Raw genomic sequence first — 55545 nt, 5'->3', positions numbered from 1 at the left:
GTTGAGTTTCGGTTCAGGCATGGCGGCCCCTCCGCGTGACGATGCCGATCAGCCCGCCCGGCGCGAACAGCACGATGACCAGCAGCAGAAGGCCCAGCAGCGCCTGCCAGTAATCGCTGATGCCGCCCAGAACATGCTCCAGCAGGATGAAGATCGCCGCACCCGCGACCGGGCCGCAAAGCCGCCCCACGCCGCCCAGGATGACGAAGACCATGATCTCGCCCGACATGTGCCAGGACAGCATGGCCGGGCTGACGAAGCGGTTGAGGTCGGCATAAAGCGACCCCGCCAGCCCGACGATCATCCCCGACAGCACGAATGCCGTCAGCCGGATGGCATAGGGGCGGATGCCGACGGCGATGGTGCGCTGGCTGTTCTGCCGCGCCGCCTGCAAGGCCAGGCCGAAACGCGACTGCGTGACCACGGCGGTAAAGACCAGCGCCACGGCCAGCAGCGTGGCGCAGATGGCGAAATACTGGATCGGGGCGAAGGTATTGAGGCCGGGGAAGCTGTTGCGGACATAGAAGCTCAGCCCGTCCTCGCCGCCATAGCGCGGCCAGCTGATGGCGAAATAGTAAAGCATCTGCGCGAAGGCCAGCGTCACCATGATGAAATAGACCCCCGAGGTGCGCAGGCTGAGCGCGCCGATGACCAGCGCCACCAGCCCCGCCGCCAGCATCGCCATGGGCCAGATGCCCAGCATCTCGTTGCTGCCCATGATGGTAAAGGGCAGGCTGGTGACGGGCATGCCCGTGCTGGCATGGCTGGCAAGGATCCCGGTGACATAGCCGCCGATGCCGAAGAAGGCGGCATGGCCGAAGGAAATCAGCCCGCCATAGCCGAGCGCCAGGTTCAGCCCCACCCCGGCCAGGCCGAAGATCGCAGCCTTGGTCGCCAGCGTGACGGTAAAACCGTTGCCGGCCAGATGCGCGCCGACGGCGGTGGCGACCAGCAGGGCAAGGATCGCCAGGTTGATCGCGGTATCGCGGTTCAATGTCTCTCGCATCGCTCAGCCCCTCGCCCCGAACAGCCCCTGCGGCCGCAGGATCAGCACCACGGCCATCAGCACATAGATCAGCACCGAGGCCAGCGAGGCGCCGATGGTATTGGCGCTGGACGCATCCAGCACCCGCGACAGCAGCCCCGGCAGCAGCGCCTTGCCCAGCGTGTCGGTCATGCCGACCAGCAGCGCGCCGACAAGCGCGCCCTTGATCGAGCCGATGCCGCCGATCACCACCACGACGAAGGCCAGGATCAGCACCGGCTCGCCCATGCCGACCTGCACCGACTGGATGGTGCCGACCAGCGCCCCGGCGAAGCCCGCCAGCGCCGCGCCAAGCGCGAAGACGATGGTGTAGAGCCGCGCGATATCGACGCCGAGCGCGCCGATCATCTCGCGATCCGCCTCGCCGGCGCGGATGCGGATGCCCAGCCGGGTGCGGGTGATGAGCCACCACAGCCCCACGGCCACCGCCGCGCCGAAGCCGATGATGACCAGCCGGAACAGCGGATAATGCAGCCCGCCCGGCAGCACCACCGCGCCGGAAAGCGAGGCGGGCAGCTTGAGGTAAAGCGGGAAGGAACCGAACAGCCAGCGCGTGCCCTCGGAGAACACCAGGATCAGCGCGAATGTCGCCAGCACCTGGTCCAGGTGGTCACGCGCGTAAAGCCGGCGGATCACCGCCATCTCGACCAGCGCGCCGGCAGCGGCCGCCGCCGCCAGGCTGGCGACCAGCCCCAGCCAGAACGAGCCGGTTGCCGCCGCCACCGCCGCGCAGGCGAAGGCCCCGGTCATGTAGAGCGAGCCATGCGCAAGGTTGATCAGCCCCATGACGCCGAAGACCAGCGTCAGCCCGGCCGCCATCAGAAACAGCATCATCCCGTATTGCAGGCCGTTCAGCGCCTGCTCGGCCAGAAGCATCACCGCTTTCTCTCCCGAATTGCCAGGGTGGGGCCGGACCCGTCGGGCCCGGCCCGGCATGGCTTACATGCTGCACTGCTCGGCATAGGCGTCGCCGTGGTCGGTCATGGCCGGGCCGATGATCTTGTTGGTCAGCACGTCGCCCTCCTTGACCACCTCGCGCACGTAATAGTCCTGGATCGGGTGCTGGTTGGGGCCAAAGCGGAACTTGCCGCGCACGCTGGGGAAATCGGCCTCGGCCAGCGCGGCGCGGAAGGCGTCGGCATCGCCCACATCCGCCTTGGCGATGGCCGAGAGCAACAGGTTCGCCGTGTCATAGGCCTGCGCCGCGTAAAGCGAGGGCAGGCGGCCGTATTCGGCCTGGAAGGTTTCGACGAAGGCCTTGTTGGCCTCGTTGTCCAGGTCCTTGGACCATTGCGCGGTATTCTTGACCCCCAGCGCGGCATCGCCCACGGCGGGCAGGATGTCCTGGCTGAAGCTGAAGGCCGGGCCGATCACCGGCTTGCCGACGCCGGATTCGGCATATTGCTTCATGAAGGCGATGCCCATGCCGCCCGGCAGGAAGAAGAACACCGCATCCGCGTCGCTGGCGCGGATCTGGGCGATCTCGCCGGCATAGTCGGTCTGGCCGACCTGGGTATAGACCTCGCTGACCACCTCGCCCTTGTAGAAGCGCTTGAAGCCCGCCAGCGAATCCTGCCCGGCGGGATAGTTCGGGGCCATGATGAACACCTTGCCGATGCCGGCATCCGTGGCATGGGCGCCCGCTGCCTCGTGCAGGTTGTCGTTCTGGTAGGAGACCGAGAAATATTTCGGATTGCAGCCCGCCCCGGCCAGTTGCGAGGGCGCGGCATTGGTGGACAGGTAGAACTTGTCCTGCGCCACCGCCGCCGGCACCACCGCCATGGCGAGGTTCGACCAGACGATGCCGGTCAGCACGTCCACCTGTTCGGACTGGATCATCTTGTCGGCGATCTGCACCGCGACATCGGGTTTCTGCTGGTCGTCCTCGATCACCAGTTCGACCTGCTTGCCGGCATCGCCCGCGTTCTTCAGCGCCAGCAGGAAGCCGTCGCGGGTATCGACGCCCAGGCCGGCTCCGCCGCCCGACAGCGTGGTGATCATGCCGACCTTGACGCCTTCGGCCTGGGCGGCCCCGGCAAGGGCCAGAGCGGCGGTGCCGCAGATCAGCAGCCTTTTCAGTTCCATGACAAACTCCCTGTGTGAAGCGACGATTGTTCGTCGCATGTTTTTATGATGCGGTCGCGGGCTGCAACGGCTTTCCAGCCCGCGACCCTGGGTCACGCCCGCCCTTCGAGCAGGCGGAAACGCTGGATCTTGCCGCTTTCGGTCTTGGGCAGCGCCTCGGTGAACACCACGCGGCGCGGATACTTGAAGGGCGCGATCACGGATTTGACGTGATCCTGCAAGCCCTTGGCCATCGCCTCGCCCGCCGCGGCGCCGGGGCGCAGCACGACATGCGCCTCGACGATCTGGCCGCGCGCCTCGTCCGGGGCGCCGACCACGGCGCATTCCAGCACGTCGGGATGGGCCAGCAGCGCCGCCTCGACCTCGGGGCCGGCGATGTTGTAGCCGGAGGAAACGATGATGCCGTCGGTGCGGGCGGCAAAGTGGAAATAGCCCCGCTCATCCTGCCAGAAGCTGTCGCCGGTCAGGTTCCAACCGTCCTGCACATAGGCGCGCTGCTTGTCCGGGTCGGCCAGATAGCGGCAGCCGACCGGCCCGCGCACCGCCAGCCGCCCCGTCTCGCCCGGCGGCAGTTCGCGCCCGTCGGGGCCGATGATCCGGGCCTCGTAGCCCGCGACCGGGCGGCCGGTGCAGGCCGGGCGGCTGTCACTGACGCGGTTGGTCAGGAAGATGTGCAGCATCTCGGTCGAGCCGATCCCGTCCAGCATCGGCTTGCCGGTCTTGGCCATCCATTCCTCATAGACCGGGCCGGGCAGCGTCTCGCCGGCCGAGACGGCGGCGCGCAGGCTGGACAGGTCGGCGCCCTCGTCCATGGCCCGCATCATCACCCGATAGGCGGTCGGCGCGGTAAAGCAGATGGTGGCGCGGTATTTCTGGATGATCTCGACCATGTTCGGCGGCGAGGCGTTCTCCAGCAGCGCCGCCGAGGCGCCGAAGCGCAACGGAAACACCGCCAGTCCGCCCAGCCCGAAGGTAAAGGCCAGGGGCGGCGAGCCGACGAAGACATCCTCGGGCCGCACCTCCAGCACCTCGCGGGCATAGCCGTCGGCGATGATCAGGATGTCGCGGTGGAAATGCATGGTCGCCTTGGGCTCGCCCGTGGTGCCCGAGGTGAAGCCCAGCAGCGCCACGTCGTCGCGGCCGGTCCGCACCGCCTCGAAGCGCACCGGCTGGGACAGGGCGGCGCGGTCCAGCTCGGCATCGTGGTTCGCCGTGCCGTCGAAGCCCACCACGGTCTTCAGATGGCGGCTGTCCTTGGCGGCCAGCGCCAGCTCGTCCATCAGCCTTGTGTCGCAAAGCGCGTGGCTGACCTGCGCCTTGTCGATGATCTTGGCCAGTTCGCCCGCGCGCAGCATCGGCATGGTGTTGACCACCACCGCGCCGGCCTTGGTCGCCGCCAGCCAGCAGGCCACCATGGCCGGGTTGTTGGCCGAGCGGATCAGCACCCGGTTGCCCGGCCGCACACCGTAAGTCTCGACCAGCGCATGGGCGATGCGGTTGGTCCAGTCGGTCAGCTCCTTGTAGCTGCGGATGCGGCCGTTGCCGATCAGCGCGATATGGTCGCCGAAACCCTTCTCGACCATGCGGTCGGTCAGCTCGACCGCGGCGTTCAGGTATTCGGGATAGTCGAAACCCTCCAGCAGCAGCCGCGGCCAAAGCTCGGCCGGCGGCAGGTTGTCGCGCGAGAAGCTATCGACATGGGCCGAGGGTCCAAGCGGCGGATTGCCTGTCATCTTCAATCTCCCTGTTGGGCGGGCCGGCCTCTTGTCGTGCCTCGGCCCGCGGGCGCCCCGCCCCCGTCAGGCGGGGATCACGGCGGTTGCCTCGATCTCGACCTTGGCCCGGTCCTCGACCAGGGCCACGACCTGCACCAGCGCCATGGCCGGATAGTGCCGGCCGATGGTCTCCTTGTAGGCCTGGCCGATGTCCTTGAGCGCCGCCAGGTATTCGCGCTTGTCGGTGACATACCAGGTCAGCCGCACCAGATGCTCGGGCCGGGCACCGGCCTCGGCCAGCACGGCGACGATGGATCCCAGCGCCAGGCGCACCTGCCCGGCGAAATCGTCGGTCTCGAATTCCTGCTGGTCGTTCCAGCCGATCATGCCGCCGGTGAACACCATCCGCCCGGTCGCGGCGATGCCGTTGGAATAGCCCGGCGTCGCCTTCCAGTTTTTCGGATGCAGAACCTCATGCACCATCGCTTGCCTCCATGAACGCGATCATCTTGCGGCGGATCGCCTCGGGCCAAGGCGCCGCCCGCCCCTCCGGCGTGACCCAGACCAGGGTCGAGACGCAGTGCAGCCTGACCTGCCCGCCGGCGCTGGCCTGCTGCGCCAGCCGCGCGCTGGAGCGGCCGACATGCTGCACCTCCAGCGCGAATTCCAGCACCTCGCCCAGGCGCGAGGGAGCCTGGAAACCGGCCTCGATCCGCACGGTCGGCACGGCGCAATCCTCCTCGATGTGGATGCGGGTGAAGGGATAGGCCAGCACCTCGGCGAAGAAGTTCTCGATCACCGAGTTCAGCATCTCGAAGTAACGGGGATAGAAGACGATCCCCGCCGGGTCGCAATGGTTGAACTCGACCTGGATCCGGCGGAGATAACGCATCAGTCATTGGCCTCCGGCGGCAGGAAGTCGACCTGGTGGCGGGCCGACAGTTCGACGACGGTCGGAATGTCGGTCAGGCCGTGCAGCGCCTCGAACAGCGCGCGCAGGTTGCCGGCGGGCGAGACCCAGAACAGCGCCCGCGCCGGCTTGTCCGACTTGTTGAAATAGCCATGCGGCACGCCGCGCGGCATCCGCACCAGATCGCCCGGCCTGGCCACCGACCAGACGCCGTCCAGCTTCACATGCAGCTCGCCCTCCTGCACCAGGATGAACTCGTCCTGCGTCGGGTGGATATGCACCGGCACGAACTGGCCGGGCTCGCTGTTGGTCTCGAAGGCGAAGGCGCTGCCGCAATCCGCCTTGGGGAAATAGCGCTGGCCGAGGATGTTCCATTCGATACCCTCGATCCCGTCGCCCTGGCGGGTGATGCCGCCGTCCAATGCCTTGTCCATGCCGTCCTCCTGTTGCTCAGCCCAGCACGCTCCGGGCGATCACGACGCGCTGCACGTCGCTGGCGCCCTCGTAGATGCGCAGGGCGCGGATGTCGCGGTAAAGCGCTTCGACCGCGAAGCCCTTGCGCACGCCGTCGCCGCCATGCAGTTGCAGCGCGGCGTCGATCACCTCCTGCGCCGCCTCGGTGGCGTAAAGCTTGGCCATCGCCGCCTCGCGGGTGATACGGGGCGCGCCCATGTCCTTGGTCCAGGCGGCGCGATAGACCAGCAGCGCCGCCGCATCGACCCTCACGGCCATGTCGGCCAGGTGGCCCTGCACGATCTGGTGATCGGCCAGCATGCCGCCGCCGGTCCGCGGCCTGCGCACCCGCGCCAGGGCTTCGTCCAGCGCCCGCCGCGCCATGCCAAGCGCCGCCGCGCCGACGGTGGGGCGGAACACGTCCAGCACCGACATGGCGATCTTGAAGCCCTCGCCCGGCCGGCCGATCAGCGCCGCATCCGGCAGCACCACGCCGTCCAGCTTCAGCCGCGCCAGGGGATGCGGGGCGATGACCTCGATCCGCTCGGCGATGGTCAGGCCGGGGCTGTCCGCCGGCATCAGGAAGGCCGACAACCCGCGCGCGCCCGGCGCCTCGCCCGTACGGGCGAAGACGACATAGAGATCGGCGATGCCGCCGTTCGAGATATAGGTCTTTTCGCCGCTCAGCCGCCAGCCGCCCGGGGCGCGCGCGGCCAGGGTCGCGGTGCTGGCCACGTCCGAGCCGGCGCCCGGCTCGGTCAGCGCAAAGGCGGAAATTGCCCGGCCCGCGCGGGTCTTTTCCAGCCATGCGCGTTGCGCCTCAGTGCCGAACAGCGAGACCGCCCCCATGCCCAGCCCCTGCATGGCAAAGGCGAAATCGGCCAGCGCATCGTGGCGCGCCAGCGTCTCGCGGATCAGGCACAGGCTGCGCACGTCCAGCGCCTCGCCCGCATCCGCGCCGCTATGGCGCAGGAAGCCCGCCTGCCCCAGCCCCGCGACCAGCCCTCGGCAAGCCGCGTCCACGTCGCGGTGATCCACCGGCAGATGCACCGCGCACCAGTCCTCAAGCGCCGCCGAAAGCTCGCGGTGGCGGGTCTCAAAAAACGGCCAGTCCAGAAAGCTCTTGTCCATCTTCCGTGCCCAAATATCCTCGGGGGTCCGGGGGCAGACAGCCCCCGGCGCTTCAGTCGCCTTCGAACACCGGCTTTTCCCTGGCCACGAAGGCGCGATAGGCGCGCTCGAAATCCCGGGTCTGCATGCAGATCGCCTGCGCCTGCGCCTCGGCCTCGATCGCCTGTTCCAGGCCCATGTTCCATTCCTGGTTCAGCTGGGTCTTGGTGATGCCATGGGCAAAGACCGGCCCGGCCGCCAGCCGCTGCGCCAGCGCCTGCGCCTCGTCCTCCAGCGCATCCGCGTCATGCAGCGCGTTCCAGAAGCCCCAGGCATGGCCCTCCTCGGCGCCCATCACCCGGCCGGTATAGAGCAGCTCGGCCGCCCGGCCCTGGCCGATGATGCGCGGCAGCATGGCGCAGGCGCCCATGTCGCAACCGGCCAGCCCGACCCGGGTGAACAGGAAGGCGCATTTCGCCTGCGCCGTCGCCAGCCGCAGGTCCGAGGCCATGGCCAGGATCGCGCCGGCGCCGACGCAGATCCCGTCCACCGCCGCGATCACCGGCTTGCCGCAGCCGATCATCGCCTTGACCAGATCGCCGGTCATGCGGGTAAAGGCCAGAAGCCCCTTCATCTCCATGCCGACCAGCGGGCCGATGATGTCATGCACATCCCCGCCCGAGCAGAAATTGCCGCCGTTCGGGGCCAGAACCACCACATCCACGTCGCTGGCATAGGCCAGCGCCCGGAAGGTGTCGCGCAGCTCGGCATAGCTGTCGAAGGTCAGCGGGTTCTTGCGCTCGGGACGGTCCAGGCGGATGGTGGCGACGCGGTCCCGCATCTCCCAGATGAAATGCTGCGGCTTCAGCCCGGCCAGTTCGGTCATTTCGCGCCCCCCATGCGTTTCAGGATCTCGGTCAGCAACTCGATGTCCTCCTCGGTCAGCCCGGCGAAGATGCGGTTCACCTCGGCCTCGTGATCGGCGGCGAAGCCCTCGAAGGCCGCCAGCCCCTCGGGCGTCAGGCTGACGAAGACCGTGCGCCGGTCGGTTTCCGAGGGCGTGCGCCGCGCCAGCCCGTCCCTTTCCAGCCGGTCCACGACCGCCGTGGCATTGCCGTTCGAGACCAGCAGCATCCGCGACAGCTCGGTCATGCTCAGCCCCTCGCGCCGGCGATAGAGCGCGGCCATCACGTCGAAACGCGGCAGCGTGGTGTCGTGCCGCACCCGCAGGAATTCGCGCAGCTGCCCCTCGGCGGCGCGGGTGACGCCCAGCAGGCGGATCCACAGCTTCAGCCGGCGCTTGGACAGCGGATCGCTCATGCCTCGCCCCCCGAAATGGCGATGGCCTGGCCGTTGACCCCCTCGGAGCCCGGCCCGCACAGCCACAGCGCCGCGGCGCTGACCTCGGCGGGCTGGATCAGCCGGCCCTGCGGATTGGTCGCGGTCAGCGCGGCCAGCGCCTGATCCCGGCTCTTGCCGGTCTTGTCCATGATGGTGGCGATGGATCGCGCCGTCATCTCGGTATCCAGGAAACCGGGGCACAGCGCGTTGACCGTCACCGGCCGCCGCGCCACCTCCAGCGCCAGGCTGCGCACCAGCCCGACCACGCCATGCTTGGCCGCCGCATAGGGCGCGACATAGGCATAGCCCCGCAGGCCCGCCGTCGAGGCCACGGCGATCAGCCGGCCCCAGCCAGGCAATTGCGCCAGCCCCTCGCGAAAGGTCAGGAAGGTGCCGGTCAGGTTCACCGCCAGCATGGCGTTCCACTGTTCCAGCGTGGTGCGGCCCAGGGGCGCGCTATCCGCCGCGCCGGCATTGGCGATGACGATATCGCAGGGGCCGGCATCGGCGAACATCGCCTTGACGCTGGCCTCATCGGTCACGTCGGCCTGCACGACACGAGCGCCGGTCCGTTCGGCCACGGCCTCCAGCGGCGCCTTGCGGCGGCCGCAGATCACCACCTCGGCCCCGGCCCGGGCAAAGGCGTGGGCCAGATCGGCGCCGGTGCCCGTGCCGCCCCCGGTGATCAGCACCCGCTTGCCCGCCATCGCCGTCATGCCCGGATCGCCTCCTGCGCGCGGCTGCGCAGCCGCAGCGCCTGGTCGCGGCCGGCCAGATAGGGCAAGGGCCAGGCCGCGGCCTCGTCCCCGGCCTCGACGGCGGCGTGCAAGGTCCAGTAGGGATCGGCCAGATGCGGCCGCGCCAGGCAGACCAGATCGGCCCGGCCGGCCAGCAGGATGCCGTTCACCTGGTCGGCCTCGGTGATGTTGCCCACCGCCATCGTCGCCAGCCCGGCCTCGTTGCGGATGCGGTCGCTGAACGGGGTCTGGAACATCCGGCCATAGATCGGCCGCGCTCCGGTGCTGGTCTGCCCGGCCGAGACGTCGATGATATCGGCGCCGGCGGCCGCGAACCTCCGGGCGATCTCGACCGCCTCTTCGGGCGTCACGCCCTCGTCCCCCACCCAGTCATTGGCCGAGATGCGCACCGACATCGGCTTTTCCGCCGGCCAGGCGTCGCGCATCGCCCGGAACACCTCCAGCGGATAGCGCATGCGGTTTTCCAGGCTGCCGCCGTATTCGTCCTCGCGCCGGTTCGACAAGGGCGAGATGAAGCTGGAGATCAGATAGCCATGCGCCGCGTGCAGCTCGACCATGTCGAAGCCCGCCCGCGCCGCCATCCCGGTCGCGGCGACGAACTGGTCGCGCACCATGTCCATGTCGGCGCGGTCCATGGCCTTCGGCACCGCATTGCCGTCCTGCCACGGGATCGCGCTGGCCGAGATCAGCGGCCAGTTGCCCTGGGCCAGCGGCCGGTCGGCATCCTGCCAGCCCAGCTGGGTTGAGCCCTTGCGGCCGGAATGGCCGATCTGCATGCAGATCTTGGCCCGCGTCTCGGCATGGGTGAAATCGACGATCCGTTTCCAGGCCGTCTCGTGTTCGGGCGCGTAGAGGCCGGGACAGCCGAGGCTGATCCGCCCCTCGGGCGAGACGCAGGTCATCTCGGTATAGACCAGCCCGGCGCCGCCCTTGGCGCGTTCGGCGTAATGGACGAAATGCCAGTCGGTCGGGCAGCCATCCACGGCCTTGTATTGTGCCATGGGCGAGACGACGATGCGGTTTTCCAGCTCCATGCCGCGCAGCTTGAAGGGCGCGAACATCGGCCGCCGGCCCTTGCGCCCGCCGGCGCGTTCCTGGAACCAGTCCTCGGCCCGGCCCAGCCATTCGGGGTCGCGCAGGCGCAGGTTCTCGTGGCTGATGCGCTGCGAACGGGTCAGCAGCGAATAGGCGAATTGCAGCGGCTCCATGTCCAGGTAACGCTCGACCTGCTCGAACCATTCCAGGCTGTTGCGGGCGGCCGATTGCAGGCGCAGCACCTCGACGCGGCGCTCCTCCTGGTAGCGGGCGAAGGCGCGCTGCATGGTCGGTTCGGAATGCAAGTATTCGGCCAGGGCGATGGCGCTGTCGAAGGCCAGCCGCGTGCCCGAGCCGATCGAGAAATGCCCGGTCGCCGCCGCATCGCCCATCAGCACGACGTTTTCGTGATACCAGCGCTCGCAGATCACCCGCGGGAACTGGATCCAGACCGCCGAGCCGCGCAGATGCGCGGCATTGGACATCAGCGCGTGGCCGCCCAGATGGCGCTCGAAGATCCTGCGGCAGGTCTCGACCGCTTCCTCCTTGGACATCCCGGCAAAGCCCAGCTTTTCCCAGGTCTCGGGCAGGGTCTCGACGATGAAGGTCGCGGTGTCGCCGTCGAACTGGTAGACATGCGCCCAGACCCAGCCATGCTCGGTCCGCTCGAAGATGAAGGTGAAGGCGTCGTCGAATTTCTGATGCGTGCCCAGCCAGATGAACTTGCAGCGGCGGGTGTCGATATCGGGCTGGAACACCTCGGCATATTCGGCGCGCACCAGGCTGTTGATGCCGTCGCAGCCCACCACCAGATCATAATCCCGGCGGTATTCCTCGGCCGATCTGAACACCGTCTCGAACCGCAGGTCGATGCCCAGCTCGCGCGCACGGGCTTGCAGCAGGACCAGCATCTGCTTGCGCCCGATGCCCGCAAAGCCATGCCCGCCTGAGACGGTGCGCACCCCGTCATGCACCACGGCGATATCGTCCCAATAGGCGAAATGGCTGCGGATCGCCTCGGTGCTGGCGGGGTCGTTCTGCTGCATCCGCCCCAGCGCGTCGTCCGACAGCACCACGCCCCAGCCGAAGGTGTCGTTGGCCTTGTTGCGCTCCAGCACGGTGATCTGGTGCGAGGGATCGCGCAGCTTCATCGAGATGGCGAAATACAGCCCCGCCGGCCCGCCGCCCATGCACAAGATCTTCATCGCTCGCCTCCCCTGCGCCTTTCCGGCCCCTTGCGGAAAACCTGCCAGCGAATCGGATTCGTTTCAAGTTTAAAGTTTCAAGCTTGAAATGATTTTCGCTGATGGCATGATACGTATGGGATGCAGCGCGGAGATACCGACATGACCACCATCGCCGTCATCGGCCTGGGCACGATGGGCCTGGGCATCGCCCAGACCTATGCCGCCGCCGGCTTTGCCGTGCTGGCGACCGATGCCGCGGCGGACGCGCGGAAAACGGCGCTGGAGCGGCTGCGCGCCGGCCTTGCGCCGCGTGTCCAGGCCGGCAAGCTGGCGCAGGCCGATCTGGACGCGACCCTGGCCCGCATCACCGTCGTCGAGGACGCCGAGGCCATGGGCGCCGCCGACTTGGCCCTCGAGGCGGTGGTCGAGCGGATGCCGGTCAAGCGCGCCCTGTTCGCGGCGCTGGAGGCCGTTGTGGCGCCCGATGCGGTGCTGGCCAGCAATACCTCGTCGCTGTCGGTGGCTGCCATGGCCGAGGGGCTGGCGCGCCCCGAGCGCCTGCTGGGCCTGCATTTCTTCAACCCGGCGCCGGTGATGAAGCTGGTCGAGCTGGTGGCCCATCCCGGAACCGGCACGGCGGCGCTGGACCGCGCCCGGCGTCTGACCGAGGCCGCCGGCAAGACCGTGATCCCATGCCCCGACCGGCCCGGCTTCATCGTCAACCGCTGTGCCCGGCCCTTTTACGGCGAGGCGCTGGCGCTGCTGGAGGAAGGCCGCAGCGCGGCCGAGATCGACGCGGCGATGCTGGCGGCGGGCTACCCCCTGGGCCCCTTCGGGTTGATCGACCTGGTGGGCGCCGACATCAACCTGGCGGCCACCGAAAGCCTTGCCGCGGCCATGGAGGGCCACCCGCGCTATCACGTCTTCGATGCGCTGCGGCGGCAGGTCGCCTCGGGCGATCTGGGGCGCAAGACCGGCCGGGGCTTTCTTTACCCGGACGAACCCGGCTCCGCCCCCGAGGACGCCAAGGCCATCGCCCTGCGCATCGAGGCGGCGCTGGTCAACGAGGCCGGCTGGCTGCTGGCCGAGGGCGGCACGACGCAGCAAGGCATCGACACGGCGCTGAAGCTGGGCCTGAATTTCCCGCGCGGCCCGTTCGAAATCCTGGCCGCGCAGGGGCATGAGCGGGTGCTGGCCCGGCTGGAGCGGCTTGCTGCCCACGCGCCGGCCCATCTGCGCCGGCGCTATCGGCCCGCGCCGGTGCTGACGCGCTGATTCAGGGCCGTGCGAAACGGGCCGCGACCTCGGCCGGGCCGACCCGGGCATGGGCGCTGCGGGCGCCGTCCAGCGGCAAGGGGCCGATCCGCGCGCCGGTGATGACGACATCGCCCCGGCGCAGCGGCAGGCCCTGCGCCGCCGCGTGACCGGCCAGCCAGGACAGGAAATCCACCGCCTCGGCCAGACTCGCCGCGGCTTCCGGGGCGGCGACGGGCCGGTCGTCCAGCCAGAGGTCGATCCCCAGCCGGCCGGCCATGCCGTCGCGCCAGCCGGGCAATACGTCGCCCAGCACGATCCCGGCCGAGCCGAAGCCGTCGGCCATCAGTTCCAGCGGGCTCACCGTGTTGCGGTCGGCAAGGCGCGGGGCGACCAGCTCGAAGGCCAGCCGCACCTCGGCGATGGCATCCATCGCAGCGGCGGCTGTCGCAGCGGCGGGCAGGTCCGCGCCAAGGATCAGGGCGGTCTCGACCTCGATACGGGCATCGGCCGGCAAGCGCGGCAGAAGGGTGCCCGAACGGACGACCCCCTGCCCCGGCAGGGCGCCGGCATGGCGGTCGCGGCCGGCCAGCAGCGCCATTTTCCACGCACCGCCACCAAGGCACCGGATCACCGCCGCTTGCACCGCATAGGCCGCGTCGGGATCGGGCGGCGGCGGGGTCAGGCCAGGCAGGCGCGGCGCGCCCCCATGGGCCGCCAGCAGGGCACGGGCGACGGCCTCGGGATCGAATGCGGCGCTCATGTCGCCACCTTCAGGCCCAGGTCAGGCATGGCGCTGCGTGGGATGACCGCGCCGGGATGGGCGACGACGACCGAGGCCAGGCGGGCGGCAAGGGCCACGGCTTCGGCCGGCGGCAGGCCGGCATCGCGGGCGGCCAGCCAGCCGGCGTTGAAACTGTCGCCGGCGCCGGTGGTATCGAGCGCGGCGATCTTCGGCGACAGCGGATGGGTCTCGATCCGGGTGCGGCCGGGCGCGCGGTGCAGCACCTCGTCCCCTCCGGTGGTCAGCACGATCTCGGCTCCGCCCAGCCCGGCCAGCAACGCCATCGCCCCGGCCGGGTCCGCGACGCCAAAGCAGCCGGCCAGATCGTCCAGCGAGGGCAGGATCAGTGTCGCCAGCGCCGCCGCGCGGGCGATCACCTGGCGCGCAACAGCGGCATCGGGCCAAAGGGCGGGGCGGTAATTCGTGTCCAGCACGATCCGGCCCCCCGCCGCCAATCGCCGTTCCAGCGCCGCCAACAGCCGTTCGCGGCTTTCGGGCAGCAGGATCGCCAGCGTGACGCCGGACAACAGCACCGTCCCCGCCTCGGCCACGGCACGCAGCGCCTCGTCGCCGTTCTGGAACATGCGCCGCGCCGGCGCCTGCTCGCGCCAGTAGAGAAAGCTGCGCTCGCCCCGCATGTCGGTCGAGATGAAGCTGAGCCCGGGGCGGCCGCCCGGCTCGGTGCCGCAAAGGTCGGCCACGCCCTCCTCGGCCATGACACCGCGCAGCCAGCGGCTCATCGCGTCGTCGCCGAGTTGCGACAGATAGCCGACCGAGCCGGCCGGCAAGAGCCGCGCCAGATAGATGGCGCTGTTCAGCGTGTCGCCGCCCGCGCGCCGGTCGAAGGTCGAGGGCGCATCGCGGCGCGCGGTGAACTCGACCAGCGGCTCACCGATGCAAAGGTAGCGCATGCTAGGCCTCGTAAGGGGTGGGCAGCGGCCGGCCGGCGAAATGGGCGGCGATATTGTCCAGCACCAGTTGCGCCATCGCGCGCCGCGCCTCGGCCGTGGCCGAGCCGATATGCGGGGTCAGCACGCAATTCGGCGCATCCAGCAGCGCCTGCGGCACGTTCGGCTCATCGTCGAAGACGTCGAGCCCCGCCCCGGCGATGGCGCCCGCATCGAGCGCCGCGGCCAGCGCCCCGGCATCGACCACCGGGCCGCGCGCGACATTGACCAGAATGCCATCGGAGCCGAGCGCCGCCAGCACCTCGGCATCGACCAGGCCGCGCGTATCCTCGCCGCCCGCCGCGGTGACGAAAAGCAGCGCGCAATCCCGCGCCAGCGCCAGCGCGTCGGGGCGGAAGCCGTCCGGGCTGTCCGGCCTTTCGTGCCGGGCGGTGTAGAGCACCTCCATCCCCATGCCGCGCAGCAGGTCGGCCAGCCGGCGCCCGATGCGGCCATAGCCCAGAATGCCGGCCCGCCGCTCCAGCACCGACAGGCCAAGGCCCAGCTTGCCGCCCGAGGACCAGCCGCCGGCGCGCACGAAACGGTCGCCCTCGGCGATGCGGCGGCCGGCGGCCAGCGCCAGGCCAAGCGCCATCTCGGCCACGGCCAGGGACAGCACGTCGGGGGTGGTGGTGACGGCGATGCCGCGACGCCGCGCCTCGGCCAGATCGACGGCATCGACGCCGACGCCGTTCACCGCGATCAGCCGCAGCGCCGGCAGCCGCGCCATCTGCGCGCCCGACAGCCCGATATTGCCAGCGGTCAGCACCACCTCGACATCCGCCGCATCGCCGATGTCGCGGATCACCCGATAGTCGGCGGCAAGCCGGTCGGCCATGTCCTGCGGCTTCAGCTCGGCCAGGGCCAGGATGCGCGGGCGGGTCATGCGATCTGGCCCAGGAAGTTCTGCAACCGCTCATTCTGGGGATTGCCGAAGAACTGGTCGGGCGCGTTCTCCTCGACGATCACGCCCTTGTCCATGAAGATCACCCGGTCGGCCACGGCGCGGGCAAAGTCCATCTCATGCGTGACGCAAAGCATGGTCATCCCCTCGCGCGCGAGGTCGATCATGGTGTCCAGCACTTCCTTGACCATTTCCGGATCCAGTGCCGAGGTCGGCTCGTCGAACAGCATGATGCGCGGCTTCATGCACAGCGCGCGGGCGATGGCGACGCGCTGCTGCTGGCCGCCGGAAAGTTGGGCCGGATATTTGTCGGCCTGTTCGGGAATGCGCACCCGCTCCAGGTATTTGCGGGCCGTCGCCTCGGCCTCGGCGCGCGGGATCTTGCGGGTCTTCATCGGCGCGAGGACGCAGTTCTCCAGCACGGTCATGTGCGGGAACAGGTTGAAGGATTGGAAGACCATGCCGACATCCTGCCGCACCCGGGCCACGTTCTCGCCGCCGGCGGTCAGTTCCACCCCATCGACGATGATGGTGCCGGATTCGATGGGCTCCAGCTGGTTGATGGTGCGGATCAGCGTCGATTTGCCCGAGCCCGAGGGCCCGCAAATGACGATGCGCTCGCCCCGCGTCACGGTCAGGTCGATATCGACCAGCGCATGATAGGCGCCGTAATACTTGTTCACGGCACGCATGATGATGGCATGTTCGGTCATGTCGGTTTCCCCTGGGATGGCACGCGGCCGGGACCCGGCCGCGCGGCGCGCGTCACTGGGCGTTCTTGACGAAATCGGGCAGCGGCTCGCCCAGCCATTTCTGATGGATCTGGTCCAGCGTGCCGTCGGATTTCGCCTGATCCACGAAGGCATTGACCTGGTCCAGCAGCGCATCCGACCCCGGCGCGACGGCGATGCCCTGCACCTGGCTCGACAGGTCGAACTTCTTGTCGAAACGGTCGCCCGCGACGGTCGAGACCTGCGAGAACACCACGTTCGACAGCCCGATCAGCCTGACCTGCCCCGACATCAGCGCCTGCACCGCGCTGGCGTCGTCGTCGAAGCGGCGGATGTCGGTGCCCTGCGGCGCAACCGCGCTGACGCCGGTGTCCTGGGTCGAGGCGCGGGCGACGGCAAGGGACTGGCCCGCCAGCGCCTCGGGCGCGGCGATCTCCAGCCCGCTGTCGCCATAGACGGCGATGCTGATCCCGGCATAGGGTTTCGAGAAATCGACCTTCTCCGCCCGCTCCTCGGTGATGCCCAGCGAGGCGACCAGCACATCCACCTGCCCCGAAAGCAGATAGGGGATGCGGTTCGGCCCGGTGACCGGGACGATCTGCGCCTGCACGCCCAGGAATTCGCCAAGCGCCTTGGCCACGTCGGCATCATAGCCGTCGGGCTTGCCCGAGGCGTCCTGGATGCCGAAGGGCGGGAAATCGACCAGCATGCCCACCCTGACGGTGCCGGCATTCTTGATCGCGTCAAGGTCGGCGGCGCTTGCGGGCAGGGCCAGGCCCATGGCCAGTGCGCCGGCAGCCAGGGCGGTAAAGATGCGACGGTTCAGTTTCATGGTTTCCTCCTCCGTGAACTCATTGCCTGCGGGGCTCTAGCGGGTGACCGCCAGCCGCATGCGCGCCTCCATGCGCCGGGCCAGAAGCGACAGGGGCCAGCACAGGACGAAATAGAGCGCGGCCACCGTGCCGAAGACCAGGAACGGCTTGAAGGTCGCGTTGTTGATGATCTGCCCGGCACGGGTCAGTTCGGTGAAGCCGATGATCGAGGCCAGCGAGGTGCCCTTGATCAGCTGCACCAGGAAGCCCACGGTCGGCGCGGTCGCCAGCCGCATCGCCTGCGGCAGGACGACATGGCGCATCCGGTCCTTGTAGGACAGCGACAGCGCCGTCGCCGCCTCGGTCTGGCCCGGCGGCACGGCCTCGATGGCGCCGCGCCAGATCTCGCCCAGATAGGCGCTGGCATGCAGCGTCAGCGCCACGGCGGCGGCCAGCAGCGGATCGATGGGCAGGCCGACGACGGCCAGGCCGAAATAGACCAGGAACAGCTGCATCAGCAGCGGCGTGCCCTGGAAGACCTGGATGAAACCGGCGGCGATGCGGCGACGCAGCCGGCCCTGCGCGGTCCGCGCCAGGGCGACCGCCAGCCCGCCCAGGGCGCCGCCCAGAAAGGCGATGCCGGACAGGATCAGCGTCCAGCGGACGGCCGAGACGATGAACATCAGGTCGGCAGAGGAAAATTCGCGGATCATCTCAGCGGCTCGCGGGATAGGTGAAGAAGACGCGGCGGATGGCGCCGAACAGGGTCGAGAAGCCAAGCGCCAGCAGGAAATACAGGATGGTCAGCACTAGGTAGATCTCGAAGCTGGCGAAGGTGCGGGCGTTCAGGTCCGCCCCCGCCGAGGCAAGATCGTTGGCCGAGATGATCGAGACCACGCTGGAGGTCAGCATCAGATAGATGAACTGGCTGGTCAGCGAGGGATAGATGTTGCGCAGCGCCGGGACCATCACGACATGGCGAAAGATCTGCACGGGGCTGAGGCCAAGCGCCCGTCCCGCCTCGATCTGGCCGCGCGGGATCGATTCGATGCCGGCGCGGATGATCTCGGTGCCATAGGCGCCGACATTGACCACCAGCGCGACCAGCGCCGCGGTGTTGGGCGACATGCTGATGCCGGCGGCGGGCAGGCCGAAGAAGATGAAAAAGATCTGCACCAGGAACGGCGTGTTGCGGATCACCTCGACATAGACATCGGTCAGCCAGCGCAGCGGCCGGATGCCCGAAGTCTTGGCGACCGCGCCCAGGACCGAGACGACCAGCCCCAGCACCATGGCCATCAGCGACAGCCGCACCGTCAGCCAGGCGCCGTAAAGCAGCAGGTCGAGATTGCCGAAAACCGGCTGGAAGTTGAACTGATACATCTGCCCTCCCCTGCGGATGTGTCGATTCCTGTGATTTAGAACGATCTAAATGCAACGGACGCAAAAGTCAACCCGCCTCCGCGCCGCTGCTTTCCCGGATCACCAGCCGCGGCGCCAGGATCGAGCGTTCGGGCGGCGCCGCGGGATCGGCCAGCCGCCGGGCCAGCAGGCGCGCGGCGGCGACGCCGATGCCGGCGGGGTCCATGGCGATGCTGCTCAGCGGCGGATAGGTCAGCTCGGCCAGCGGCAGATCGTCCAGCCCCATCACGGCCATGTCGCGTCCCGGCTCGATCCCGGCGCGGCGCAGGCCCCGCATCAGCCCCGCCGCCAGGATGTCGTTGAAACACAGCACCGCGTCGGGGCGGCTTGGCAGCGCCAGCACCTCGGCGGCGGAATGCGCCGCGCCCTCCCAGCTCAGGTCCGCCTCGACGATGCCGGCATCCTTGGCGCCGGTCTCGGCCAGGGCGCGGGCAAAGCCGGCCAGCCGCTCTTCGCGCGCCGAGGTGCGCGCGCCGACCGACAGGAAGGCGATGCGCCGGCGGCCCAGCCGCACCAGATGCTGCACGGCCAGCCGCACCCCGTCGATGTAATCGGCGCCGGCGTAATCGGTGGCACCCCGGCCGATCTCGCGCAGCGACTGCACCACCGGCAAGCCCCAGCGGCGCATGCGCCCGGGCAGGTCCGGGTCGGTTCCCGCCGCCGGGCACAGGATCACGCCATCGACGCCATGGCCGCGAAAGCGTTGCAGGATGTCGTCCTGGCGCCGGGGATCGTCCTGGCTGTTGGCCAGCAGCACGACCCGGTCGTCCTCGCCCATCACCCGCTCGACGCCGGCAAGGAACTCGGTGAAGAACGAGTTCACCAGATTGGGCACGATCACCCCCACGGTGCGGCTGCTGTTGTTGCGCAGCCGCGCGGCGCCGATGTCGCGGACATAGTCCAGCTCGGCCATCACCTGCTCGACCTTTTCGCGGGTGTGATCGGCGACCAGGGGCGATTTGCGCACCACCAGCGACACCGTGGCGCGCGACACGCCGGCGATCCGTGCGACCTCGTCCAGCGTGACCCGTTTGCGCTGCATGGCGATCCCCCCGATGGCTTTCCCTATGGCTTTCGTGCCGGGGGGCGGGATGTCAAGCCCGCAGCGGACCGCCCGTCAGCGCGGCGGGCCGGCGAACTGCTGGATCGTGACCAGGATCGCCTGGAAACTGCGCCGGGCGCGGTCGCTGTGGCGGCGGGCGCGCAGATAGCCGTGGGGCAGTTCCGGCTCGTTGCGCCAATGCGCCGCGACGCCCTCGGCCCGCAGCCGCCGCACATAATCGCGCCCGTCGTCGCGCAGCGGATCGACATCGGCGGTGACCACGAATGCCGGCGCCAGCCCGGCCAGGCTGTCGGCCTGCAAGGGATGCGCCAGCGGATCGACGGGGCCTTCGCCATGCAGCGCGGCGTGATAGCCGGCCAGATCCTCGGTCCGCAGCAAGGGCGCCTCGGCATTGTCGCGATAGGAGGGCGCGCTGCCGTCGCCGCCGAGGCCGGGATAGACCAGCACCTGCCCCAGCGGCTGCCGCGCGCCGCGCCGCGACAGGCAAAGCGCCGCCGCCAGCAGCCCGCCCGCGCTGTCGCCCGCGATGACGGCGGGACGGTCCAGCGCGTCCCAGACCGCCTGCACGTCCCGGATCTGCGCCGGCCAGCGATGCTCGGGCGCCAGCCGGTAATCGACCGCGACGACCTGCAAGCCGGTGGCGTCGGCGATCTCGGCGCAGACGTCGTCGTGGCTGTCGAGCCCGCCGACCACGAAACCGCCGCCATGCACATAGACCACGGCCACGGGCGTATCCGCGCCGTAGATCCGGCAGGGCACGCCGCCGATGCGGCGATCCTGAACCGGCAGGCCGGGCGGGCGCGGGGCGCGAAAGACGGTGCACATCGCATCGTAGAAACGCCGGTTGTCGGCGGCGCTGGCGCCGTTCGCCTCGGGCGGATAGGCGGCCTCGGTCCGGGCGACGAAGTCCAGCACCTGCGGGTCGGCGATCATGCCGCACCCTCGGCAATCCGACGCGTCAGCCAGTCCGGGTCCATCTGCGGCACCGAGGCCAGCAATTCGCGGGTATAGGCATGGCGCGGCGGGTCCAGCACCTCAGACCTCAAACCCTTGTCCATGACCCGTCCGCCCTTCATCACCACCACCTCGTCGGCGATGGCGCGGACGGTGGCGATGTCATGGGTGATGAACATGTAGCTGACGCCGGTTTCGTCCTGCACCTTGCTGAGCAGCCGCAGGATGCCCTCGGCCACCAGCTGGTCCAGCGCGCTGGTCACCTCGTCGCAGATGATGAATTCGGGATCGGCGGCCAGCGCGCGGGCGATGCCGATGCGCTGCTTCTGCCCGCCCGACAGCTCGCCCGGCAGGCGGTCGAGGAAGCGCGCCGGTTCCAGCTCGATCTGCTCCATCAGCTCGTTGAGCCGCGTCTCGCGCGCGCGGCCGGTCAGGCCCAGGTAGAATTGCAGGGGTCGCGACAGGATCTGCCGGATGGTCTGGCGCGGGTTCAGCGCCGTGTCGGCCATCTGATAGATCATCTGCACCGCCCGCTTCTGTTCCAGCGTGCGCTGCGCCAGGCGCGGCGGCAGGGGCGTGCCGTTCAGCGCGACATGGCCGGCGCGCGGCGGCAGAAGCCCGGTGATCGCCCGCGCCGTGGTGGACTTGCCCGAGCCGGATTCGCCCACCACCGCCACGGTGGCGCCGCGCGGAATGTCGAAGCTGACCTCGCTGAGCACGTCCAGCGCGGAATAGCCCGCCGTCACCCCGCGGATGCTGATCGTCGGCGCGCTGGCCTGCGGCAGGGCGCGCGGCGGCCGGCGGAACTCGCGCACCGCCCAGAGCGAGCGGGTGTAGTCCTGCGCCGGCGCCTCGATCATCCGGCGGGTCGGCGCATCCTCGACCTCGCGGCCGTGGCGCATGACCTTGATGCGGTCGGCCATCTGGGCGACCACGGCCAGGTCGTGGGTGATATAGATCGCCGCCGTGCCGGTAGTCTCGACCGCCTGCCGGATCGCCGCCAGCACGCCGATCTGCGTGGTCACGTCCAGCGCCGTCGTCGGCTCGTCAAAGACGATCAGGTCGGGCTTGCAGGCCATGGCCATGGCGACCATGGCCCGCTGCAATTGCCCGCCCGAGACCTGATGCGGAAAGCGCAGGCCGAAGTTCTCCGGGTCGGGCAGGTGCATAGCGGCATAAAGCTGGCGCGCGAAAGCTTCGGATTCGGCGCGGCCCGCCGTGTGATGGATCGCCGGCCCCTCGCAGAACTGGTCCAGAAGCCGCCATGCCGGGTTGAAGCTTGCCGCCGCCGATTGCGCGACATAGGCGACGCGGCGGCCGCGAAAGGCGCGGCGCTGGCGCTCGGGCAATTGCAGCAGGTCGGTGCCGTCGAAGATCACCCGCCCGCCGGCGAAACGCAGCCCGCCCTGCGCGAAACCCAGCGCCGCAAGGCCCAGCGTGGACTTCCCGGCCCCGGATTCGCCGATCAGCCCGACGACCTCGCCCTTGGCCACTTGCAGGTCCACGCCGTGCAGGATCGGGGTCCAGCCTTCCTCGCCCCGCGCCTCGATCTTCAGTTTTTCGATGTTCAGCAACATGGTTCAGTCCTTCAGACCCGAGGCGCGGTGCAGCATCCAGTCCACCACGAAATTGACCGAGACCGTCAGCACCGCGATGCAGGCGGCGGGCAGCAGCGGCGTGATGTCGCCAAAGGTGATCAGCGCCGCGTTGTCGCGCACCATCGCGCCCCAGTCCGCCATCGGCGGCGGCAGGCCGAGGCCCAGGAAGCTGAGCGCCGAGATGGTCAGGAACACGAAGCAGAAGCGCAGCCCGAACTCGGCGATCAGCGGCGCCGAGATGTTCGGCAGCACCTCGCGGCTGATGATCCACCAGGTGCCCTCGCCGCGCAGCTGCGCCGCCTCGACATAGTCCATCACCATGACGTTCATCGCCGTGGCCCGGGCCAGGCGAAAGACCCGGGTGGAATCGAGGATCGCCACCACGACGACCAGGTTCGCCACCCCCGGCCCCAGCGCCGACAAGGCCAGCAGCGTCAGGATCAGCGCCGGCACCGCCATCAGCACATCGACCAGCCGCGACAGCGCCAGATCGGCCCAGCCGCCAAGCGCCGCGGCCAGCAGCCCGGCGATGGCGCCGATGCCGAAGGCCAGCGCCGTGGTGACCAGCGCCACGCCCACGGTATTGCGCGCGCCCCAGATCAGCCGCGACAGCATGTCCCGGCCCAGCGTGTCGGTGCCAAGGGGATAGGCGGCGCTCCACGGCTCGAACTGGGCGCCGACGATCTGCGCCTCGGCATGGGGGGCCAGCAGCGGCGCGAACAGCGCGATCACGGCATAGGCGGCGATGACCAGAACCCCCAGGATCGCGGTCGGCGGCATGGTTTTCAGCATCCGCATCATCGGCTTACCTCGGATGCAGCAGGCGCGGGTTCGTGGCGATCGCCAGAACGTCGGCCAGCAGGTTCAGCAGGATATAGACCGCCGCGAAGATCAGCGCGCAGGCCTGCACCACCGGAATGTCGCGGTTGGTGACGCTGTCCACCATCAGCTGGCCGAGGCCGGGATAGACGAAGACCACCTCGACGATGACGACGCCGGTGATCAGCCAGGCCACGTTCAGCGCCACCACGTTGACGATGGGCGCCAGCGCGTTCGGCAGGGCGTGGCGGGTGACCACGCGCCAGCGCGACACGCCCTTCAGCCGCGCCATGGTGACATAGGGCGCGCCCAGCACGTTGACGACCGCCGCCCGCGTCATCCGCATCATATGCGCGGTCACCACCAGGACCAGCGTGATCGCCGGCAGGAAGGCGCGGCCCAGCATCTCGGCCAGCCGCGGCGAGGCCCCGGGATCGGCGATCGAGGGGAACCAGCCCATCCTGACCGACAGCCAGAACATCAGGATATAGGCGATGAAGAATTCCGGAAACGAGATCGCCGACAGCGTCGCCACATTGGCGATGCGGTCGAACCAGCTGCCGCGCCACAGGGCGGCGAGCAGGCCCAGCCCCACCGCCAGCGGCACCGCGATCACCGCCGCATAGGCGGCCAGGAACATGGTGTTGCCCAGGCGCGCGGCCAGCAGGTCCGCCACCGGCCGGCCATTGGCCAGCGAGCGCCCGAAATCGCCCGACAACACCCCGCCGACCCAGTCGAGATAGCGCCAGGCCAAGGGTTGGTCGAGGCCAAGCTCGCGCCGGAAGGCCGCGACGGTCTCGGGCGTGGCGGACTGGCCCAGCACCTGCTGGGCGATGTCGCCGGGCAGCAGGCTGACGGCCAGGAAGATCAGCACCGAGATGACGAACAGCGTAAAGACCCCGATGCCCAGCCGGCCCGCGATCATCCGCAGGATGGGCCGCCGCCGGGCCTCGGCGGCGCTCATGCGGTGGCCTCCTTCTGGCGGACCGGGCGGATGCCGGCGCCGGCATGGTCGGGATGCGGCACGCGGTCCTGCGCCGCCACCCGGTCCAGCGCCTCCAGCAGCGCCGGCGGCATCGGGATGGCGCGGCCCTCGCCGGTATCGACATGCAGAAGCATATGCTCGCCGGTCGCGACCTCGCTACCGTCCTCGCGCAGGATGGCGTGATGCAGGCGGAAGCGTTTCGCGTCATGGCCCAGTAGCCGGGTCTCGACGGTCAAAAGCTCGCCCGCCCTCACCTCGGCCAGATGGCGGATATGGCTCTCGACCGTATAGGCCGAGCGGCCCTGCGCCCGGTAATCGGCATCCAGCCCGATATGGATCACGAAGGCGTCGGTCGCATCGCCCAGCACCTGGAGATAGCGGAACTCGGTCATGTGGCCGTTGTAATCGACCCAGCCGCCGGTCACGCGGGCCTGATGGATACGCAGCGGATAGCCCTCGGCCCGCACGGGCGCGCGGGCATAGAAGCCGTCCTCCTGCGCGCGCACGGTCTGGCCGACGCCCCAGTCGTTCGCCTTCAGCGCCTGGAAGATGCCGACCAGGTTGTCGTCGCGGATCCGCTCCAGCTCGCGGATCGAGTGCCGGCCCGACTGCGCGTCGGACTGGCCGGCGATGCGGTCGATCAGCGCCTCATCCAGCTCAGGCACGTCCATCAGCTTGGTCCAGGGCCATTTCAGCGCCGGGCCGAACTGGCCCAGGAAATGCCGCATCCCGGCCTCGCCGCCGGCGATGCGATAGGTCTCGAACAGGCCCATCTGCGCCCAACGCAGGCCGAAGCCGAAGCGGATGATGTCGTCGATTTCCTCGGTGGTGGCGATGCCGTCATGCACCAGCCACAGCGCCTCGCGCCAGACGGCTTCCAGCAGGCGGTCGCCGATATGGGCGTCGATCTCGCGCGCGATCCGGACCGGCTTCATGCCGATTTCGGTCAGGATCTCGCAGGCGCGCCCGGCCGCCTCGCCGCCGCCCACGACCTCGACCACCGGCAAAAGGTAGACCGGGTTGAACGGATGGGCGACGAGGATGCGGCCGGGATGCCGCGCCCCCTGCCGCAGCTCGGAGGGCTTGAAGCCCGAGGTCGAGGAGCCGATCAGCGCCGTCTCGGGCGCGGCGGCCTCGATCTCGGCGATGATGCGGTGCTTCAGCTCCAGCCGCTCGGGCACGCTTTCCTGGATATAGTCGGCGTCCCGAACCGCCTCGGCCAGCGAGCCGGCCCAGAGGATGCGCCCCGGCCGGGGCAGCGGCGCCTGGAACAGTTTTTCCCAGGCGCGGGTGGCGTTCGCCAGCACCTCGCCGACGATGCGCTGCGCCTCGGCATGCGGGTCGTAGACCGCCACGTCATGCCCCGAGAGGATGAAGCGGGCGATCCAGCCGCCGCCGATGACCCCGCCGCCGATTGCCGCGATCTTCATGCCTGCCACCACCGTTCCACGATCTTCCAGCCGTCGAGGAAGCGGTTCGACGCCACCTCGCCATGCGCCACCTTGTCATTGGCCACGTCGATATAGTTCACGAAAATGGGGATGATCGTGCCGCCGTCCTCGGAAACCAGCCCCTGCATCTCGCGATACATCTCGGCGCGCAGGCTGTCGTCCAGCTCGGCCCGCGCCTTCAGCAGCAACTCGTTGAAGCGTTCGTTGTCCCAGTGGCTCTCGTTCCACTCGGCGCCCCGGGCATAGACCAGGCTGAACATGTCGTCCTCGGTCGGGCGGCCGTTCCAGTAGCTGACGCAGAAGGGCTTCTTCAGCCAGACATTGGACCAATAGCCGTCGTCCGGCTCGCGCTTGACGGTCAGGTCGATCCCGGCCGCCTTGGCCGATTGCTGGAACAGCTGCACCATGTCGAGCGCCCCGACCGAAGCCGCGTCCGAGGCGGAAATCTCGACCTTCAGCCCCTCCATGCCGGCCTGCTTCAGGTAGTGCTTCGCCTTGTCCGGGTCATAGGCCCGCTGCGGCAGATCGGCGGCAAAGAAGCGGTTCGCCGGCGCGATCGGGCTGTCATTGGCGATCTGGCCATGGCCGCGCAGCACCTTGTCCAGCACCTCCTGCCGGTCGATGGCGTATTTCAGCGCCAGCCGCAGGTTCGGATCGGTAAAAGGCGCCTGGTCGCAGAACATCGGCATGGTGTAATGCGCGGTGCCCGTCACCTCGACCAGTTGCAGGCCCGGACGGCGCTGCAACAGGTGCAGGGTGGCCAGGTCGGGCGAGTTGATGACATCGACCTCGCCGGTCATCAGCGCGTTCTGCCGGGCGGTGGCGTCGTTGATGGTCAGCAGCACCGCCTCGTCGAACCAGGCGCGGTCGGGCTTCCAGTAATCGTCGCGGCGCTTGAGCGTGATGCGCACGCCGGGCTCGAAATTCTCCAGCACATAGCCGCCGGTGCCCAGGCCCGACTGCCAGTCCAGCGTGCCGTCCTCTTTCGCCGGCATGATGACGAAATGGTAGTCCGAGGTCAGATAGGCGAAATCGGCATTGCCCGAGGTCAGTTCGAAGACCACGACATTGTCGCCATCGGCGCGGATCTCCTTGACCTGCTCCAGCGAGCCCTTGGCGCCGGACTTGGTATCGGCGCCGCGATGATGGTCGAAGGAGGCGATCACGTCCCTGGCCGTGACTTTGCGCCCGTCCGAGAAGGTGGCCCCGTCGCGCAGCCGGAAGGTCCAGACCCGGGCCTCGGCATCGGGCTCGAACTCGGCCAGTTCGGGCACGGCCTGGCCCTTGGCGTCGATCTCGACCAGGTTGTTGCAGACCGCCAGCATCGCCGTCACCACCGGGCCCGCGGCATAGGTCGCCGGGTCCAGCGTGTCCGAGGTCGCCCCGCCCAGATGGCCGATGCGCAGCCTGCCGCCGCGCCTGGCCTCTTGCGCCCGCGCGCCGCGCGGCAGGATCAGCCCCGCCGCCGCCATGCCCGCCGCACCGGCCAGCAGCCCCCGCCTTGTCAGTCCCTGCCTCGTCAGATTGAAACTCATGATGGACCCCCTGTCTGTTTATGGATCGGTTCGGCCTGCGGCTCAGCGCCGGGTCAGCTTCAGCTTGTCGCGCACCTCCTGCGGGCCGAGGATGCGGCATCCCATCGCGTTCAGGATCGTCGCCGCCCGCTCGACCAGATCACCGTTGCGGGCCAGCACGCCCTTGTCGAGCCAGATGTTGTCTTCCAGCCCCACGCGCACATTGCCGCCGGCCAGCGCCGCCTGCGCGACATAGGGAAGCTGCATCCGCCCGATCGAGAACATGGAATAGACCCAGCCGGGCGGGATGTTGTTCACCATCGCCATCAGGCTGTTCGGATCGGCGGGCGCGCCATAGGGGATGCCCATGCACAGCTGGATCATCACCGGATCGTCGATCAGCCCCTCCTCCACCAGCGTCTTGGCCAGCCACAGATGGCCGGTGTCGAAGACCTCGATCTCGGGCCGCACCCCCGCCGCCTTGATGCGCGCCGCCATGGCACGCAGCGTGCCGGGGGTGTTGGTCATGACGTAATCGGCCTCGGCAAAGTTCATCGTGCCGCAATCGAGGGTGCAGATCTCGGGCAGCAGTTCCTCGACATGCACCAGCCGCTCGCTGGCGCCGATCAGGTCGGATTGCGGCGACAGCGGCAGCGGCGCCTCGGCCGAGCCCAGCACGATGTCGCCGCCCATGCCCGCCGTCAGGTTCAGCACCACATCCGTGCCGGAGGAGCGCACCCGCTCGACCACCTCGCGATACAGCGCCGGGTCGCGCGAGGGCGCGCCGGTCTCGGGGTCGCGCACATGCACATGGGCGATGGCCGCGCCGGCATTCGCCGCCTCGATGCAGGCCTCGGCGATCTGCCTGGGCGTGATCGGCACCAGATCCGATTTCAGGTGGCTTTGTCCCGATCCGGTCACCGCGCAGGTGATGAAGACGTCACGGTTCATTCATGGCTCCGGCAATGTGTGATTTCATCGCAGCCTGACAGCAATTCCCCTGGCATGATGTGCATTTTCAGCCATAATATTTGCTTATGCTGCCAAAATCGCCGCTCCACCTGACCTTCCTGCTGTTCGACGGATTTTCGAACATGGTGCTGGCCAGCGCCATCGAGCCCCTGCGGGCGGCGCGCGACCTGTCGGGGCGGCGGCTGTTTTCCTGGCAGGTCGCTTCGCTGGACGGCGGGGCGGTGACCAGTTCCTCGCGGCTGGCGATCTCGGTCGATCTGCCGCTGGAGCGGGTGGGGGCGACGGATGCGCTGATCCTGGTTTCGGGCTATGGCATGCGCGACCATCTACAGCGCGACTCGGCGCAGGCGGTGCTGCGCAAGGCGCGCGGGCTGCCGGTGGTGGGAGGCCTCGATACCGGGGCGTGGCTGCTGGCCCGCATGGGCCTGCTGGCCGGGCGCCGCGCCGCCATCCACTGGATGGAGCGCGAGGCGCTGGCCGAGGCTTTCCCCGAGATCACCGTGGTGCCGGACCCCTATGTCGCGGACGGCAACATCGTCACCTGCGGCGGCGCGCAAAGCGTGCTCAGCTGGTCGCTGGACCTGATCGGCGCGCAGGCGGGCGAGGCGCTGCGCTTCGACGTGGCGAACATGTTCGGCCGGGTGATGGGGCGCAGCACCGATCCGGTGGAATGGCAATTGCCCAGCCGCATGACCGACAGCGCCCTGCCGCATTCGCTGCAACGCGCCATCGTCGCCATGCGCGAGACCGCCGAGCAGCCCCTGCCCCTGCCCCGCATCGCCGAGCGCGCGGCGCTGTCGGTGCGCAGCATGGACCGGCTGTTCCATGCCCATCTGGGGCTGTCGGCCGGCGGCTATTACCGGCAGATCCGGCTGTCCCATGCCCGGGCGCTGGCGCTGGAGACCAGGCTGACTCTGGGCGAGATCGCCTCGCGCACCGGCTTTTCCTCGCCCGCGACGCTGGCGCGCGCCTATCGCCGCGCCTTCGGCGAGACGGTGCGGAAAACCGCGGCACCATAGCGGTCAGAGGGCGGCCAGGCCGGCGCCAAGCCCATCGAGCAGGTCGCGCCGATCCTCGAGTCCGACGGAAAGGCGCAGCAACCCGTCGCCGATCCCGGCGCGGTGCCGCGCCTCGGCGCCCATGCTGACATGGGTCATGGTCGCGGGATGGGCGATCAGGCTTTCCACCCCACCCAGCGAATCCGCCAGGGTAAAGACCCGCACCGCCTCGACGAAACGGCGCACGCCCGGCAGGCCGCCCCGCAGCTCGAAGCTCAGCATGGCGCCGAAACCGCGCTGCTGGCGCGCGGCAAGGGCATGGCCGGGATGCCCGGGCAGGCCGGGATAATGCACCGCCGCCACCTCGGGCCGGCCGCGCAGGAACTCGGCCACCGCCATGGCGCTGGCCTGTTGCTGCTCGATACGGGCGAAAAGCGTGCGGATGCCGCGCAGGGTCAGGAAGGCATCGAAGGGCGAACCGACGCTGCCGGTGATGTTCGCCCATTCCGCCAGCGCGCCGGCATCCTCGGCCCGCGCGGCAACCACCGCGCCGCCCAGCACGTCGGAATGGCCGTTGAGATATTTGGTGGTGGAATGAACCACGAAATCCGCACCAAGCAGCAGGGGCTGCTGCAAGGCCGGCGACAGGAAGGTGTTGTCCACCGCCACCCTGGCTCCGGCCCCGTGCGCCTGCGCGGCCAGCGCGGCGATGTCCGTCACCCGCATCAGCGGATTGCTGGGCGTCTCGATCAGCAGAAGCGCCGGGCGCTCGGCCAGCGCGGCCCCCATGGCGGCCGGATCGGCGGGATCGACCAGCGCCAGCCGAAAGGCGCCGCGGTCGCGCCGCGCCGTCAGCAGCCGCTGCGTGCCGCCATAGCAATCATGCGGCGCGACGATCAGCCCGCCCGGCGGCACCTGCGCCAGCAGCAGATCCAGCGCCGCCATGCCCGACGAGGTGACGACGGCGCCCGCGCCATGCTCCAGCCCGGCCAGCGTCTCGGCCAGCAGGTCGCGGCTGGGATTACCGGCGCGGGTATAATCATAGCCGCGCGTCTGGTCGAAACCGGCAAAGGCATAGCTGGTGCTGAGATAGATGGGCGGCACGATGGCACCGAAGCGGTCGCGGCCGCCGACGCCATGGGCTGCCGCGATGGTGCGGTCGCTCAACTCATCCTCTGCCATCGCGGCCTCCTGTTCCGGGCCGGCTCCGCCGGGCGGAAGCGGTAACGGCCCGAAGCCGTCGAAGGCCCGACAAGCCGAAATCCCGAAACTCCCATTCGCTCATCGGATTGTCCCGCGTTTCCTGCCGGCCCCCGCCGCGCCGCAAGCGAGCATGGCGGGGGCCGGTCCTGTTCCCCGGCAAGATGGCACTCTGGCATGAGGCGGGCAAATTCATTATATTTCATTTACCAGCAATTCTTTTGCATTCATTCATGGACATCAACCAGGCCCGCACCTTTCTTGAAGTGGTGCATTCCGGTAGCTTCGTCGCCGCCGCCGACCGGCTGAACGTCACCCAGACCGCGGTCAGCGCCCGCATCCGCACGCTTGAGGAAAGCCTGGGCCGCCGCCTGTTCATTCGCAACAAGGCCGGCGCGCGGCTGACGCCGGCGGGTGAGCGGCTGCTGCGCCACGCCACCGCCATGCTGCAATTGTGGGAGCGCGCGCGCCAGCAGGTCGCCCTGCCGCCCGGTCGCAGCGCGGGCGTGCATCTGGGCGGCGAGTTGAGCCTGTGGCATCCGCTGCTGGCCGACTGGCTGATCTGGATGCGCCGCGAATGCCCCGACATCGCGCTGCGGGCCGAAGTGGGCAGCCCGGCCAGCCTGATGGCGCGGGTGCAGGAGGGCTCGATGGATATGGCGGTGCTCTACAATCCGCCCCATGCGGCCAATCTGGTCAACGAATTGCTGGCCGAGGAAAAGCTGGTGCTGGTGACCAGCGCCCCTGACCGGCGCTTTCGGGCCGAGGATTTCGTCTTTGTCGATTGGGGCCCGAACTTCGCCGCCAGCTTCGAGGCCTCGTTTCCCCAGCTCGGCAGCCCGCCGGTGTCGATCTCGCTGGGGCCGCTGGCGCTGACCTATCTGCTGACGGTGGGCGGTTGCGGCTATTTCCGGCTGGGCATCGTGCGGCCTTTCCTGGCCGAGGGGCGGCTGGCGCTGGTGCCCGGCGCGCCGGAATTTTCGCATTCCACGCATATGGTCTATGCCGAGCACAGCGACGGCGACGTGCTGGGCCGGGTGCGGACCGGGCTGAAGGCCGTGGCGGCCGCGCCGATGAACCTGCACCAGGCCACAGAGATCGCGCCGCGATGAATGCACGCCGCCGGCGATGCGCGTCGGCAGAGGACCGGGTGGGTCCAGAACCCCAAGATCTTCCATCGGCCACGGCCGGGAATGCTTCCATACTCCTTGGCACGGCCCAAGCGCCTCGCGGCACCGAGGTTCCGAGCAGCCGGCGGCCTTGGCATCATCCATGATCGAGATGCCTCCAGGCGATCGGGACCTGCGCTCCGCGCCTGGGTGCGTCTTTTTTATTTACTAGTATGCAAGTATGTAATAGAAACGGGCAGGGAGAAGAATCATGTCCATGCAGCCGAATATCGACTTTACGCTCTCGACCGCGCCGCAGGTCTATGACTGGTTGCGGGATGCGATCCTGCGCGGCGAACTGCCGCCCGGCACGCGGCTGAGCGAAACCGAGATCGCCAACCAGATCGGCGTCAGCCGCCAGCCGGTGCGCGAGGCGTTCATCCGGCTGACCTCGGACGGGCTGGCCGAGGTCAGGCCCCAGCGCGGCACCTATATCCGCCGCATCTCGGTTTCGGCGGTGCTGTCGGCGCGGCTGATCCGCGAAGCCGTCGAAAGCGACCTGATCCGCATGCTGGCCGAACAGGCCGACGACCGGCTGCTTGCCCGCCTGGACGCCGAGATCGAGGAGCAAAGCCAGGCCGTCGCGCGCAACGATGCCGAAACCTTCGTCCGGCTCGACGACCGCTTCCACCGCCTGCTGGCCGTGGCCGCCGGGCAAGAGGCGGTCTGGGAGGTGCTGGAGGGGCTGAAGTCACAGATGAACCGCCTGCGCTACATCACCGCGCGCACCTTCGACATCCAGAAGCTGATCGGCCAGCACGCCGAGATCGTCGAGGGCCTGCGCAACCACGATCCGGCCCTGGCCGAGCAGGCCATGCGCCGCCACCTGCGCGAATTGCTCAACGACCTGCCCGAGATCTCGCGCAGCCGCCCCGAACTTTTCATACCCTGACCCGCATCATCCGGAGGAGAACGATGATCACCCTGAACCGCCGCCATTTCGCGGCGCTGGCCGTGGCATGCCTGACCGCCGCTTCCGCCATCGGTGCCTCGGCCGCCGAACTGACGCTGAAGCTCGGCCATCTCGCGAACGAACAGAACTCCTGGCACAAGGCCTCGCTGAAATTCGCCGAGGAGCTTGACCGCCTGACCGAGGGCCGCATCGCCGTCGAGGTGTTCCCGAATGACTCGCTCGGCCGCGAGATGGACCTGATCAATGGCATGCAGCTCGGCACGGTCGAGATGACCATCACCGGCGAAAGCCTTCAGAACTGGGCGCCCATGGCGGCCCTGCTGGCCATTCCCTATGCCTACCAGTCGCTTGAGCACATGGACGAGGTCGCCGGCGGCGAGATCGGCAAGCAGATCGAGGCGCAGATCATCGAGCGCGCCCAGGTCCGGCCCATCGCCTATTTCGCCCGCGGCCCGCGCAACCTGACCGCCAACCACCCCATCACGACCCCGGCCGAGCTGAACCGGATGCGGCTGCGGGTGCCCAACGTGCCGCTGTTCGTCGATACCTGGACCGCGCTTGGCGCCCAGCCGACGCCGATGGCCTTTTCCGAGGTCTTCACCTCGTTGCAGAACGGCACCATCGGCGGGCAGGAAAACCCGCTGGCGCTGATCCAGGCCGCCTCGCTGAACGAGGTGCAGACCCATGTGAACCAGACCGAGCATGTGCGGTCCTGGATCTACCTGACCATCGCCGAGCAGGTCTGGCAGCGCCTGTCCGAAGAGGACCAGGCCCATGTGCTGGAAGCCGCCCGCCTGGCCCAGGAGTTCGAGCGCCAGCAGTTCCTGCAAGACGAGGACGCCATCCGCGCCGATCTGGAGGCCAAGGGCATGACCTTCGTCGAGGTCGATCAGAAAGCCTTTGCCGACGGCTCGCGCGATGCGGTGATCAAAAGCGTGGACGACAGCATCCGGCCCGTCGTCGAGGAACTGTTCAACCATTAACCGGCCCGGTCGCGGCGCGCGCCTTCCCCACACGCGCCGCGACTGCCATCGAGGTTTGAAACCGATGAAGAACCTGGCACTCTTGCAACGCGGTCTCGCGACAGCCAGCCGGTTTGCGGTGGGCATCGCCTTCTTCGCGCTGATCGCGGTGGTCACGCTGCAAATCACCACGCGAACCTTCGGCCTGCCCTCGCCGGTCTGGACCGAGGAGCTGTCGCGCTATCTGCTGCTCTACATGACCGCCTTCGGCATCGGCCTGTCGCTGATGACGGGCGAGCTGGTGAACGTCGACTTGGTGCAGGAAACCGTCTCGGAGGCCCGCGCCTGGTGGATGCGCCTGATCGCGGCGATCTGCACGGCGGCGCTTGGCGCGGTGATGATCTGGCCGGCCTGGAAATTCACCCAGATCGGCGCCTTCCAGCGCGCGCCCAGCCTGCGCTGGCCGATGGACATCATCCACGCCTCGGTGCTGGTGCTGTCCGCCATGCTGTTCCTGTTCGCCCTGCTGCGGGTGATCGGCATGATCGCCGGCACCGATGACGGGCGCCCCCATCTGGCCGAGGAAGCCTGAGCCCATGGATCTTTTCCTGCTTCTGACCACCTTCTTCGTGACCCTGGCGCTTGGCGTGCCGGTCGCGGTCTGCCTGGGGCTTTCGTCGCTGGCCTATATCCTGACGGCGGGGCTGCCGGTCGTCATCATCCCGCAGCGCATGTATGCGGGCATGGACGTCTTTGTCCTGCTGTGCATCCCCGGCTTCATCCTGGCCGGCAACCTGATGAACTTCGGCGGCATCACCGAACGCATCATCCGCCTGGCCAATGCCATGGTGGGCTGGATGCGCGGCGGGCTGGCCATGGCGAACGTCGCGGATTCGATGATGTTCGGCGGCGTCTCGGGCACGGCGGTCGCCGATGTCGCGGCGACCGGCGGGGTGATGATCCCCGGCATGAAGAAATCCGGCTATCCCGGCGATTTCGCCGCCGCGATCACCGCCGCCTCGGCCACGGTGGGGCCGATGCTGCCGCCCAGCGTGCCGATGATCATCGTCGGCGCCTTGTCGGGGATCTCGGTCGGCCAGCTGTTCCTGGCCGGTGCGGTGCCGGGCGTGCTGATGGGCATCGGCATGGCGATCACCTGCTATATCCTCGCCGTGCGCCGCAACTATCCGCGCCAGCAATGGCAGGGCTTCGGCGAACTGATCGCGGCCTTCCTCGCCGCCTTCTGGGCACTGGCCATGACCGGGCTGATCATCGGCGGGTTGCTGACCGGCATCGCCACCCCGACCGAGACCGCCATCGTCGCCTGCCTTTACGCCTTTGTCGTCGGCGCCTTCGTCTATCGCGAGCTGCCGATCCGCGCGGTGCCGCGCATCGTCGTCAACAGCGCGATCTCCTCGGCCGGCATCCTGGCGCTGGTCGGTTTCGCCAACGTCTTCGGCTCGATCCTGGCATCCGAGCGCATCCCGCAAATGCTGGTCAGTGCCGTGCTGGCGATCACCGACAACCCGATCTTCGTCATCCTGCTGATCAACGTACTGCTGCTGGTCATCGGCATGTTCATGGAGACCATCGCCGCGCTCATCATCCTGTTCGTGCCCCTGCTGGGGCTGGCGACCAGCGTCGGCATCGAGCCGCTGCATTTCGCCACCTTCGCGGTGCTGAACCTGATGATCGGCCTGACCACGCCGCCGGTGGGCGTCTGCCTGTTCGTCGCCTGCAACATCGCGCGCGAGCCGCTGGCGCGGGTCATCAGCGCGGTGATCCCCTTCCTGATCTCGAACATCATCGTGCTGCTGCTGGTCTCCTATTACCCGCCCTTCGCCACCTGGCTGCCGACGACGCTGATGGGGAACTGACATGACGCATGAGATCGCCTGCCGCCTGCACGCGGCCCACGACCTGCGGATCGAGCCCCTGCCCGATCCGCAACCCGCCGAGGGCGCCGCCCTGGTCCGCGTGTTGCGGGGCGGCATCTGCGGCTCGGACCTGCATTACTACCATGACGGCGGCTTCGGCCCGGTCCGGGTGCGCCAGCCCATCGTGCTGGGCCACGAGGCCGCCGGCGTGGTGGAAAGCGCGCCCCAGGGGTCCGGCCTGGTGCCGGGGCAGCTGGTGGCGCTGTCGCCCTCGCGCCCCTGCGGGGAATGCGAGTTCTGCCGGGCGGGGGCCGAGCGGCATTGCCTGGCCATGCGCTTCAGCGGCTCGGCCATGCGGCTGCCGCATGAGGACGGCTTCTTCCGCAACCGGCTGTATCACCCGCTGGGCCAATGCCTGCCGCTGCCCGAAGGAACCAGCGCCGAGGCCGCCGCCGGGGCCGAGCCGCTGGCGGTCTGCCTGCACGCGCTGAGCGTGGCGCCCGACCTGGCCGGCCAGCGGGTGCTGGTCACCGGCGCCGGTCCCATCGGCGCCATCTGCACCGCGCTGGCCCGGCTGCGCGGCGCGGCCGAGATCGTGGTGACGGATGTGCAGGGCTTCACGCTGGACATCGCCCGCCGCATGGGCGCCGACCGGGCGGTGAACGTGGCCGAACAGCCCGACGCGCTGGCCGATCTGGCCGAGGGCAAGGGCCGCATCGACGTGGTGCTGGAATGCTCGGCCAATCCCCATGCCATCGCCCAGGCCATCGGCGTGACGCGGCCGCAGGGCACCCTGGTGCAGATCGGCGTCGGCGGCACCCTGCCCCTGCCGCTGAACCTGATCGTCGCCAAGGAGCTGCGCCTGGTCGGCACGCACCGCTTCGACCGCGAATTCGCGCAGGCCGTGCGCATGATCGGCGCGGGCGAGATCGACCTGTCGCCCATGGTCACGCAAGTCCTGCCCGCCGCCGAGGCGCAGCGCGCCTTCGACCTTGCCGGCGACCGGGCGCAGGCGGTCAAGGTGCAGCTGGATTTCGGGGCCTGAACCCATGCCGGTCATCACCGAGATCGAGGACCTGCGCCGCCTGCACCGGCGGCGCGTCCCGCGCATGTTCTACGATTACGTGGATGTCGGCGCCTGGACCGGCGGCACCTATCGCGCCAACCGCGCCGATTTCGAACGCATCCTGTTCCGCCAGCGCGTGGCCCGGAACATCGAGGCCCGCAGCCTTGCCACCACCATGCTGGGCCAGCCGGTCTCGATGCCCCTGGCCCTGGCTCCGGTCGGGCTTCTGGGCATGCAGCACCCGGATGGCGAGATCCTTGCCGCGCGCGCCGCGCAGGCCGCCGGCGTGCCCTTCACGCTCTCGACCATGTCGATGTGCTCGCTCGAGGATGTCGCGGCGGCGACGGGGGCACCGTTCTGGTTCCAGCTCTACACCCTGCGGGACGAGGAGTTCCTGGAGAACATCCTCGACCGCGCCCGCCGCGCCGGGGTGACGGCGCTGGTGCTGACGCTGGACCTGACCATTCAGGGCCAGCGCCACAAGGATCTGCGAAACCGCATGACCGCACCGCCGCGCCTGACGCTGCCGAACCTGATCGACATCGCGCTGCATCCCCGCTGGGCGCTGGGGATGCTGGGCACGCGCCGGCGCAGCTTCGGCAATATCGTCGGCCATGCCCGCGGCGTCGACAGCCTGGGCGACCTGATGGACTGGACCGCGCGCCAGTTCGACCAGCGGCTGGACTGGGACCGGGTCGAGCAGATCATCCGCAAATGGGGCGGGCCGGTGATCCTCAAGGGCATCAACGACCCCGAGGACGCGCGGCGCGCGCTGGATACCGGCTGCGACGCCATCCTGGTCTCGAACCATGGCGGGCGGCAGTTGGATGGCGCCCCCTCGACCATCCGCGCGCTGCCGGCGATCCGCCGGGCGGTCGGGCCGGACTTTCCGCTTTATCTCGACAGCGGCGTCCAGTCGGGACAGGAGGCGCTGAAGGCCATCGCCAGCGGCGCGAACGGCGTCTTTGTCGGCCGCGCCTTCACCTATGGGCTGGGCGCCATGGGGCAAAGGGGCGTCGAGGCGGCGCTGGCTATCCTGCGCCGCGAAATGGACATCACCATGGCGCTTTGCGGCGTCAACGACATCAAGGATTTCGGTCCCGGCTGCCTGTGGCCCGACGACCGCGGCAATGCCGCCTGAAGAACAAGGAAAACGTGAATGCGACATACCTGGCGCTGGTTCGGCCCCAAGGATCGGGTCTCGATCGACGACATGCTGCAAGCGGGGGTTCAGGGCGTTGTGACTGCCCTGCACCACGTCCCGACCGGGGCCGTCTGGTCCCCCGAGGAAATCGCCCGCCGGCAGGCCGATCTGGCGGCGATGACCGACGGCGCGCCCTCGGGCCTGAAATGGGAGGTGGTCGAAAGCCTGCCGGTCAGCGAGGCGATCAAGACCCAGACCGGCGACTGGCGGGCGCATGTCGAAAACTGGATCACCTCGATGCGCCACCTGAAGGACGCGGGGATCGAGGTGATCTGCTACAATTTCATGCCGGTTCTGGACTGGACCCGCACCGATCTGGCCTGGCGGCGCCCCAATGGCGCGCGCTGCATGCGCTTCGACTTCACCGATTTCGCCGCCTTCGACATCCATATCCTTCAGCGCAAGGGCGCGGCCGAGGATTTCCCCGAGGAGGTGCGCGAGGAAGCCGCCCGCCGCTTTGCCCACATGGACGAGGCCCGGCGCGAGCAGCTGGCGGGCAACGTGGTCTTCGGCCTGCCCGGCGCGGCCGAGCATTTCACCCTGGAGGACGTGCGGGCGCTGCTGGAAAGCTATGCCCCGGTGACGGATGCGGTGCTGCGCCGGCATTTCCACGCTTTCCTGGAACAGGTCGTCCCGGTCGCGCAAGAGATCGGGGTGCGGCTGTGCTGCCATCCCGACGACCCGCCCTTCGGCCTGCTGGGCCTGCCGCGCGTCATGTCCACCGAGGCGGATTACGCCGAGCGCATGGCCGCCGTGGACCTGCCGGCGAACGGCATCACGCTTTGCTCGGGCTCGCTGGGGGCGCGGCCGGACAACGACCTGCCGGGCATGATGGAGCGGCTGGGCGACCGGGTGCATTTCCTGCACCTGCGCAACGTGCGCCGCGACAGCGACGCGATCCGGGGCTCGTTCTTCGAGGATGAGCATCTGGGCGGCCAGACCGACATGGTGGCGCTGATCGCCGCCGTCCTGCGCGAGGAATCCCGCCGCCGCGAGGCCGGCCGCGGCGATGCGGTGATCCCGATGCGTCCCGACCACGGCCAGGACATCCTGGACGATATCGGCCGCGGCGGCCAGCCCGGCTATCCCGCCATCGGCCGGCTCAAGGGCTTGGCCGAGCTGCGCGGGGTCGAGCTGGCGCTGAGCCACGGGGCGCGGCCATGAGCCCGCGCCTGACCGGGCTGGCCGGCCTGCCGCCCGGAGTCGCGCGGCCGCGCTATGACCGCGCGGCGCATGGCATGGGCATCCTGCATCTGGGGCTGGGCGCCTTTCACCGCGCGCATCAGGCGGTCCATACCGACGATGCGCTGGCGGCCGAGGGCGGCGACTGGCGCATCCTCGGCGCCAACCTGCGCAGCCGCGACATCCCGGATGCGCTGAACGCGCAGGACGGGCTGTTCACCGTGCTGGAGCGTTCGGACAACGACCGGGCGCGGGTGATCGGCGCGCATGGCCCGGCGATCGGCGGCGACGCAGCGGCGATCCTGCGCGCCGCCTGCGATCCGGCGATCCGCATCCTGTCGCTGACCGTCTCGGAAAAGGCCTATGGCATCGACCGCGCCGCCATGGATGCCGATCCGGCCCATCCGGCGGTGGCCGCCGACCTGGCGCAGCCGCAGGCGCCGCAGGGCGTGCTGGGCCTCATCGTGGCCGCCCTGGCGGCGCGGCGCGAGGCCGGGGTCGCGCCCTTCACCGTGCTCAGCTGCGACAACCTGCCGGACAACGGCGCCTTGCTGCGCGCCGGCGTGCTGGGCTTTGCCCGCCGCCGCGACCCCGGTCTGGCCGGCTGGATCGTCGATCATATCGCCTTTCCGGCCACCATGGTGGACCGCATCACCCCGGCCACCACCGAGCGCACCCTGGCCGATGCCGAGGCGCTGACCGGGTATCGCGACCTGGCCGCCGTCGAGACCGAGCCCTTCAGCCAATGGGTGATCGAGGACCATTTTCCCCAAGGCCGCCCGGCATGGGAGGCCGGCGGCGCGCTGTTCGTCCAGGACGTGCGCCCCCACGAGGCGATGAAGCTGCGCATGCTGAACGGCAGCCATTCGCTGATCGCCTATGCCGGGCAGCTGCTCGGCCTGCCGCATGTTCGCGACGTCATGGCCGATCCGGCGCTGACGGCGCTGGTCCGCCGCCACATGCGGGCGGCGGGCGCGACCCTGCCGCAGGGCGCGGGGCTCGACCCCGAAGCCTATGCCGCGGCGCTGCTGGCGCGCTTCGCCAACCCGGCCATCGCCCACCAGACCCGGCAGATCGCCATGGACGGCACCGAGAAACTGCCGCAGCGCTGGTTCGCCCCCGCGGCCGAGGCGCTGCAAGCCGGCGGCGACGCCCGCCCCTTCGCCTTCGCCACCGCGATCTGGCTGGCCTGGCTGACCGCGCAGCAGCAGGCCCCGGACGATCCGCGCGGCCCGGCGCTGCTGGACCTGGCCCGCAAGGCGGGCGAGGATGACGAGACCCTGACCCGCTCGGTCCTGGGACTGCCGGGGCTTGCGCCGCCTGCGCTGGTCGGGGATGCCGGCTTCACCCAGGCGGTGCGCCGGACCGTCACCCATATCCGCCGCGACGGGCTGCGCACGGCCATGGCGACGGAGCTGGCATCGTGACCGGCCAGGCGATCCTTTCCATCGGCGAGGCGATGGTCGAGCTGTCGCCCTCGGGCCGGGACGGGCTGTGGCGGCTGGGCATCGCCGGCGATACGCTGAACACCGCCTGGTATCTGCGCCGCCTGCTGCCGGCCGATTGGCGCGTCGCCTATTGCAGCCGCGTCGGCACCGGCGAGTTCTCGCAGCAGATGGTCGATTTCCTGACCGCCGAGGGGATAGACGCCGCCCATGTCGGGCGCGACCCAAGCCGCGAGATCGCGATCTATGCCATCTCGCTGAAGGATGGCGAGCGCAGCTTCAGCTATTGGCGCGACACCTCGGCGGCCAGAGGGCTGGCCGACGATCCGGCCGCGCTGGCCGCGGCGCTGGCGGGTGTGGGCATCGCCTATTTCTCGGGCATCACCCTGGGCATCCTGCCCCCGGCCGGCCGCGCCGCGCTGATCGAGGCGCTGAAGGGCGCCCGCGACGCGGGCACGCAGGTGGTCTTCGACCCGAACCTGCGGCCCAAGCTCTGGCCGGACACCGCCACCATGTGCCGCGAGATCGAGGCGGCGGCGGCCATCGCCGATCTGGTGCTGCCCAGCTTCGACGACGAGCGCGGCTTTTTCGGCGATGCCGATCCGCAGGCGACGGTGGCGCGCTATCTGGCGCGCGGCGCCGGGCAGGTCGTGGTCAAGGCGGGCGGCGACGCGATCCGCTATGGCGGGCGCGAGGGCGAGGGGCTGGTCGAGGGCCTGCCGCGCGAGGTGCCGGTGGACACCACCTCGGCCGGCGACAGCTTCAACGCCGGCTATCTGGCGGCGCGGCTGGCGGGGGCAGACATCGCGGCCGCCATCCGCCGGGCGCATGACCTCAGCCGCTTGGTGATCCGCCATCGCGGCGCATTGGTGCGCGAGGCCGTCGCGCGGGACTGACCTGCGCGCAGGCCGCATCCCATCATCGGCAAGGCGCGGCGGGCGGAGACCCCGCCGCGCCCTGCGGACTCGACTCCGTGCTGAAAATCGTGTATCAATCGATTGATTGATTTTCGGCAGGATCGGCATGGACCCGCACCCGACCCGTATTGCGCTGATCCAGGCCGCCATGCAGCAATTCGGCCGCGGCGGGTTCGAGGCTGCATCGACGCGGGCCATTGCCGCGCAGGCCGGGACCAACATTTCCTCGATCGCCTATCACTTCGGCGGCAAGGACGGGCTACGCATCGCCTGCGCCGACGCCGTGGCCGAACGGGTCGCGCAGGTCGCCCGGCCCCTGCCCGGCTTGCAGGACCGGCCGGACCCCCGCCACGCCCGGCTGCTGCTGCGGCGGCTGGTGCGCCGCATCGTCACCTTCATGATCGTCACCCCCGGGGCCAGCGATGCGGTGGCTTTCGTCCTGCGCGAGCTGGCCGAGCCGGACAGCCCGGTGCTGGACCGGCTTTACACGACGCTGGTCGAGCCCCGCCACCGTGCCCTTTGCGCGCTCTGGTCCGCCGCCACCGGAGAGCCGGCGGAAGCCGAGGAGGTGAAGCTGGCCGTCTTCTCGCTGGTCGGCCAGGCGGTCTATTTCCGCGTCGCCGCGCCCATCGTCCAGCGCCGCATGGGCTGGCGGCATTATGCGCGCGCCGAGGCGCGGGCGATCACGCGGCGGATGCTGACCAACCTGGACCGGATGATCGGGGGCGGCGATGGCTGATTTCATCTGCTCGCTGGCCTTTCTCGCCGCGCTGTTTCCGCAATGCGGCCCGCCCCCGCCGCTTGGCACCGGCTATGCCGAGGGCGAATATGTGCAGATCGCCCCGGTAGCGACGGCGCGGGTCGAGGCCTTGGCCGTGCAGCGCGGCGACCGGGTCGAGGCCGGGCAACCCGTGGCGACGCTGGAGAGCCGCGACGCCGCGCTGGCGCTGGCCGCGGCCGAGGCCGCCCAGGCCCGCGCCGCCAGCACCCTGGCCGACCTGGAAAAGGGCGGCCGCGCGCCCGAGATCGCCGCCATCGAGGCGACGCTGGCCTCGGCCCGGGCCCATGCCGAGCGGACCGCGCGCGAGGCGGCGCGGCAGGAGCGGCTGCTGGCGCAGCGCGTCAGCTCGCCCGCGCAACTGGACGATGCCCGCGCCGCCGCCGACATGGCCGAGGCGGCGGTGCGCGAGGCCGAGGCGCGGCTGGCCGTCGCCCGCCTGCCTGCCCGCCCCGATGCCATAAAGGCGGCCCGCGCCGCCCTCGCCGAAGCCGAGGCCAACCGGCAGGCGATGGAATGGCAGCTCCAGCAGCGCCGGCTGACCGCCCCCGCGCCCGGCATCGTCACCGATATCCTGCGGCATGAGGGCGAGCTTGCCGGTCCCTCGGCCCCGGTCCTGACCTATCTGCCGGACGGCGCGGTCAAGCTGCGCTTCTATGTCGCCGAGGCCGATCTGGCCGCGCTTGCCCTGGGAACCGGGCTGACGGTCGGCTGCGACGGCTGCGCGCCGGCCAGCGCCACGGTCTCCTTCATCGCCGACGAGGCCGAATTCACCCCGCCGGTCATCTATGCCCGCGACGCGCGACAGAAGCTGGTCTATCTGGTCGAGGCCCGCCCCGATCCCGGCAGCCCGCTGAAGCCCGGCCAGATCGTCGATGTCTGGAAGGCGCCATGACCCAGGCGACGGCCATCGACGTGTCCGGGCTGACAAAATCCTTCGGCGGCAGGACGGTCGTGGACGATGTCGCGCTGCGGGTGGCCGAGGGCGAGATCGCCGGCTTCCTGGGGCCGAACGGATCGGGAAAGACCACCTGCATCCGCATGATCTGCGGCTTGCTGACGCCGGATGCCGGCAGCGGCACCGTGCTGGGCCTGGACGTGCGCCGCCAGCAGCGCGCGATCCGGCGGCAGGTCGGCTACATGACGCAGAAATTCTCGTTCTACGAGGATCTGTCCATCGAGGAGAACCTGGCCTTCGTCGCCGGGCTCTACGATCTGCCGCGGCAGGCGGTGCGTGACACGCTGGAGGATCTGGGCCTGACCTTGCGCAGGACCCAGCTGGCCGGCAGTCTCTCGGGCGGCTGGAAGCAGCGGCTGGCGCTGGCGGCCTGCATCATGCACCAGCCGCGCCTTCTGCTGCTGGACGAGCCGACCGCCGGCGTCGATCCCAAGGCCCGGCGCCAGTTCTGGGACGAGATCCACGCCCGGGCGCTGGGGGGCATGACGGTGCTGGTCTCGACCCATTACATGGACGAGGCGGAACGCTGCCACCGCATCAACTACATCGCCTATGGCCGGCTGGTGGTCTCGGGCACGGTGGCCGAGGTGATCGCGGGCGCGCGGCTGGTGACGCTGACCGTGCAGTCGGCGCGGCCGGGCGAGCTGGCCGAGCGCCTGCGCCAGGCGCCCGGCGTCGAGCAGGTCGAGCCCTTCGGCACCGCGCTGCATGTGACCGGGACCGACCGCGCCCGGCTGGAGGCGGCGCTGGCCGCCGAGGGCGTCACCGGCCAGCCGGCCGAGACCAGCCTGGAGGACGTGTTCATCCGGCTGATGGAGCTTTCCGAGGACAACATGCGATGAGCTTTTCCCCGACACGGCTGCGGGCGCTGCTGCGCAAGGAGTTCATCCAGATGCGCCGCGACCGCGTGACCTTCGCCATGATGCTGGGCGTGCCGATCATGCAGCTTTTGCTGTTCGGCTATGCGATCAACAGCGACCCCCGCGACATGCCCACGGCCCTGGTCGCGCCGGTGCAGGACCGTTTCGGCCGCAGCTTTGCGGCAGCGCTGGAAAACAGCGGCTACTATCGCCTCACCCATCCGGCGGCGAGCGTCGAGGAGGCCGAGCGGCTGCTGACCCGCGGCGAGGTTTCCTTCGTGGTGACGGTGCCCGCCGATTTCGGCCGGCGCATGCAGCAGGGCGACCGGCCGCAGATCCTGGTCGAGGCGGACGGCTCGGACCCCTCGGCGACCAGCGGCGCCATCGCCGCGCTGGCCCGGCTCGCCGACAGCGCCTTTCGCCGCGACCTGCCGGCCGAGCCTGCACCCGGCAGGCCCGAAATCGTCACGCATCGCCGCTACAACCCCGAGGGCATCACGCAATACAATATCGTGCCCGGCCTGCTGGGGGTGATCCTGCAAATGACCATGGTGATGATGACCGCCATGGCCCTGACCCGCGAGATCGAACGCGGCACGATGGAGAACCTGCTGGCCATGCCCGCGACCCCGGCCGAGATCATGCTGGGCAAGATCACCCCGTTCCTGACCGTGGGGGCGGTGCAGGTCCTTGTCATCCTGGGCGCGGCATGGGCGATCTTCGACGTGCCTTTCGTCGGCTCGCTGGGGCTGCTGCTGGCGGGGGTGATGGTGTTCGTGCTGGCGCTGGTGCTGCTGGGCTATCTGATCTCGACCGCGGCGCGCACGCAGATGCAGGCGATGCAGATCGCGATCTTCGTCTTCCTGCCCTCGGTGCTGCTGTCGGGCTTCATGTTCCCGTTCCGGGGCATGCCGGGCTGGGCGCAGGCCCTGGGCGAGGTGCTGCCGGTGACGCATCTGCTGCGGCTGGTGCGCGCCGTCATGCTGAAGGGCGCGGGCTTTGCCGATGTCCTCCCGCAATTCGCGGCGCTGTCGGTCATGGTGGCGGTGCTGGGCGCGCTGGCCCTGCTGCGCTTCCGCCGGACGCTGGATTGACCGACGCGCCCGTCAGGCCAGTTGCATCACCGCATCCGCCAGCCGCAGCAGCATCCGGTCGCGATACCAGGGCGCGCAAAGCTGCAAGGCCACCGGCAAGCCGGCCCGGGTCCGCCCCCAGGGCAGCGAGATCGCCGGATGGCCGGTCAGGTTCTGCGGATAGGTGAACGGATACCAGGCCCCGCGGATGGTGCCGGCGGGCCGGCCGTCGATCTCGATCTCGCCCATCGGGTCATAGCCCAGGGCCAGCGGCGGCGCGGTCAGCACCGGCGAGACCAAGAGGTCGAAGCGCGCGAAATGCGCCTGCATCATCTGGAAAAGCCGCGTCCGCGCCGCCGAGGCCTCGGCCAGCCCCACCGCCGAACAGCCCTGCCCCAGCCGCGCCGTTTCGACCAGCGAAGGCGCGACCAGATCCTCGCGGCCGGCAAAGGCGGGGGCGGCGCGAGCGGCCAGGCCCACGCGCAGCAGGGTCAGGAACACCGGCTCGAAGGATTTGAAATCCAGGTCGGCCTCCTCCACGATGGCGCCCTCGGCCTCGATGCGGCGCAGGGCGGCCTGGGTGATCGCGGCCGTCTCGCGCTCGACCCGGGCGCCGGCGGTCGGGATCCAGCCGATGCGCAGCCCCTTGAGGCCGCACCCGTCGTCGGGATGCAATTGCACGGCCGCCTGGCCATAGGGGTCGCGGGGGTCCGGGCCGGCCATGGCCTCGAAAAACAGCGCCGCATCCGCCACGCTGCGCGCCATCGGCCCGGCAAAGGAATTGGCGGCGAACAGGTCGGGCAGCGCCAGATGCGGAATGACGCCCAAGGTCGGTTTCATCCCGACGATGCCGCAGCAGGCCGCGGGGATGCGGATCGAGCCGCCGCCATCGGTGCCGATGGACAAGGGCCCCATGCCCGCCGCCACCGCCACCGCCGAGCCGGAACTGGACGCGCCCGCCGTCACGCCGGGGTCGATGGGATTGAGCGTCAGCCCGAACAGCGGCGAACTGGCGGTCTGGGCATGGCCGAATTCCGGCGTCGTGGTCTTGCCGATCATGATACCGCCGGCGGCGCGGGCGCGGGCGACCGAGACCGCATCCTCGGCCGGCACGTTGTCCGCGAACAGGCGCGAGCCCATGGTGGTCCGCACCCCGGCGGTGGCCAGCAGATCCTTGACCGAATAGGGCACGCCGTGCAGCGGCCCCAGCGCATCGCCGCGCATCACCGCCGCCTCGGCCGCCCGCGCCTCGGCCCGGGCCGCATCGGCGGCGACGGTGATGAAGGCGTTGAGGTCGCGGCGCGCCTCGATCCGCTCCAGCGCCGCCTCGGTCGCCTCGACGGGAGAGATGGCGCGGCGGCGGATGGCCTCGGCCAGGTCCACGGCGCTCAGGTCGGCGATTGCGGTCATCGCGGGCTCCTTTCAGATCATCCAGTGGCCGCCATCGACCAGCAGCGTCTGGCCGGTGACGAAGCGCGCCTCGTCGCTGGCCAGGAAGGCGACGGCGGCGGCCACGTCCTCGACCGCGCCGACGAAGCCGACCGGGGTCTTGTCGATGATCGTCTGGATCACCTGCGCCGGCACCCGGTCATGCGCGGCGGTGCGGATGGCGCCGGGCGCCACCGCGTTCACCGTCACGCCATGCGGCGCCAGTTCGCGCGCCAGGCCGCGGGTCAGCCCGATCACCCCCATCTTGGCGGCGGCGTAATCGGCCAGCCCCGGCTCGCCGGTAAAGGCGGCAAGGCTGGACATGTTGACGATGCGCCCGGCGCCACGTTCGCGCATCGCCGGCGCCACCAGCCGCGCCATGCGCATGGCGCTGACAAGCGAGATCTCCAGCACGAAGCGCCAGACCTCCTCGCGCGAGTCACAAAAGGGCGCGCTGCGCTCGCGGCCGCTTTGGCCCAGGTTGTTCACCAGCACATCGACCGGGCCGAGTTCGGACAGGAAACGGTCGTGGAAACCGGCAAGCGCGGCGGCGTCCGTGCAATCGCCCTGGGCCAGCAGCAGCCGCTCGCCCGCCTCGGCGGCAAGCGGCGCGGTGTCGAGGTCCATCACCCCGACCCGCGCGCCCTCGGCCAGCATCCGGCGGGTGATGCCGCCGCCGATGCCCGAGGCACCGCCGGTGACCAGCACGTTCTTGCCCCTGAACCGCATGCATTCCGTCATCGCCGGCCTCAATGGAAGGTGCGGCCGCCATCGACCGCCAGGGCGACGCCGGTGACATAGGAGGACTCGCCGCTGGTTAGCCACAGGATCGCCGCCGCGATCTCGGCCGGGTCGGCGATGCGGCGCAGGGCATAGCGGTCGCGCACGGCCTGCAACTGCGCCTCGGCATCGCCCGCCGGGTCGATCGAGCTGCGCAGCAGCGGCGTGTCCACCGCGCCGGGGCAGACCACGTTCACGCGGATGCCGCTGTCCGCCAGTTCCAGCGCCAGCGATTTCGAGAACATCTGCAACCCCGCCTTGGAGGCGGCATAGCCGCTGCGCAGCCGCAAGGGCACCAGCCCCGCGCCCGAGGACAGGTTGACGATGGTCCCGCCGCCCGCCTGCCGCAGATGCGGCACCGCCGCCCGGCACAGCTTCATCGCGCCGGTCAGGTTCACGGCGATCAGCCGGTCCCAGGCCTCGTCGGTGATCTGCTCCAACGGCGCGACCAGATCCAGGCCCGCGCAGTTGACCAGACCGTCCAGCCCGCCCAGCGTCCCGGCCAGTTCCGTCACCGCCACCCCAAGCGCGGCGCTGTCGGTAATGTCGGCCACCGCGGCCGGCACCCCCAGCCCGTCCAGCGCCGCGCCGTCGCGGTCGATCACGGCGACGCGGGCGCCCTCGGCCAGGAAGCGCGCGACGGTGGCCCGGCCGATGCCCTGCGCGCCGCCGGCGATCAGGATGCGGCGGCCGGTCAGCGCCCCACTCATGCCCCGGTGCCCTCCAGGCGCGGGCGCATGTCGGCGACCATCTCGTCGCAGCGGCCCATCCAGACGTCGCCCTTGTCCAGCGCGCGTCGGATCAGCTGCTCCAGCACCCACAGGCGCGAGGGCTGGCCGATGATCTGCGGATGCATGCCGACCATCATCATCCGCCGCTCGGCATGAAGCATGTCCAGCTCAAGCGTCCAGGCCTCCAGCAGCGCCGAGGGCGCCTGCATGGTCCGGCCCGGCAGCACGATGGAATATTGGAAGAAGGGCGCGTCATCCAGCACCCAGCGGAAGGGCAGTTCGACCAGCCGGGTCCGCTGCCCGTCCACCTCGTGCAGATAGGGCGAGTCGTCGTCGAAGAAGTTCGAGGAATAGTCGAAGCCGTATTCCAGCATCAGCTGCATGGAAATGTCGCTGAGTTCGGCGGCGGGCGAGCGCCAGCCGCGCGGCGCCTGCCCGGTCGCGCGCTTGATCGCTTCGAAGCCGCGCTCCATCTCCTCGCGCTCCTCCTCATGGCTGAGGTTCAGGATCCAGCGATGCGAATAGCTGTGATGCGCGATCTCGTGCCCGCCTTGCAGGATGCGCTCGATCAGCGCCGGGCGCTGCTCCACGACCAAGCCGGGGATGAAGAAGGTGGTGCGCAGGTCGTAGCGGCGCAGCAGCTCCAGCACCCGGTCGGTGCCGACCTTCCAGCCATAGGCGCCCTGCGACATCAGGATCGGGCGCTTGGCATAGGCCGGGTCGCGCGCCGTCCACATCGTCTCGGCATCGAGGTCGAAGGTCAGAAACAGCGGAAAGCCCTTGCTGGTCAGATGCATGGCTGGTCCTTTCAGACGAATTTGTGAAAGCCGGTCCAGCGCTCGGCCAGCAGCAGCACGATCACGGTGGCGACGATCAGCAGGGTCGAGATGGCGGCGACGCCCGGATTGACCCCCATCTCGACCGAGCTGAAGATCAGGATGGGCAGCGTGGTCTGCCGGGCGCTGGCCAGGAAGATGGTGACCGGCACGTTCTCCATCGAGGTGACGAAGGCGAACAGCGCGCCGGCGACCAGGCCGGGCTTGATGAGCGGCAGCGTGACCAGCCGGAAGGCGGTGAAGCCGTCCGCCCCCAGCACCCGCGCCGCCTCTTCGACCGAAACGTCGAGGCCCGAGAGGCTGGCCAGCGCCGAGCGCAGGATATAGGGCACGGTGATGACGACATGCGCCACGATCAGCACCAGGAAGCTGCCGCGCAGGCCGACCAGCGTGACGTATTGCAGCATCGCCACCCCGATCACCACCGAGGGCACGATCAGCGGCGCCATCAGCAGCGCGGTGATCGCCTCCGCGCCGGGGATGGCCTTGCGAAACAGCGCATAGGCCGCGGCGACGCCCAGGACCAGCGACAGGAGCGTGGAACTGACCGCCAGGATCAGGCTGTTGCGGATCGCCCGGAGATAGACCGGATCGCTCAGTACCTCGGCGAACCATTTCAGCGTCCAGCCCTGCGGTGGGATGGTCAGATACGAGGTCTCGCTGAACGAGGTCAGCACCACCACCAGCACCGGCACCTGCAAGAAGGCCACGACCAGCAGCGCGACGATCGAAATGGGCAGGGTGGGTTTCATGTCGCTCATGCCATGCCCGCCCATCTTTTGGTCATGCGGCTGGAGATCCAGATGATGACCAGCGTCGAGGCCGCCAGCGCAAAGGACAGCGCCGAGCCGCTGGGCCAGTCCAGAAGCTGCATGTATTCGTCATAGATCAGCGTCGCCATGACCTGATAGGTCGGCCCGCCCAGCATCCTGGGCGTGACCAGCGCCGAGATGGTCAGCACGAAGACCAGGATCGAGCCGCCGATGATGCCCGGCGCCGTCAGCGGCAGGGTGACCGACCAGAACACATGCGTCCGGCTGGAACCCAGCGTCGCGGCCGCCGCCTCGACATCGCGGGGCACGTTTTGCAGCGCCGCGACCAGCATCAGCACCATGAAGGGCAGGTAGATATGGGTCAGGCCGATCAGCAGGCCGGTCATGTTGAACATCAGCTTCAGCGGCCGCTCGATCAGGCCCAGGTCGATCAGCAGGTTGTTGACCACGCCGCGATTGGTCAGCAGCACGATCCAGCCGAAGGAGCGCACCACCAGGTTCAGCATCAGCGGAAAAATCACCAGGAGCGTCAGCGGCAGCCGCCAGCGCGGATGGCCGCGCACGATCAAATAGGCGACGGGATAGCCGGTCAGCAGGCACAGCACCGTCACGCCCAGCCCCAGCGCCAGCGTGCGCAGCACCACCTCGCGGTAATAGCCGTCGGTGGCGATGCGCAGGTAGTTCTCCCAGGTGAAGCTGCCCGCCACCATGCCCTGCCCCGGCTGGTATTCCTGGAAACTGGTCGGCAGCAGCAGCACCAGCGGCACCACGAAGGACAGAAGCAGCACCAGCAGAAGCGGCGCGATCAGCAGCCATGCGCTGCGCTGCCCGGTCATGGCTCGGCCCCCTGCGGCAGCACGATGATGTCGCGCGGCCGGATCGCCAGATACACGGCCTCGCCCGGCGCGAGGCTGGCGGTGTCCTCGGCCGAGGGCACCTCGACCACGATCTCGGCGCCATGGGCCAGCCGCACCACCAGCTGCACCTGCGGCCCCGAAAAGGCGCGCAGTGCCACGGTCCCCGCCAGCGCGCCGGGCTCGGGCGCGCGCAGGACGCGGATCGCCTCTTGCCGCAGGAACACCTCGGCGGCGCTGCCCTCGGGCAGATCCAGCCGCTCGGGGCGCAGCGCCAGCCCGGCGCCAAGCGCGACGGTGCCGGCCTCGACGCGGCCTTGCAGCCGGTTCGGCTTGCCGATGAAGCTGGCGACAAAGGCGTTCGCTGGCCGGTGATAGATCTCCTCGGGCCTGTCCAGCTGCTGGATCACGCCGCCATGCATGACGCCGACGCGGTCCGACAGGCTCAGCGCCTCGGCCTGGTCATGGGTGACGAACAGCGTGGTGATGCGCAGCTCCTGCTGCAACCGCTTCAGCTCGATCTGCATCTCGTCGCGCAGCTTGGCGTCCAGATTGGACAGCGGCTCGTCGAACAGCAGGATGCTGGGCCGGGGCGCGATGGCGCGGGCCATCGAGACGCGCTGCTGCTGGCCGCCGGAAAGCTGGCGCGGGAAGCGCGCGCCGTAGCCGCCCAGCCGCACCATCTCCAGCGCGGCATTCACCCGCTCTTCCAGCGGCTTGCCGGATTCGCCCTTGCGGCGCAGGCCGAAGGCGACGTTTTCGAAGACGGTCATGTGGGGAAACAGCGCATAGGACTGGAACACCAGCCCGATATTGCGCTTGTTCGGCGGCAGGCGCGTCACCTCGCGCTCGCCGATCATGATCTGCCCCTCGGTCGGCTCCAGGAGCCCGGCGACCATGCGCAGGATCGTGGTCTTGCCGCAGCCCGAGGGGCCAAGCAGCGAGACGAACTCGCCCTCGGCGATCTGGAACGAGGCGTTCCTGACCACCTCGGTCCTGCCGTAGCGCTTGACGATGTTGCGCAGGGAAAGGTTGCTCATCTCACCTCGTCGGGCTTGGGCATGGGTTGCGATTGGCCCCGGCGGCGATCCGCCCGGACCGGCTCAGCGCAGCACTTCGCGCTGCCAGCGGCGGGTCCAGTCGGGCATGACCACCGCCATCTCGGCCGGGTCCAGGAACAGCATCTGGCCGGCCTGCTCGGCCGTGGGCAGGATCGTGGCCAGATCGTCCGACAGCACCACCTTGCTGTTGACCGGCCCGATGACCTGCGCTTCCGAGAAGCATTTCTGCGCCTCGACCGACAGCACGGTGTCGATGAATTTCATCGCCAGGTCCTGCTGCTGGGTGCCCTTGGGGATCGAGATGGTCGGGCGGATGCCCACCGCGCCTTCCTGCGGATAGGCGACGGCCAGCGGCAGCCCGCCCTTGATCGCCACCCCGGCCCGGTCGGGATACCAGACCGCGATGTCGATCTCGCCCCGCTCGAACAGCGAGACCACCTGGTCGGCCTGGGTGTGCAAGAGCACCGCCGATTGCGCCAGCGGCTTGATCTTGGCGAGGCCGGGGCCTGGATCTTGCAGCGTGCCGCCCTCCATCTGGTTCAGCGCGGCAAGGAACTGCCAGCCCGCCGTGGCCGAGACGTCGCCGATGGTGATCCGGCCCTCGTATTTCGGATCGAACAGGTCGTTCCACGAGGTCGGCGGCGTGGTCACCGTCTCCTTGTTATAGACGATGGTGGTGGCGCCCAGCATGGCGGCGACATAGGCGTCGTCCTTGCCCCAGGCGCCCTCGATGATGTCGGGTGCATTCGTCAGCGCCGCGCGGTCCAGGGGCACCAGCAGCCCTTCGTTCGCCATCTGCACCGCGAAGGCGTCGTCGGCAAAGACCACGTCCATGTCCGACTGCCCGGCGGTCGCCCTGACCGACGCGGCATGCTGCGCCGAGCTTGCCGGCTTCAGCAGCACCGAGGCCCCGGTGGCCTGGGTAAAGGGCTGGACATAGCAGGTCTCGACGTTGTCAGCAAAAGAGCCGCCGAAGGCGCCGACAACCAGTTCCTGCGCGGATGCGGCCGTGATCGAGCCGAGGACGACCGTCGTCGTCAATGCGAATTTTCTGAACACAAGCAAACCTCCCCGCCTGGTTGTTCTGGTCGGTCGCCGCAGGCGCTCGACAGGATCCGACGCTAGCAGTCTCGCATATATCTTTCAATAAAGATACTATAAAGCCATTTGAAAGATATAATTCCAATGACGGCGCGGATGGGGTAATGACGGATCGCGGGCGCATCATTCAGCGGCAAGGGCAAGGCTTGGACGAGGAACCGATAAGATACTGGGAAAACGACCGGATCGGCCGCGGCATGCGGCAATGGCGACGCGAGGTGCCGCAGATCGACAGCAGCGGCAAGGCGGTCGTCGGCCGCGTCCTGCACCTGCAAGAGGTCATCATCGACAAGGTGAACCGCAACCTGGCGCGATTCGGCCTCAAATTCCCGACCTATGCGATCCTGGCGACGATCCGCGTCAGCGGCCCGCCCTATCGCATGACGCCGAGCGAGCTGCTGTCCGCCATCGTCATCTCGTCGGGCGGGCTTTCCAACCTGCTGCGCAAGCTGGAAAAGGACGGGCTGGTGCGGCGCAGCGCCGACAAGCGCGACGGCCGCGGCGTCATCGTCGAGCTGACCGAGAAGGGCATCGCGCTGACCGATGAGAGCATGGCCGCCCATGCGGCGCTGGAGCGCGAGCTGATCGCGGCGCTGTCGCCGCAGGATTGCGAAAGCATGGCGCGGATGCTGAGCGTCCTGATCGCCACCAACAGCGCCGGATAGCGGATGGACCGCACCCGCCATGCCGTCAACATCGACGAGATCGAACAGGCGGCCCGGCGCTATCTGCCGGCATTCCTGTTCGATTTCATCGCCGGCGGCGTCGATGGCGAGGCGGGGCTCATGCGCAACCGGCAGGCCTTCGGCCGCCACCGGCTGGTGCCGCGCTATCTGCGCGACGTCTCGCGCCGGTCGCTGGCGACGCGCATCCTGGGCCGCGACTACGCGATGCCCTTCGGCATCTCGCCCACCGGCCCGGCGCAGCTGTTCCGCCGCGATGCCGACCGGATGCTGGCCCGCGCCGCACGCGAGGCCGACATTCCCTTCATCCTGTCCGGCGCCGCCGGCGCCTCGCTGGAGGAGATCGCCCGGATCGCGCCGGAACATGGCTGGTTCCAGCTTTATCCGGCCCGCGACCGGGCGATCACCCGCGACCAGATCCGCCGCGCCGCCGATGCCGGGACCCCGGCGCTGGTGCTGACCGTCGACACGCCGGTGACACCCAAACGCGAACGCCACCTGCGCAATCGCATCTCGGTCCCCTTCCGGCCCGGCCCGGCGCTGTGGCCCCGGCTGGCCAGGGAGGTGCTGCTGCACCCCGAGTGGTTCCTGCGCTTCCTGCTGGGCGGCGGCATGGAGGCGATGGGCAACTGGGCGCCCTATGCGCCCCAGGGCGCCAGTGCTTCGGAGATCGCAGCCTTCTTCTTCGACCAGGCCTTCGTGCCGGGCGAAAGCGGCACGCTGTGCTGGCGCGATCTGGAAACCTGCCGCGCGCTCTGGCCCCGGCCGCTGATCGTCAAGGGCATCCTGCATCCCGAGGATGCCCGCCGCGCGGCGGCGCTTGGCGCGGATGCGATCCTGGTCTCGAACCATGGCGGCAAGGCGCTGGACGCGGCGCCGGCGGCGCTGGACATGCTGCCGGCGATCCGTCGCGCGGTCGGCCCGGACTATCCGCTGTTGCTTGACAGCGGCGTGCGGCGGGGGTCGGATATCGTCATCGCGCTGTGCCTGGGCGCGGATTTCGTCTTTGCCGGCCGGCCGACGCTTTACGGCACCGCCGCCGGCGGCGAGGCGGGGGCGCGCAAGGCGCTGTCCATCCTGCGGCAGGAAACCGACCTGGTCATGGCCGGGATCGGCTGCGTCTCGCCGGCGGGGTTGGGGCCTGATTATCTGACGCAGGGGGAAGAATGATGGAAAAACGACGCCTGGGACGCTCTGAGCTGCTGGTCCCGCCGGTGGTGTTCGGCGGCAATGTCTTCGGCTGGACCGTAGACGAGGCGGTGGGCTTCGACCTGCTCGACCGCATGGTCGAGCAAGGGCTGACCATGATCGACACCGCCGATGTCTATTCGGCCTGGGTCGCGGGCCACCAGGGCGGCGAATCCGAGACGCTGATCGGCGCATGGCTGGCCAGCCGCGGCGGACGGGACCGGGTGATCCTTGCCACCAAATGCGGCATGCGCATGGGCGACGGCAATCGCGGCCTGTCGGCACGCTGGATCGAGCAGGCGGTGGAGCATTCGCTGCGGCGCCTGCGCACCGATTACATCGACCTCTACCAGGCGCATGAGCCCGACCCCGATGTGCCGCTGGAGGAGACCATGACCGCCCTTGCCCGGCTGGTCGAGGCCGGCAAGGTCCGCGTCCTGGGCAATTCGAACTTCAGCGCCGCGCAGACCCAGGCGGCGCTGGAGGTGAGCCGGGACCTGGGCCTGCCCCGCTTTGAAAGCACGCAGCCCGAGTTCAACCTGATCGCGCGGGACGGGTTCGAAGGCCCGCTTGCCGATCTGTGCCGGCGCGAGGGGATCGGCGCCATCAGCTATTTCGCGCTGGCCGCGGGCTTCCTGACCGGCAAATACCGCAGCGAGGCGGATGTTTCCGGCGCACGGGCCGGGCGGGTCTCGGCCTATATGACCCCGCGCAACATGCGGATCCTGCAAACCCTGCTGGAGGTGGCCGAGGCCGAAGGCGTCCCGCCCGCCGTGGCGGCGATCGCGTGGATCCGCGCCCAGCCGGGCATCACCGCCCCGATCGCCAGCGCCACCAGCCGGGCGCAGCTCGACGAACTGATCCTGGCGGCGCGGCACCGGCTGTCACCGCAATCGCTTGCCCGGCTGAACGAGGCCCCGTCTCAGGGCGGATAGCCGAAGGTCTCGAAATCGCGGGCGTAATGGTCGCGCACGCGGATGCGGTCGGCCGGGCTCCATTCGATTTCCAGCGGGTCCGAGCGCAATTCATGCGGGTTCTGTTCGGGCGGCGCCACGCCCAGCCGCTCGGCAAGGGCGGCCAGCGGCGCCGACAGGCCGTCCTCGAGCTTGAAGACCTCGACATCCTTGCCGAGGAACTCCCATTGCGGGCGCAGGTGGTTGTCGAGATGGAACTTCTCGCGTTTCTGCCGGTCCAGGTTCTCCTCGATCCAGGGCGAGAATGCCGGCAGCCCCTTCCAGAAACTGTCCTTGGCCAGCTGCGCCCGCATCCGGTATTCGCTTGCGATCCGGTCATAGGGGTTGCGCACGATGGTGAAGGCGTAGTCGAAGAAGCCCTCGCCCAGCAGCGCCTGGATATCCTGCGCGCGATAATGCTGCGGCGTGCAGCGGCTGGCATGGGGAATGCCCATGGAAAACAGCCGCAGGGGAGCGATGCCCTTCATCCAGCTCTCGACCGAGGTGCCCCCCGCCTTCGGGATGTGGATGAAGAGGATGCGTTTGCCGTTATGCTGGATGAAGGGCAATTTTATTATCCTAATTAGAAAAAATGCGCGTATACGCGACATGCATTTTGACCATCATGTATACGCGCATAATAAGATTTATTCCTGAACCCATTCAGGATGGTTTATGTCATTCAGAGTTTGAATGATGATATCAT

At 69.3% G+C, this 55545-nt stretch carries 57 protein-coding genes (1 of these 57 only partly in view); 19 read left to right on the top strand and 38 right to left on the bottom strand.

What is annotated here, in order from left to right; translation table 11 throughout:
* From AQY21_RS22980 to AQY21_RS22920, 13 genes are all read right to left on the bottom strand, one after another.
* A protein-coding gene (locus AQY21_RS22980) for an ABC transporter ATP-binding protein (RefSeq protein ID WP_058099909.1) crosses the window boundary here: on the bottom strand, positions 1–21 show its 5' end (the start). The gene continues 744 nt to the left of window position 1, outside the view; only the first 21 of its 765 coding nucleotides appear in the window; the start codon lies at positions 19–21; its stop codon lies beyond the left edge, outside the window.
* Entirely contained in the window at positions 14–1006 is a 993-nt protein-coding gene (locus AQY21_RS22975) for a branched-chain amino acid ABC transporter permease (RefSeq protein WP_082658242.1), read from the bottom strand. The genes AQY21_RS22980 and AQY21_RS22975 overlap by 8 nt, the downstream gene beginning before the upstream one ends.
* 3 nt (positions 1007–1009) lie before the next feature.
* The gene (locus tag AQY21_RS22970) at positions 1010–1921 is read right to left on the bottom strand and encodes a branched-chain amino acid ABC transporter permease (RefSeq protein WP_058099908.1); all 912 of its coding nucleotides are present in this window, start codon (positions 1919–1921) and stop codon (positions 1010–1012) included.
* 63 nt (positions 1922–1984) lie between these two features.
* Positions 1985–3130 (bottom strand): ABC transporter substrate-binding protein, encoded by a 1146-nt coding sequence (locus AQY21_RS22965; protein WP_058099907.1) that lies wholly within the window; start codon positions 3128–3130, stop codon positions 1985–1987.
* Positions 3131–3222: 92 nt separating this feature from the next.
* Complete coding sequence (locus AQY21_RS22960; RefSeq protein WP_058099906.1) at positions 3223–4863, bottom strand: AMP-binding protein; 1641 nt, start codon at positions 4861–4863, stop codon at positions 3223–3225.
* 66 nt (positions 4864–4929) lie between these two features.
* Positions 4930–5328, bottom strand: coding sequence for a RidA family protein (locus AQY21_RS22955; protein ID WP_152988326.1), 399 nt, complete (start codon positions 5326–5328; stop codon positions 4930–4932).
* Positions 5318–5737 (bottom strand): thioesterase family protein, encoded by a 420-nt coding sequence (locus tag AQY21_RS22950; RefSeq protein ID WP_058099905.1) that lies wholly within the window; start codon positions 5735–5737, stop codon positions 5318–5320. The genes AQY21_RS22955 and AQY21_RS22950 overlap by 11 nt, the downstream gene beginning before the upstream one ends.
* Positions 5737–6189, bottom strand: coding sequence for a cupin domain-containing protein (locus AQY21_RS22945; protein WP_058099904.1), 453 nt, complete (start codon positions 6187–6189; stop codon positions 5737–5739). The genes AQY21_RS22950 and AQY21_RS22945 overlap by 1 nt, the downstream gene beginning before the upstream one ends.
* 16 nt (positions 6190–6205) lie before the next feature.
* Complete coding sequence (locus AQY21_RS22940) at positions 6206–7339, bottom strand: acyl-CoA dehydrogenase family protein (protein ID WP_058099903.1); 1134 nt, start codon at positions 7337–7339, stop codon at positions 6206–6208.
* A gap of 52 nt (positions 7340–7391) precedes the next feature.
* Positions 7392–8204: an enoyl-CoA hydratase family protein gene (locus AQY21_RS22935; protein ID WP_058099902.1), complete on the bottom strand. Its 813-nt coding sequence runs from the start codon at positions 8202–8204 to the stop codon at positions 7392–7394.
* On the bottom strand, positions 8201–8638 hold the full coding sequence (locus tag AQY21_RS22930; protein ID WP_058099901.1) for a MarR family winged helix-turn-helix transcriptional regulator: 438 nt from the start codon (positions 8636–8638) through the stop codon (positions 8201–8203). Before AQY21_RS22930 ends, AQY21_RS22935 begins: the two co-directional genes overlap by 4 nt.
* Entirely contained in the window at positions 8635–9375 is a 741-nt protein-coding gene (locus AQY21_RS22925) for an SDR family NAD(P)-dependent oxidoreductase (RefSeq protein WP_058099900.1), read from the bottom strand. The genes AQY21_RS22930 and AQY21_RS22925 overlap by 4 nt, the downstream gene beginning before the upstream one ends.
* Positions 9372–11657 (bottom strand): bifunctional salicylyl-CoA 5-hydroxylase/oxidoreductase, encoded by a 2286-nt coding sequence (locus AQY21_RS22920; RefSeq protein ID WP_058099899.1) that lies wholly within the window; start codon positions 11655–11657, stop codon positions 9372–9374. The genes AQY21_RS22925 and AQY21_RS22920 overlap by 4 nt, the downstream gene beginning before the upstream one ends.
* A gap of 141 nt (positions 11658–11798) precedes the next feature.
* On the opposite strand from AQY21_RS22920, the gene AQY21_RS22915 reads away from it, so the two are divergent.
* Positions 11799–12914, top strand: coding sequence for a 3-hydroxyacyl-CoA dehydrogenase (locus tag AQY21_RS22915; RefSeq protein WP_058100059.1), 1116 nt, complete (start codon positions 11799–11801; stop codon positions 12912–12914).
* Between the two features lies 1 nt (position 12915).
* On the opposite strand, the gene AQY21_RS22910 is transcribed toward AQY21_RS22915, so the two are convergent.
* From AQY21_RS22910 to AQY21_RS22840, 15 genes are all read right to left on the bottom strand, one after another.
* Positions 12916–13656, bottom strand: a complete 741-nt coding sequence (locus AQY21_RS22910; protein ID WP_058099898.1) for a fumarylacetoacetate hydrolase family protein — start codon at positions 13654–13656, stop codon at positions 12916–12918.
* A complete protein-coding gene (locus AQY21_RS22905; RefSeq protein WP_058099897.1) occupies positions 13653–14588 on the bottom strand; it encodes a sugar kinase in 936 nt (311 codons plus the stop codon). Before AQY21_RS22905 ends, AQY21_RS22910 begins: the two co-directional genes overlap by 4 nt.
* Before the next feature lies 1 nt (position 14589).
* Positions 14590–15510, bottom strand: coding sequence for an NAD(P)-dependent oxidoreductase (locus tag AQY21_RS22900; RefSeq protein WP_058099896.1), 921 nt, complete (start codon positions 15508–15510; stop codon positions 14590–14592).
* Complete coding sequence (locus AQY21_RS22895; RefSeq protein ID WP_058099895.1) at positions 15507–16241, bottom strand: amino acid ABC transporter ATP-binding protein; 735 nt, start codon at positions 16239–16241, stop codon at positions 15507–15509. The genes AQY21_RS22900 and AQY21_RS22895 overlap by 4 nt, the downstream gene beginning before the upstream one ends.
* 52 nt (positions 16242–16293) lie before the next feature.
* The gene (locus tag AQY21_RS22890; RefSeq protein ID WP_058099894.1) at positions 16294–17091 is read right to left on the bottom strand and encodes a transporter substrate-binding domain-containing protein; all 798 of its coding nucleotides are present in this window, start codon (positions 17089–17091) and stop codon (positions 16294–16296) included.
* 36 nt (positions 17092–17127) lie between these two features.
* Complete coding sequence (locus AQY21_RS22885; RefSeq protein ID WP_203416643.1) at positions 17128–17781, bottom strand: amino acid ABC transporter permease; 654 nt, start codon at positions 17779–17781, stop codon at positions 17128–17130.
* Positions 17782–17785: 4 nt separating this feature from the next.
* Positions 17786–18454 carry an amino acid ABC transporter permease gene (locus AQY21_RS22880; protein ID WP_058099892.1) on the bottom strand — a complete coding sequence of 223 codons (669 nt, stop codon included), beginning with the start codon at positions 18452–18454 and terminating at the stop codon, positions 17786–17788.
* Between the two features lie 67 nt (positions 18455–18521).
* Positions 18522–19535 carry a LacI family DNA-binding transcriptional regulator gene (locus AQY21_RS22875; RefSeq protein ID WP_058099891.1) on the bottom strand — a complete coding sequence of 338 codons (1014 nt, stop codon included), beginning with the start codon at positions 19533–19535 and terminating at the stop codon, positions 18522–18524.
* 75 nt (positions 19536–19610) lie between these two features.
* A complete protein-coding gene (locus tag AQY21_RS22870) occupies positions 19611–20489 on the bottom strand; it encodes an alpha/beta hydrolase (RefSeq protein WP_058099890.1) in 879 nt (292 codons plus the stop codon).
* Positions 20486–22087, bottom strand: a complete 1602-nt coding sequence (locus AQY21_RS22865) for an ABC transporter ATP-binding protein (protein WP_058099889.1) — start codon at positions 22085–22087, stop codon at positions 20486–20488. Before AQY21_RS22865 ends, AQY21_RS22870 begins: the two co-directional genes overlap by 4 nt.
* 3 nt (positions 22088–22090) lie before the next feature.
* The gene (locus AQY21_RS22860; RefSeq protein WP_058099888.1) at positions 22091–22909 is read right to left on the bottom strand and encodes an ABC transporter permease; all 819 of its coding nucleotides are present in this window, start codon (positions 22907–22909) and stop codon (positions 22091–22093) included.
* 4 nt (positions 22910–22913) lie between these two features.
* A complete protein-coding gene (locus AQY21_RS22855; protein ID WP_058099887.1) occupies positions 22914–23891 on the bottom strand; it encodes an ABC transporter permease in 978 nt (325 codons plus the stop codon).
* Positions 23888–25342, bottom strand: coding sequence for a carnitine 3-dehydrogenase (locus AQY21_RS22850; protein WP_058099886.1), 1455 nt, complete (start codon positions 25340–25342; stop codon positions 23888–23890). The genes AQY21_RS22855 and AQY21_RS22850 overlap by 4 nt, the downstream gene beginning before the upstream one ends.
* Positions 25339–26898 carry an ABC transporter substrate-binding protein gene (locus tag AQY21_RS22845; protein ID WP_058099885.1) on the bottom strand — a complete coding sequence of 520 codons (1560 nt, stop codon included), beginning with the start codon at positions 26896–26898 and terminating at the stop codon, positions 25339–25341. The genes AQY21_RS22850 and AQY21_RS22845 overlap by 4 nt, the downstream gene beginning before the upstream one ends.
* 42 nt (positions 26899–26940) lie before the next feature.
* A complete protein-coding gene (locus AQY21_RS22840) occupies positions 26941–27828 on the bottom strand; it encodes a 3-keto-5-aminohexanoate cleavage protein (RefSeq protein ID WP_058099884.1) in 888 nt (295 codons plus the stop codon).
* Between the two features lie 86 nt (positions 27829–27914).
* Here AQY21_RS22840 and AQY21_RS22835 point away from each other — a divergent pair, with 86 nt between their 5' ends.
* Entirely contained in the window at positions 27915–28868 is a 954-nt protein-coding gene (locus AQY21_RS22835) for a GlxA family transcriptional regulator (RefSeq protein WP_058099883.1), read from the top strand.
* Positions 28869–28871: 3 nt separating this feature from the next.
* Here AQY21_RS22835 and metB read toward each other — a convergent pair whose 3' ends face one another.
* Positions 28872–30029: a cystathionine gamma-synthase gene (gene metB / locus AQY21_RS22830; RefSeq protein WP_058099882.1), complete on the bottom strand. Its 1158-nt coding sequence runs from the start codon at positions 30027–30029 to the stop codon at positions 28872–28874.
* A 251-nt stretch (positions 30030–30280) separates the two neighbouring features.
* On the opposite strand from metB, the gene AQY21_RS22825 reads away from it, so the two are divergent.
* The 14 genes from AQY21_RS22825 to AQY21_RS22760 all read left to right on the top strand — a co-directional run bounded on the left by AQY21_RS22825 (position 30281) and on the right by AQY21_RS22760 (position 44472).
* The gene (locus tag AQY21_RS22825) at positions 30281–31159 is read left to right on the top strand and encodes a LysR family transcriptional regulator (RefSeq protein WP_058099881.1); all 879 of its coding nucleotides are present in this window, start codon (positions 30281–30283) and stop codon (positions 31157–31159) included.
* A 268-nt stretch (positions 31160–31427) separates the two neighbouring features.
* The gene (locus AQY21_RS22820; protein ID WP_058099880.1) at positions 31428–32108 is read left to right on the top strand and encodes a GntR family transcriptional regulator; all 681 of its coding nucleotides are present in this window, start codon (positions 31428–31430) and stop codon (positions 32106–32108) included.
* A gap of 23 nt (positions 32109–32131) precedes the next feature.
* On the top strand, positions 32132–33112 hold the full coding sequence (locus AQY21_RS22815; RefSeq protein ID WP_058099879.1) for a TRAP transporter substrate-binding protein: 981 nt from the start codon (positions 32132–32134) through the stop codon (positions 33110–33112).
* A gap of 64 nt (positions 33113–33176) precedes the next feature.
* Positions 33177–33683: a TRAP transporter small permease gene (locus AQY21_RS22810; RefSeq protein WP_058099878.1), complete on the top strand. Its 507-nt coding sequence runs from the start codon at positions 33177–33179 to the stop codon at positions 33681–33683.
* A 4-nt stretch (positions 33684–33687) separates the two neighbouring features.
* Positions 33688–34968 carry a TRAP transporter large permease gene (locus tag AQY21_RS22805; RefSeq protein ID WP_058099877.1) on the top strand — a complete coding sequence of 427 codons (1281 nt, stop codon included), beginning with the start codon at positions 33688–33690 and terminating at the stop codon, positions 34966–34968.
* Between the two features lies 1 nt (position 34969).
* The gene (locus tag AQY21_RS22800) at positions 34970–36013 is read left to right on the top strand and encodes an L-idonate 5-dehydrogenase (RefSeq protein WP_058099876.1); all 1044 of its coding nucleotides are present in this window, start codon (positions 34970–34972) and stop codon (positions 36011–36013) included.
* 4 nt (positions 36014–36017) lie between these two features.
* Positions 36018–37175, top strand: a complete 1158-nt coding sequence (locus AQY21_RS22795; protein ID WP_058099875.1) for an alpha-hydroxy acid oxidase — start codon at positions 36018–36020, stop codon at positions 37173–37175.
* A gap of 18 nt (positions 37176–37193) precedes the next feature.
* Positions 37194–38402 carry a mannonate dehydratase gene (gene uxuA / locus AQY21_RS22790; RefSeq protein ID WP_058099874.1) on the top strand — a complete coding sequence of 403 codons (1209 nt, stop codon included), beginning with the start codon at positions 37194–37196 and terminating at the stop codon, positions 38400–38402.
* A complete protein-coding gene (locus AQY21_RS22785) occupies positions 38399–39847 on the top strand; it encodes a mannitol dehydrogenase family protein (protein ID WP_058099873.1) in 1449 nt (482 codons plus the stop codon). Before uxuA ends, AQY21_RS22785 begins: the two co-directional genes overlap by 4 nt.
* Positions 39844–40761 carry a sugar kinase gene (locus tag AQY21_RS22780; RefSeq protein WP_082658241.1) on the top strand — a complete coding sequence of 306 codons (918 nt, stop codon included), beginning with the start codon at positions 39844–39846 and terminating at the stop codon, positions 40759–40761. The genes AQY21_RS22785 and AQY21_RS22780 overlap by 4 nt, the downstream gene beginning before the upstream one ends.
* Before the next feature lie 127 nt (positions 40762–40888).
* The gene (locus tag AQY21_RS22775) at positions 40889–41521 is read left to right on the top strand and encodes a CerR family C-terminal domain-containing protein (RefSeq protein WP_058099872.1); all 633 of its coding nucleotides are present in this window, start codon (positions 40889–40891) and stop codon (positions 41519–41521) included.
* Positions 41514–42455 carry an HlyD family secretion protein gene (locus tag AQY21_RS22770; protein ID WP_058099871.1) on the top strand — a complete coding sequence of 314 codons (942 nt, stop codon included), beginning with the start codon at positions 41514–41516 and terminating at the stop codon, positions 42453–42455. The genes AQY21_RS22775 and AQY21_RS22770 overlap by 8 nt, the downstream gene beginning before the upstream one ends.
* Positions 42452–43360, top strand: a complete 909-nt coding sequence (locus AQY21_RS22765) for an ABC transporter ATP-binding protein (RefSeq protein WP_058099870.1) — start codon at positions 42452–42454, stop codon at positions 43358–43360. The genes AQY21_RS22770 and AQY21_RS22765 overlap by 4 nt, the downstream gene beginning before the upstream one ends.
* A complete protein-coding gene (locus AQY21_RS22760; protein WP_058099869.1) occupies positions 43357–44472 on the top strand; it encodes an ABC transporter permease in 1116 nt (371 codons plus the stop codon). Before AQY21_RS22765 ends, AQY21_RS22760 begins: the two co-directional genes overlap by 4 nt.
* 12 nt (positions 44473–44484) lie before the next feature.
* On the opposite strand, the gene AQY21_RS22755 is transcribed toward AQY21_RS22760, so the two are convergent.
* The 8 genes from AQY21_RS22755 to AQY21_RS22720 form a co-directional block, all read right to left on the bottom strand.
* Positions 44485–45861, bottom strand: coding sequence for an amidase (locus AQY21_RS22755; protein WP_058099868.1), 1377 nt, complete (start codon positions 45859–45861; stop codon positions 44485–44487).
* 12 nt (positions 45862–45873) lie between these two features.
* On the bottom strand, positions 45874–46608 hold the full coding sequence (locus AQY21_RS22750; protein WP_238986884.1) for an SDR family NAD(P)-dependent oxidoreductase: 735 nt from the start codon (positions 46606–46608) through the stop codon (positions 45874–45876).
* Positions 46609–46628: 20 nt separating this feature from the next.
* Positions 46629–47369 (bottom strand): SDR family NAD(P)-dependent oxidoreductase, encoded by a 741-nt coding sequence (locus tag AQY21_RS22745; RefSeq protein ID WP_058099866.1) that lies wholly within the window; start codon positions 47367–47369, stop codon positions 46629–46631.
* Positions 47366–48187 carry a polysaccharide deacetylase gene (locus AQY21_RS22740; protein WP_058099865.1) on the bottom strand — a complete coding sequence of 274 codons (822 nt, stop codon included), beginning with the start codon at positions 48185–48187 and terminating at the stop codon, positions 47366–47368. Before AQY21_RS22740 ends, AQY21_RS22745 begins: the two co-directional genes overlap by 4 nt.
* Positions 48188–48198: 11 nt before the next feature.
* Entirely contained in the window at positions 48199–48978 is a 780-nt protein-coding gene (locus AQY21_RS22735; RefSeq protein ID WP_238986883.1) for an ABC transporter permease, read from the bottom strand.
* Between the two features lie 5 nt (positions 48979–48983).
* Positions 48984–49835 carry an ABC transporter permease gene (locus tag AQY21_RS22730; protein WP_058099864.1) on the bottom strand — a complete coding sequence of 284 codons (852 nt, stop codon included), beginning with the start codon at positions 49833–49835 and terminating at the stop codon, positions 48984–48986.
* Entirely contained in the window at positions 49832–50893 is a 1062-nt protein-coding gene (locus tag AQY21_RS22725; RefSeq protein ID WP_058099863.1) for an ABC transporter ATP-binding protein, read from the bottom strand. The genes AQY21_RS22730 and AQY21_RS22725 overlap by 4 nt, the downstream gene beginning before the upstream one ends.
* 63 nt (positions 50894–50956) lie before the next feature.
* Positions 50957–51973 carry an ABC transporter substrate-binding protein gene (locus AQY21_RS22720; RefSeq protein WP_058100056.1) on the bottom strand — a complete coding sequence of 339 codons (1017 nt, stop codon included), beginning with the start codon at positions 51971–51973 and terminating at the stop codon, positions 50957–50959.
* A gap of 188 nt (positions 51974–52161) precedes the next feature.
* Between AQY21_RS22720 and AQY21_RS22715 the strand changes: the two genes are divergently transcribed.
* Genes AQY21_RS22715 through AQY21_RS22705 form a run of 3 tightly spaced genes read left to right on the top strand, consistent with a single transcriptional unit; the run spans position 52162 to position 54821 of the window.
* Positions 52162–52680, top strand: coding sequence for a MarR family winged helix-turn-helix transcriptional regulator (locus AQY21_RS22715; protein ID WP_058100055.1), 519 nt, complete (start codon positions 52162–52164; stop codon positions 52678–52680).
* A 3-nt stretch (positions 52681–52683) separates the two neighbouring features.
* The gene (locus AQY21_RS22710; protein ID WP_058099862.1) at positions 52684–53868 is read left to right on the top strand and encodes an alpha-hydroxy acid oxidase; all 1185 of its coding nucleotides are present in this window, start codon (positions 52684–52686) and stop codon (positions 53866–53868) included.
* Positions 53868–54821: an aldo/keto reductase gene (locus tag AQY21_RS22705; RefSeq protein ID WP_058099861.1), complete on the top strand. Its 954-nt coding sequence runs from the start codon at positions 53868–53870 to the stop codon at positions 54819–54821. The genes AQY21_RS22710 and AQY21_RS22705 overlap by 1 nt, the downstream gene beginning before the upstream one ends.
* On the opposite strand, the gene AQY21_RS22700 is transcribed toward AQY21_RS22705, so the two are convergent.
* Positions 54809–55408, bottom strand: coding sequence for a sulfotransferase family 2 domain-containing protein (locus AQY21_RS22700; protein ID WP_058099860.1), 600 nt, complete (start codon positions 55406–55408; stop codon positions 54809–54811). The two genes, AQY21_RS22705 and AQY21_RS22700, sit on opposite strands and share 13 nt — an antisense overlap.
* Between the last annotated feature and the right edge of the window lie 137 nt (positions 55409–55545).

The sequence above is a fragment of the Paracoccus sp. MKU1 genome, assembly GCF_001447385.1.
In the GTDB taxonomy this organism is placed as follows: Bacteria; Pseudomonadota; Alphaproteobacteria; order Rhodobacterales; family Rhodobacteraceae; genus Paracoccus.
This window is presented reverse-complemented; position numbering and strand designations above follow the sequence as displayed.

Coding starts and splice junctions, on each gene's coding strand:
- AQY21_RS22755 (WP_058099868.1), bottom strand. CDS start 45,861: ATGACCGCAATCGCCGACCTGAGCGCCGTGGACCTGGCCGAGGCCATC.
- AQY21_RS22950 (WP_058099905.1), bottom strand. CDS start 5,737: ATGCGTTATCTCCGCCGGATCCAGGTCGAGTTCAACCATTGCGACCCG.
- AQY21_RS22840 (WP_058099884.1), bottom strand. CDS start 27,828: ATGAACCGTGACGTCTTCATCACCTGCGCGGTGACCGGATCGGGACAA.
- AQY21_RS22705 (WP_058099861.1), top strand. CDS start 53,868: ATGGAAAAACGACGCCTGGGACGCTCTGAGCTGCTGGTCCCGCCGGTG.
- AQY21_RS22820 (WP_058099880.1), top strand. CDS start 31,428: ATGTCCATGCAGCCGAATATCGACTTTACGCTCTCGACCGCGCCGCAG.
- AQY21_RS22975 (WP_082658242.1), bottom strand. CDS start 1,006: ATGCGAGAGACATTGAACCGCGATACCGCGATCAACCTGGCGATCCTT.
- AQY21_RS22935 (WP_058099902.1), bottom strand. CDS start 8,204: ATGACCGAACTGGCCGGGCTGAAGCCGCAGCATTTCATCTGGGAGATG.
- AQY21_RS22895 (WP_058099895.1), bottom strand. CDS start 16,241: ATGACCGAACATGCCATCATCATGCGTGCCGTGAACAAGTATTACGGC.
- AQY21_RS22810 (WP_058099878.1), top strand. CDS start 33,177: ATGAAGAACCTGGCACTCTTGCAACGCGGTCTCGCGACAGCCAGCCGG.
- AQY21_RS22730 (WP_058099864.1), bottom strand. CDS start 49,835: ATGACCGGGCAGCGCAGCGCATGGCTGCTGATCGCGCCGCTTCTGCTG.
- uxuA (WP_058099874.1), top strand. CDS start 37,194: ATGCGACATACCTGGCGCTGGTTCGGCCCCAAGGATCGGGTCTCGATC.
- AQY21_RS22910 (WP_058099898.1), bottom strand. CDS start 13,656: ATGAGCGCCGCATTCGATCCCGAGGCCGTCGCCCGTGCCCTGCTGGCG.
- AQY21_RS22875 (WP_058099891.1), bottom strand. CDS start 19,535: ATGCAGCGCAAACGGGTCACGCTGGACGAGGTCGCACGGATCGCCGGC.
- AQY21_RS22805 (WP_058099877.1), top strand. CDS start 33,688: ATGGATCTTTTCCTGCTTCTGACCACCTTCTTCGTGACCCTGGCGCTT.
- AQY21_RS22825 (WP_058099881.1), top strand. CDS start 30,281: ATGGACATCAACCAGGCCCGCACCTTTCTTGAAGTGGTGCATTCCGGT.
- AQY21_RS22870 (WP_058099890.1), bottom strand. CDS start 20,489: ATGATCGCCGACCCGCAGGTGCTGGACTTCGTCGCCCGGACCGAGGCC.
- AQY21_RS22915 (WP_058100059.1), top strand. CDS start 11,799: ATGACCACCATCGCCGTCATCGGCCTGGGCACGATGGGCCTGGGCATC.
- AQY21_RS22920 (WP_058099899.1), bottom strand. CDS start 11,657: ATGAAGATCTTGTGCATGGGCGGCGGGCCGGCGGGGCTGTATTTCGCC.
- AQY21_RS22855 (WP_058099887.1), bottom strand. CDS start 23,891: ATGAGCGCCGCCGAGGCCCGGCGGCGGCCCATCCTGCGGATGATCGCG.
- AQY21_RS22930 (WP_058099901.1), bottom strand. CDS start 8,638: ATGAGCGATCCGCTGTCCAAGCGCCGGCTGAAGCTGTGGATCCGCCTG.
- AQY21_RS22965 (WP_058099907.1), bottom strand. CDS start 3,130: ATGGAACTGAAAAGGCTGCTGATCTGCGGCACCGCCGCTCTGGCCCTT.
- AQY21_RS22860 (WP_058099888.1), bottom strand. CDS start 22,909: ATGATGCGGATGCTGAAAACCATGCCGCCGACCGCGATCCTGGGGGTT.
- AQY21_RS22900 (WP_058099896.1), bottom strand. CDS start 15,510: ATGACCCGCCCGCGCATCCTGGCCCTGGCCGAGCTGAAGCCGCAGGAC.
- AQY21_RS22890 (WP_058099894.1), bottom strand. CDS start 17,091: ATGAAACTGAACCGTCGCATCTTTACCGCCCTGGCTGCCGGCGCACTG.
- AQY21_RS22765 (WP_058099870.1), top strand. CDS start 42,452: ATGACCCAGGCGACGGCCATCGACGTGTCCGGGCTGACAAAATCCTTC.
- AQY21_RS22760 (WP_058099869.1), top strand. CDS start 43,357: ATGAGCTTTTCCCCGACACGGCTGCGGGCGCTGCTGCGCAAGGAGTTC.
- AQY21_RS22880 (WP_058099892.1), bottom strand. CDS start 18,454: ATGTATCAGTTCAACTTCCAGCCGGTTTTCGGCAATCTCGACCTGCTG.
- AQY21_RS22725 (WP_058099863.1), bottom strand. CDS start 50,893: ATGAGCAACCTTTCCCTGCGCAACATCGTCAAGCGCTACGGCAGGACC.
- AQY21_RS22945 (WP_058099904.1), bottom strand. CDS start 6,189: ATGGACAAGGCATTGGACGGCGGCATCACCCGCCAGGGCGACGGGATC.
- AQY21_RS22795 (WP_058099875.1), top strand. CDS start 36,018: ATGCCGGTCATCACCGAGATCGAGGACCTGCGCCGCCTGCACCGGCGG.
- AQY21_RS22735 (WP_238986883.1), bottom strand. CDS start 48,978: ATGAAACCCACCCTGCCCATTTCGATCGTCGCGCTGCTGGTCGTGGCC.
- AQY21_RS22940 (WP_058099903.1), bottom strand. CDS start 7,339: ATGGACAAGAGCTTTCTGGACTGGCCGTTTTTTGAGACCCGCCACCGC.
- AQY21_RS22710 (WP_058099862.1), top strand. CDS start 52,684: ATGGACCGCACCCGCCATGCCGTCAACATCGACGAGATCGAACAGGCG.
- AQY21_RS22745 (WP_058099866.1), bottom strand. CDS start 47,369: ATGAGTGGGGCGCTGACCGGCCGCCGCATCCTGATCGCCGGCGGCGCG.
- AQY21_RS22845 (WP_058099885.1), bottom strand. CDS start 26,898: ATGAGTTTCAATCTGACGAGGCAGGGACTGACAAGGCGGGGGCTGCTG.
- AQY21_RS22960 (WP_058099906.1), bottom strand. CDS start 4,863: ATGACAGGCAATCCGCCGCTTGGACCCTCGGCCCATGTCGATAGCTTC.
- AQY21_RS22905 (WP_058099897.1), bottom strand. CDS start 14,588: ATGCGCTACCTTTGCATCGGTGAGCCGCTGGTCGAGTTCACCGCGCGC.
- AQY21_RS22835 (WP_058099883.1), top strand. CDS start 27,915: ATGCTGCCAAAATCGCCGCTCCACCTGACCTTCCTGCTGTTCGACGGA.
- AQY21_RS22750 (WP_238986884.1), bottom strand. CDS start 46,608: ATGCGGTTCAGGGGCAAGAACGTGCTGGTCACCGGCGGTGCCTCGGGC.
- AQY21_RS22850 (WP_058099886.1), bottom strand. CDS start 25,342: ATGAAGATCGCGGCAATCGGCGGCGGGGTCATCGGCGGCGGCTGGATC.
- AQY21_RS22770 (WP_058099871.1), top strand. CDS start 41,514: ATGGCTGATTTCATCTGCTCGCTGGCCTTTCTCGCCGCGCTGTTTCCG.
- AQY21_RS22775 (WP_058099872.1), top strand. CDS start 40,889: ATGGACCCGCACCCGACCCGTATTGCGCTGATCCAGGCCGCCATGCAG.
- AQY21_RS22740 (WP_058099865.1), bottom strand. CDS start 48,187: ATGCATCTGACCAGCAAGGGCTTTCCGCTGTTTCTGACCTTCGACCTC.
- AQY21_RS22800 (WP_058099876.1), top strand. CDS start 34,970: ATGACGCATGAGATCGCCTGCCGCCTGCACGCGGCCCACGACCTGCGG.
- metB (WP_058099882.1), bottom strand. CDS start 30,029: ATGGCAGAGGATGAGTTGAGCGACCGCACCATCGCGGCAGCCCATGGC.
- AQY21_RS22925 (WP_058099900.1), bottom strand. CDS start 9,375: ATGACGGCGATGGCGGGCAAGCGGGTGCTGATCACCGGGGGCGGCACG.
- AQY21_RS22785 (WP_058099873.1), top strand. CDS start 38,399: ATGAGCCCGCGCCTGACCGGGCTGGCCGGCCTGCCGCCCGGAGTCGCG.
- AQY21_RS22970 (WP_058099908.1), bottom strand. CDS start 1,921: ATGCTTCTGGCCGAGCAGGCGCTGAACGGCCTGCAATACGGGATGATG.
- AQY21_RS22815 (WP_058099879.1), top strand. CDS start 32,132: ATGATCACCCTGAACCGCCGCCATTTCGCGGCGCTGGCCGTGGCATGC.
- AQY21_RS22955 (WP_152988326.1), bottom strand. CDS start 5,328: ATGGTGCATGAGGTTCTGCATCCGAAAAACTGGAAGGCGACGCCGGGC.
- AQY21_RS22865 (WP_058099889.1), bottom strand. CDS start 22,087: ATGTTGCTGAACATCGAAAAACTGAAGATCGAGGCGCGGGGCGAGGAA.